This window comes from Streptomyces thermovulgaris, from assembly GCF_002155915.1.
Lineage (GTDB): Bacteria > Actinomycetota > Actinomycetes > Streptomycetales > Streptomycetaceae > Streptomyces > Streptomyces thermovulgaris.
On the sequence record NZ_MUME01000034.1, the window covers coordinates 1 to 57,509 of the forward strand.

General features: G+C 72.0%; 49 protein-coding genes and 5 tRNA genes (1 of these 54 running past the window's edge). 38 read left to right on the plus strand and 16 right to left on the minus strand.

What is annotated here, in order from left to right; all coding sequences use genetic code 11:
* The 4 genes from CCN35_RS03880 to CCN35_RS03895 form a co-directional block, all read right to left on the minus strand.
* On the minus strand, positions 1-214 hold a 214-nt coding region (locus tag CCN35_RS03880), incomplete at its 3' end, for an ATP/GTP-binding protein (RefSeq protein WP_211285488.1).
* A complete protein-coding gene (locus tag CCN35_RS03885) occupies positions 195-593 on the minus strand; it encodes a DUF742 domain-containing protein (RefSeq protein WP_067400760.1) in 399 nt (132 codons plus the stop codon). The genes CCN35_RS03880 and CCN35_RS03885, both read right to left, overlap by 20 nt.
* Before the next feature lie 113 nt (positions 594-706).
* Positions 707-1,120 (minus strand): roadblock/LC7 domain-containing protein, encoded by a 414-nt coding sequence (locus CCN35_RS03890; RefSeq protein WP_067400762.1) that lies wholly within the window; start codon positions 1,118-1,120, stop codon positions 707-709.
* 9 nt (positions 1,121-1,129) lie between these two features.
* The gene (locus CCN35_RS03895; RefSeq protein WP_086791524.1) at positions 1,130-4,810 is read right to left on the minus strand and encodes a sensor histidine kinase; all 3,681 of its coding nucleotides are present in this window, start codon (positions 4,808-4,810) and stop codon (positions 1,130-1,132) included.
* Between the two features lie 591 nt (positions 4,811-5,401).
* Here CCN35_RS03895 and CCN35_RS03900 point away from each other — a divergent pair.
* The 9 genes from CCN35_RS03900 (at position 5,402) to CCN35_RS03940 (ending at position 9,572) form a co-directional block, all read left to right on the plus strand.
* A complete protein-coding gene (locus tag CCN35_RS03900; RefSeq protein WP_067395808.1) occupies positions 5,402-5,590 on the plus strand; it encodes a hypothetical protein in 189 nt (62 codons plus the stop codon).
* Positions 5,591-5,805: 215 nt separating this feature from the next.
* Entirely contained in the window at positions 5,806-6,591 is a 786-nt protein-coding gene (locus CCN35_RS03905; protein ID WP_067395804.1) for a fumarylacetoacetate hydrolase family protein, read from the plus strand.
* Positions 6,584-8,116 (plus strand): glutamate--tRNA ligase, encoded by a 1,533-nt coding sequence (gltX, locus tag CCN35_RS03910; RefSeq protein WP_086791526.1) that lies wholly within the window; start codon positions 6,584-6,586, stop codon positions 8,114-8,116. Before CCN35_RS03905 ends, gltX begins: the two co-directional genes overlap by 8 nt.
* 158 nt (positions 8,117-8,274) lie before the next feature.
* Positions 8,275-9,009, plus strand: coding sequence for an HAD family hydrolase (locus CCN35_RS03915; protein WP_067395838.1), 735 nt, complete (start codon positions 8,275-8,277; stop codon positions 9,007-9,009).
* A gap of 93 nt (positions 9,010-9,102) precedes the next feature.
* Positions 9,103-9,174: transfer RNA gene (locus CCN35_RS03920), tRNA-Gln, on the plus strand.
* A 41-nt stretch (positions 9,175-9,215) separates the two neighbouring features.
* Positions 9,216-9,288: transfer RNA gene (locus tag CCN35_RS03925), tRNA-Glu, on the plus strand.
* Between the two features lie 19 nt (positions 9,289-9,307).
* A tRNA-Glu gene (locus CCN35_RS03930) sits at positions 9,308-9,380 on the plus strand.
* A 21-nt stretch (positions 9,381-9,401) separates the two neighbouring features.
* Positions 9,402-9,473: transfer RNA gene (locus CCN35_RS03935), tRNA-Gln, on the plus strand.
* 26 nt (positions 9,474-9,499) lie between these two features.
* Positions 9,500-9,572, plus strand: a tRNA-Glu gene (locus tag CCN35_RS03940).
* Positions 9,573-9,622: 50 nt separating this feature from the next.
* Here CCN35_RS03940 and CCN35_RS03945 read toward each other — a convergent pair.
* Positions 9,623-10,273 (minus strand): MerR family transcriptional regulator, encoded by a 651-nt coding sequence (locus CCN35_RS03945; RefSeq protein WP_086791528.1) that lies wholly within the window; start codon positions 10,271-10,273, stop codon positions 9,623-9,625.
* A 118-nt stretch (positions 10,274-10,391) separates the two neighbouring features.
* Here CCN35_RS03945 and CCN35_RS03950 point away from each other — a divergent pair, with 118 nt between their 5' ends.
* Positions 10,392-10,877, plus strand: a complete 486-nt coding sequence (locus CCN35_RS03950) for a DUF4188 domain-containing protein (protein WP_201450864.1) — start codon at positions 10,392-10,394, stop codon at positions 10,875-10,877.
* A 347-nt stretch (positions 10,878-11,224) separates the two neighbouring features.
* Here the strand turns inward: CCN35_RS03950 and ndgR are convergent, their stop codons facing one another.
* On the minus strand, positions 11,225-11,941 hold the full coding sequence (gene ndgR / locus CCN35_RS03955; RefSeq protein ID WP_067395792.1) for an IclR family transcriptional regulator NdgR: 717 nt from the start codon (positions 11,939-11,941) through the stop codon (positions 11,225-11,227).
* Positions 11,942-12,132: 191 nt separating this feature from the next.
* On the opposite strand from ndgR, the gene leuC reads away from it, so the two are divergent.
* From leuC to CCN35_RS03975, 4 genes are all read left to right on the plus strand, one after another.
* Positions 12,133-13,563, plus strand: a complete 1,431-nt coding sequence (leuC, locus tag CCN35_RS03960; protein WP_067395788.1) for a 3-isopropylmalate dehydratase large subunit — start codon at positions 12,133-12,135, stop codon at positions 13,561-13,563.
* A gap of 6 nt (positions 13,564-13,569) precedes the next feature.
* Positions 13,570-14,163: a 3-isopropylmalate dehydratase small subunit gene (gene leuD / locus CCN35_RS03965; RefSeq protein WP_067395784.1), complete on the plus strand. Its 594-nt coding sequence runs from the start codon at positions 13,570-13,572 to the stop codon at positions 14,161-14,163.
* Between the two features lie 307 nt (positions 14,164-14,470).
* Complete coding sequence (locus CCN35_RS03970) at positions 14,471-14,701, plus strand: SCO5555 family protein (protein ID WP_067395781.1); 231 nt, start codon at positions 14,471-14,473, stop codon at positions 14,699-14,701.
* A gap of 141 nt (positions 14,702-14,842) precedes the next feature.
* The gene (locus CCN35_RS03975) at positions 14,843-15,448 is read left to right on the plus strand and encodes an HU family DNA-binding protein (protein WP_067395778.1); all 606 of its coding nucleotides are present in this window, start codon (positions 14,843-14,845) and stop codon (positions 15,446-15,448) included.
* 350 nt (positions 15,449-15,798) lie between these two features.
* Here the strand turns inward: CCN35_RS03975 and CCN35_RS03980 are convergent, their stop codons facing one another.
* Entirely contained in the window at positions 15,799-16,002 is a 204-nt protein-coding gene (locus CCN35_RS03980) for a hypothetical protein (protein WP_067395776.1), read from the minus strand.
* A gap of 47 nt (positions 16,003-16,049) precedes the next feature.
* The gene (gene cofC, locus CCN35_RS03985) at positions 16,050-16,688 is read right to left on the minus strand and encodes a 2-phospho-L-lactate guanylyltransferase (RefSeq protein WP_086791530.1); all 639 of its coding nucleotides are present in this window, start codon (positions 16,686-16,688) and stop codon (positions 16,050-16,052) included.
* 229 nt (positions 16,689-16,917) lie between these two features.
* On the opposite strand from cofC, the gene CCN35_RS03990 reads away from it, so the two are divergent.
* From CCN35_RS03990 to CCN35_RS04000, 3 genes are read left to right on the plus strand one after another with little or no spacing between them, the layout of a single operon-like run.
* Positions 16,918-17,730: a lysophospholipid acyltransferase family protein gene (locus CCN35_RS03990; protein WP_067395770.1), complete on the plus strand. Its 813-nt coding sequence runs from the start codon at positions 16,918-16,920 to the stop codon at positions 17,728-17,730.
* Entirely contained in the window at positions 17,727-18,737 is a 1,011-nt protein-coding gene (locus CCN35_RS03995) for an NAD(P)H-dependent glycerol-3-phosphate dehydrogenase (RefSeq protein ID WP_067395767.1), read from the plus strand. The genes CCN35_RS03990 and CCN35_RS03995 overlap by 4 nt, the downstream gene beginning before the upstream one ends.
* Positions 18,738-18,796: 59 nt before the next feature.
* The gene (locus CCN35_RS04000; RefSeq protein WP_086791532.1) at positions 18,797-19,954 is read left to right on the plus strand and encodes a D-alanine--D-alanine ligase family protein; all 1,158 of its coding nucleotides are present in this window, start codon (positions 18,797-18,799) and stop codon (positions 19,952-19,954) included.
* Positions 19,955-20,149: 195 nt separating this feature from the next.
* Here CCN35_RS04000 and CCN35_RS04005 read toward each other — a convergent pair whose 3' ends face one another.
* Both CCN35_RS04005 and CCN35_RS04010 read right to left on the minus strand, forming a co-directional pair.
* On the minus strand, positions 20,150-20,632 hold the full coding sequence (locus tag CCN35_RS04005) for a DUF3515 domain-containing protein (RefSeq protein ID WP_067395760.1): 483 nt from the start codon (positions 20,630-20,632) through the stop codon (positions 20,150-20,152).
* A 20-nt stretch (positions 20,633-20,652) separates the two neighbouring features.
* Positions 20,653-20,886: an Lrp/AsnC family transcriptional regulator gene (locus CCN35_RS04010; protein WP_067395757.1), complete on the minus strand. Its 234-nt coding sequence runs from the start codon at positions 20,884-20,886 to the stop codon at positions 20,653-20,655.
* Between the two features lie 234 nt (positions 20,887-21,120).
* Between CCN35_RS04010 and CCN35_RS04015 the strand changes: the two genes are divergently transcribed.
* Positions 21,121-22,086: a thiamine-phosphate kinase gene (locus tag CCN35_RS04015; protein WP_067395754.1), complete on the plus strand. Its 966-nt coding sequence runs from the start codon at positions 21,121-21,123 to the stop codon at positions 22,084-22,086.
* Complete coding sequence (gene thiD / locus CCN35_RS04020) at positions 22,083-22,916, plus strand: bifunctional hydroxymethylpyrimidine kinase/phosphomethylpyrimidine kinase (protein ID WP_067395751.1); 834 nt, start codon at positions 22,083-22,085, stop codon at positions 22,914-22,916. Before CCN35_RS04015 ends, thiD begins: the two co-directional genes overlap by 4 nt.
* Before the next feature lie 110 nt (positions 22,917-23,026).
* Here thiD and rpmB read toward each other — a convergent pair whose 3' ends face one another.
* Entirely contained in the window at positions 23,027-23,212 is a 186-nt protein-coding gene (rpmB, locus tag CCN35_RS04025) for a 50S ribosomal protein L28 (RefSeq protein WP_003993230.1), read from the minus strand.
* A 262-nt stretch (positions 23,213-23,474) separates the two neighbouring features.
* Between rpmB and CCN35_RS04030 the strand changes: the two genes are divergently transcribed.
* Positions 23,475-25,217, plus strand: coding sequence for a DAK2 domain-containing protein (locus CCN35_RS04030; RefSeq protein ID WP_067395747.1), 1,743 nt, complete (start codon positions 23,475-23,477; stop codon positions 25,215-25,217).
* Positions 25,218-25,325: 108 nt separating this feature from the next.
* Here CCN35_RS04030 and CCN35_RS04035 read toward each other — a convergent pair whose 3' ends face one another.
* A complete protein-coding gene (locus tag CCN35_RS04035; protein ID WP_067395739.1) occupies positions 25,326-28,286 on the minus strand; it encodes a tetratricopeptide repeat protein in 2,961 nt (986 codons plus the stop codon).
* Positions 28,283-30,163, minus strand: a complete 1,881-nt coding sequence (locus tag CCN35_RS04040; protein ID WP_086791534.1) for an HSP90 family protein — start codon at positions 30,161-30,163, stop codon at positions 28,283-28,285. The genes CCN35_RS04035 and CCN35_RS04040 overlap by 4 nt, the downstream gene beginning before the upstream one ends.
* A 168-nt stretch (positions 30,164-30,331) precedes the next feature.
* On the opposite strand from CCN35_RS04040, the gene recG reads away from it, so the two are divergent.
* From recG to mutM, 8 genes are all read left to right on the plus strand, one after another.
* Positions 30,332-32,566 (plus strand): ATP-dependent DNA helicase RecG, encoded by a 2,235-nt coding sequence (gene recG / locus CCN35_RS04045; RefSeq protein WP_067395732.1) that lies wholly within the window; start codon positions 30,332-30,334, stop codon positions 32,564-32,566.
* A gap of 68 nt (positions 32,567-32,634) precedes the next feature.
* Positions 32,635-33,222 carry a 16S rRNA (guanine(966)-N(2))-methyltransferase RsmD gene (gene rsmD / locus CCN35_RS04050; RefSeq protein ID WP_067395729.1) on the plus strand — a complete coding sequence of 196 codons (588 nt, stop codon included), beginning with the start codon at positions 32,635-32,637 and terminating at the stop codon, positions 33,220-33,222.
* A 26-nt stretch (positions 33,223-33,248) separates the two neighbouring features.
* The gene (gene coaD, locus CCN35_RS04055) at positions 33,249-33,728 is read left to right on the plus strand and encodes a pantetheine-phosphate adenylyltransferase (protein WP_236560635.1); all 480 of its coding nucleotides are present in this window, start codon (positions 33,249-33,251) and stop codon (positions 33,726-33,728) included.
* Positions 33,729-33,845: 117 nt separating this feature from the next.
* A complete protein-coding gene (locus CCN35_RS04060; RefSeq protein WP_067395723.1) occupies positions 33,846-34,958 on the plus strand; it encodes a F0F1 ATP synthase subunit B in 1,113 nt (370 codons plus the stop codon).
* 159 nt (positions 34,959-35,117) lie between these two features.
* Entirely contained in the window at positions 35,118-35,768 is a 651-nt protein-coding gene (locus CCN35_RS04065) for a YceD family protein (protein WP_067395720.1), read from the plus strand.
* A 2-nt stretch (positions 35,769-35,770) separates the two neighbouring features.
* Positions 35,771-35,944 carry a 50S ribosomal protein L32 gene (gene rpmF, locus CCN35_RS04070; protein WP_067395708.1) on the plus strand — a complete coding sequence of 58 codons (174 nt, stop codon included), beginning with the start codon at positions 35,771-35,773 and terminating at the stop codon, positions 35,942-35,944.
* A 7-nt stretch (positions 35,945-35,951) separates the two neighbouring features.
* On the plus strand, positions 35,952-36,785 hold the full coding sequence (gene rnc, locus CCN35_RS04075; RefSeq protein WP_067395705.1) for a ribonuclease III: 834 nt from the start codon (positions 35,952-35,954) through the stop codon (positions 36,783-36,785).
* 153 nt (positions 36,786-36,938) lie between these two features.
* Positions 36,939-37,799, plus strand: coding sequence for a bifunctional DNA-formamidopyrimidine glycosylase/DNA-(apurinic or apyrimidinic site) lyase (gene mutM, locus CCN35_RS04080; protein WP_067395701.1), 861 nt, complete (start codon positions 36,939-36,941; stop codon positions 37,797-37,799).
* 499 nt (positions 37,800-38,298) lie between these two features.
* Here mutM and CCN35_RS04085 read toward each other — a convergent pair whose 3' ends face one another.
* Positions 38,299-39,453, minus strand: coding sequence for a CAP domain-containing protein (locus CCN35_RS04085; protein ID WP_067395694.1), 1,155 nt, complete (start codon positions 39,451-39,453; stop codon positions 38,299-38,301).
* 169 nt (positions 39,454-39,622) lie between these two features.
* Here CCN35_RS04085 and CCN35_RS04090 point away from each other — a divergent pair, with 169 nt between their 5' ends.
* The 5 genes from CCN35_RS04090 (at position 39,623) to ftsY (ending at position 47,654) form a co-directional block, all read left to right on the plus strand.
* The gene (locus CCN35_RS04090) at positions 39,623-39,904 is read left to right on the plus strand and encodes an acylphosphatase (protein WP_086791536.1); all 282 of its coding nucleotides are present in this window, start codon (positions 39,623-39,625) and stop codon (positions 39,902-39,904) included.
* Positions 39,905-40,282: 378 nt separating this feature from the next.
* The gene (locus tag CCN35_RS04095; protein ID WP_067395688.1) at positions 40,283-40,486 is read left to right on the plus strand and encodes a hypothetical protein; all 204 of its coding nucleotides are present in this window, start codon (positions 40,283-40,285) and stop codon (positions 40,484-40,486) included.
* Between the two features lie 242 nt (positions 40,487-40,728).
* Positions 40,729-44,331, plus strand: a complete 3,603-nt coding sequence (gene smc, locus CCN35_RS04100; RefSeq protein ID WP_086791538.1) for a chromosome segregation protein SMC — start codon at positions 40,729-40,731, stop codon at positions 44,329-44,331.
* A 316-nt stretch (positions 44,332-44,647) separates the two neighbouring features.
* A complete protein-coding gene (locus CCN35_RS04105; RefSeq protein WP_086791540.1) occupies positions 44,648-46,066 on the plus strand; it encodes a sugar porter family MFS transporter in 1,419 nt (472 codons plus the stop codon).
* Between the two features lie 379 nt (positions 46,067-46,445).
* Entirely contained in the window at positions 46,446-47,654 is a 1,209-nt protein-coding gene (gene ftsY, locus CCN35_RS04110; RefSeq protein ID WP_067395681.1) for a signal recognition particle-docking protein FtsY, read from the plus strand.
* 335 nt (positions 47,655-47,989) lie between these two features.
* On the opposite strand, the gene CCN35_RS04115 is transcribed toward ftsY, so the two are convergent.
* A complete protein-coding gene (locus CCN35_RS04115) occupies positions 47,990-48,661 on the minus strand; it encodes a bifunctional DNA primase/polymerase (protein WP_067395678.1) in 672 nt (223 codons plus the stop codon).
* 445 nt (positions 48,662-49,106) lie between these two features.
* Between CCN35_RS04115 and nsdA the strand changes: the two genes are divergently transcribed.
* The 5 genes from nsdA (at position 49,107) to ffh (ending at position 56,782) form a co-directional block, all read left to right on the plus strand.
* Positions 49,107-50,600: a transcriptional repressor NsdA gene (gene nsdA / locus CCN35_RS04120; protein ID WP_067395675.1), complete on the plus strand. Its 1,494-nt coding sequence runs from the start codon at positions 49,107-49,109 to the stop codon at positions 50,598-50,600.
* Positions 50,601-50,858: 258 nt separating this feature from the next.
* Positions 50,859-52,238 (plus strand): ammonium transporter, encoded by a 1,380-nt coding sequence (locus CCN35_RS04125; protein WP_067395672.1) that lies wholly within the window; start codon positions 50,859-50,861, stop codon positions 52,236-52,238.
* Entirely contained in the window at positions 52,235-52,573 is a 339-nt protein-coding gene (locus CCN35_RS04130) for a P-II family nitrogen regulator (protein ID WP_067395669.1), read from the plus strand. Before CCN35_RS04125 ends, CCN35_RS04130 begins: the two co-directional genes overlap by 4 nt.
* A gap of 25 nt (positions 52,574-52,598) precedes the next feature.
* Positions 52,599-55,013: a [protein-PII] uridylyltransferase gene (locus CCN35_RS04135; RefSeq protein ID WP_086791542.1), complete on the plus strand. Its 2,415-nt coding sequence runs from the start codon at positions 52,599-52,601 to the stop codon at positions 55,011-55,013.
* Positions 55,014-55,234: 221 nt separating this feature from the next.
* Positions 55,235-56,782 carry a signal recognition particle protein gene (gene ffh, locus CCN35_RS04140; protein WP_067395664.1) on the plus strand — a complete coding sequence of 516 codons (1,548 nt, stop codon included), beginning with the start codon at positions 55,235-55,237 and terminating at the stop codon, positions 56,780-56,782.
* 253 nt (positions 56,783-57,035) lie between these two features.
* Here the strand turns inward: ffh and CCN35_RS04145 are convergent, their stop codons facing one another.
* Positions 57,036-57,509 carry the 3' portion of an SAM-dependent methyltransferase gene (locus CCN35_RS04145; protein ID WP_086791544.1) on the minus strand. 408 nt of this gene lie beyond the right edge of the window, so 474 of the gene's 882 nt are visible here — the last part of the coding sequence; its start codon lies beyond the right edge, outside the window; its stop codon occupies positions 57,036-57,038.

A 57,509-nucleotide genomic window follows, 5' to 3' on the forward strand; every position in this document is an offset into this window, starting at 1 on the left:
CGAAGTCCATGGCCACCGTGGTGGTGGTCTTGTCCCCGGTGTGGGTGAGGTCGTCGATGCCCGCCGAAGCGGACGTCATGACGGCCTCCGTGCGCAGCGGGTTGATCTCCGAGACGGCGCCGACGAACGTGGTCTTGCCCACGCCGAAGCCGCCCGCCACCACGATCTTGGCAGAGGTGGTCGCCCGACCCGTGTCAGAGCTTGCGAAGTCCACTGAGCACCCTTTCGAGCAGCGTCACATCCGGTGCGCCACCGTTGTTCTCGTCGCCGCCCGGCTGGTGGATGGCCACCAGGCCGGCTTCGGCGAGGTCCGCAACGAGGATTCGTGCCACACCCAGCGGCATGGCGAGCAGTGCCGACACCTCGGCCACCGATTTCACCTCGCGGCACAGGTGGCAGATCCGCTGGTGCTCCGGGAGCAGTCCCATCAGCACTGCCGGGTCGGCCGTGGTGCTGACCAGGGCCTCGATGGCGAGCTGGTAGCGCGGCCGGGTCCGGCCGCCGGTCATCGCATACGGACGCACCAGCGGCTGTTCGCCCTCGTCCCCGTACGACTCCGCGTACGGATCATGAGAGGCGGTGGGCGGGGTCATGAATCCTCCGGGCTGGACAGCAAGTCGGTCAGTCAAGCCGTCTGACGAGGCCGGTGGGGGGATCGGGGCGGCCGGACGGTGTTGTGGTCAGGTGGGGGTGGTACCGGGGCCGGTCAGCGGAGCAGACTGCCCTGCAGCTCGGCGCGCAGGTCGGGCGTGAGGACATCCCCTGCACGGTCGACGAGCAGCGCCATCTCGTAGCCGACGAGGCCGATGTCGCACTCGGGGTGCGCGAGGACCGCGAGGGACGAACCGTCGGAGATGGACATGATGAAGAGGAATCCCCGCTCCATCTCCACGACCGTCTGCGCCACATTGCCGCCCTCGAAGATCCGGGAGGCCCCGGCGGTCAGCGAGGTCAGACCGGAGGCGACGGCCGCGAGCTGGTCGGCGCGGTCGCGCGGAAAGCCTTCGGACATCGCCAGAAGCAGTCCGTCGGCCGACACCACGACGGTGTGGGACACCCCCGGGGTGTTCTCCGCGAAGTTGGTGATCAACCAGTTCAGGTTCTGTGCCGCCTGGCTCATCTGGCTCAACTAACGCTCCTGCTGGTGAGTGGGGAAGCTGCCCGTCCGGCCGTGACCGGCCTGACGGCCCTGTGCGATGCCCCGACGGAGATTGGTCAGCCGGCCGCGCACGTCGTCGGGCGCACGCGAGACCTGCGGACCGCTCTGGTGCGGTTGCTGCTGAGCCGTGCCCGGGACGAGGTTCGCCCTCGGCACCCGGCGCGGCAGACCGGAGGTGGTGACACCACCCGAAGTCGGCTTCCTGACCCGCTCAGCCTGTCGCATCAGCTCGTCGTTCGGCGAGCTGCGCCAGGCGGGGGCGGCGTTCCGCTGGGGAGCGGAGGACTGGGGCGCGGCGGCTTGCGGCTGCTGCGCGGCCGGGGCCGGCGACGCGGCGCTCTGCTGCTGCCGGCGACCGCGGAACCAGTCGGTCTCCAGGGTGTCGTACAGCGGCGTACCGACGTCACCGCTGCTGCTGGGGGCCGGCGGCAGGGCCCAGTTGTCCTCGGGACGCCGCTGCGGGGTGCCCGCACCGGCCTGCGCCGGACGGGCGGCGTCCTGCTGCGGCTGCTCGGGCCGGCCCGCGGAGGCGGGGTCCGGGCGGCCCGGCAGGGAGCGACGGGCGAGAGCACCGCCGCCCTGGCCCGGCTGGGCGTACTGGCCGGTGGAGCTGTTGTCGTAGCCCTGCTGCTGGGCGTACTGGCCGGTGGAGCTGTTGTCGTAGCCCTGCTGCTGGGCGTACTGGCCCGTGGAGGCGTTGTCGTGGCCCTGCTGCTGGGCGTCGAACCGGCCCGGCCGGGCGGGGGCGTTCTGGCCGGCCGGCCCGAAGACGTCCGAACGGACGAACTGGCCCGTGTTCGGCGCGCCGCCCGCACCCGGACGCGGGGCGTCGAAGTCGGGACGGGGTATCTCCGCGGTCGAGCCCGGACCCTGCCGGTCGTCGATCCGGGGCATCTCCGCCGTCGAGCCCGGACCCTGGCGGTCGTCGAACCGGGACGCCCGGGGGGAGGGCGCCCTGTCCTGCTCGTCGTGGCCGCGCGGTGCGTCCAGGGCGGCCCGGCCGCCCGCGCCCCGGTCTCCCCAGCCCTGCGACGGCCCGTTGCCGCCCGGCAGCTCGGCACGCGCACCGCCGCGCTGCTGCAGCTGCGGCTGGCGGGCCTGACCGGCGCCGCCCGCCTGCTGCGGGGCGGCGGCATCACGGGCGCCGCCACCGAAGACGTCCTGCCGCTGTCCGCCGGCGAAGCCCTGCGGGGCGGCGGGCGCCTGGCCGCCGAAGCCGCCGGCCGCGCCCGCCGGGGCCGGACGGCCCTGCTGCGGCCGGCCCGGACCCTGCGGCCCGCGCTGCGGTCCCGGCCCGCCGGGACCGCCCGGGCGGCCCGTGCCGGGCAGCGCGGCCCGCGGACCCTGGCCGGCACCGAGCCGGCCGGGGCCGGACGCGCCCGCCCCCGAGGAGCCGCCGCTCATCTGACGGCGCGCCGCGGCGGCTCCGGCAGCCGCGGCCGCGGCCGCCGGACCGCCGGAGGGACGGCCGCCCGAGGAGCCGCCGGCGCCGCCCACGGCCGGCCTCTTGTTCTGGGTGACGTCGACGGGCAGCATGACCAGCGCCGTCGTGCCTCCGGAGTCGGAGGGACGCAGCTGGATGCGGATGCCGTGCCGCTGGGACAGACGGCCGACCACGAACAGACCCATGCGGCGGGAGACCGACACGTCCACGGTGGGCGGGTTGGCCAGCCGCTCGTTGATCGCGGCGAGGTCCTCCGGCGACAGACCGATACCGGTGTCGTGGATCTCGATCAGCACCCGCCCGTCGGGCAGCGCGTGACCGGTGACCTTGACCTTGGTCTGCGGCGAGGAGAACGAGGTCGCGTTCTCCAGCAGCTCGGCGAGCAGGTGCACGAGGTCGTTGACCACACGGCCGGCGACCTCGGTGGGCGGCACCGCGGACAGCTCGATGCGCTCGTACTGCTCCACCTCGGACGCGGCGGCACGGAGCACGTCGACCAGCGGGACCGGGCGGGTCCAGCGGCGGCCGGGCTCCTCGCCCGCGAGGACGAGGAGGTTCTCGCCGTTGCGGCGCATGCGCGTGGCGAGGTGGTCGAGCTTGAACAGCGAGGCCAGCTGGTCCGGGTCGGCCTCACGGGACTCCAGTTCGGAGATCAGCGACAGCTGGCGCTGGATCAGACCCTGGGAGCGACGCGAGAGGTTGGTGAACATCGCGTTGACGTTGCCCCGCAGCAGGGCCTGCTCGGCGGCGAGACGGACCGCCTCGCGGTGCACCTCGTCGAAGGCCTCGGCCACCTGGCCGATCTCGTCCCGGGAGTGCAGACCGACCGACTCCACGGACGTGTCGACGTCCTGCGGGTCCGACTCCGACAGCTGCTTGACCAGCTCGGGCAGACGCTCCTGGGCGACCTTGGTGGCCGTCTCCTGGAGCCGGCGCAGCGAGCGGATCATGGAGCGGGCCATGACGAAGGCGCCGACCAGCGACACGCCGAGGACGATCAGGATCAGCGCACCGGAGATGATGGCCTCGCGCTCGGTGGCGTTGCGCAGCTCACGGGCCTTCTGCTCCATCTCCTCGAGCAGCGTGTACTCGATGTTCTTCATCTGCTGGAGCTTGGTGGAGCTGTCGTCGACCCAGTCGAGGTAGGAGCGCTTGTCCGCCTGCTTCAGACCGTCGCGGCTCTCCAGGACGCGCTTGGCGTAGGTGTCCGCGGCCAGGATGGTCGGGTTGCCCTCCCCCATGGGCTTGATGAGTTCCTCGGCCTCGTCGCCGTAGATGTTGCGGAAGCTGTTGAGGTCCGAGGTCTGGCTCTCCAGCGCCGCCTGGGCGTACAGGCGGTCGTTCTCGGAGAGGCGGCCGGCCGAGGTGTTGTTGGCCGGCAGCGCGGCGGCGATCACGGCGCGCTGGATGGAGGCGTACTCCTTGGCGGAGGAGAAGGCGGCCAGGGCGCGGGTGCGCTGAATCATCTCCGGGCTGTTGGTCGCCTGGGCCATGTCCTGGGACAGGGAGAGCAGCCCGGTGATCAGCCGGTGGTACCGGTCCACCGTCCGGGACGCGTTGTCCTTGTCCTGGTACGCGTCCTTGCGGATCTTGTTGAGCTCGTTGAGGTCGCTGACGATGCCGACGATGGTGTCGCGGACGCCCAGCAGGTTGCCGTTCTTGCTGGCGGCGTCGATCTCCTCGGACGCGGAGATGAAGTTGTCCCGGGCCCGGTCCGTCTTGGCCCGGATGCCCTTGACGGCGGTCGCGCTCGCCGTGGAGCGGTTGGCCAGCGGTCCGGCGGTCTGGTCGCGCTCCTCCTGGAGCGCGGCGGCCAGCTCGGTGGCCTGCTTGGTCATCTCCGCCAGCAGCTTGATGTTGTCCAGCTGCTGGATGTCCTCCATGTTCTGGTCGATGCGCAGCGCACCCAGCGTGGTCGCGGCGACCACGGGGAGCGCGAGCAGCGAGACCAGACGGGTGGAGATGCGCCAGTTGCGCATCGCCAAGCGCGAACTCGGGTTGATCAGGCTCTTGGCCGGCTTGGGTGTCGAAGCGGGACTCGGCGGGGTCGACCCGCCGGCCGCGCCGGGGCGGTCACCGCCACCGCTGTCGCCGGCCGGGCCGGGGCCCGGGTTCTGGGCGTGCTGGGGCGAGGAACCACGGTCGGTCCCGCCGTGCGGCTCCGGCTCGGCCGAAGCGCTGCCATCCCTCTTGAAACGTCCCTGCACTAGCGTCGCAACCTCTGGACCAGGCGCCCCTCCGCGTCGACGGAAGGACGGTGTCGGCGTGTGGGGAGCGTCCTGAAACGTTCCCCTCGGTGGTCGTGAATTGACCGGCGCTGGCTCCCCCTTCCCGCCGCCACTCAGCGCTGTTTGCGCCCTGCGCGCCGGTGTGATCCTGCGGCGGTCCGTGGCATTCCAGCACAGTGGCGGATCTGCAACAAGGCGTGAGGGGCAGGCTGTGACTTCTGTGACACTCGGTCATCTTTCGATCACCCTGCGTGGAAAGGTATCTGACTCATAAGGGGCATATCTCTGCGTACCCGCGAGTCGTAAGAGGTGTCCCAGTCGCCATGATCGGGAGCGGAATGGCGGCTTCAGCGACTAATTGTCCGTTTTTGGGGGCGGGGATCGCGTCGAGAAAATGCCCGGTTTGCCGCTCTGTTCGTGAGCAAACTCACATCTGAATCACGGGCTCTTCACGACTTCGGCCGGGAATTGAATGTTTAGCCTGACGTTTTACAGAGTTGGCACTACCGACAACCCGGCGCGGGACTTTTTCGACACCCGGCGCCCGTACAGACGAGGTCTCGTACAGCTGTGAAGACGACGATGATGTTCCGCACCATAGCCAACCCCCGGCGCACCACGCTGTCGCACCTCACGGATGCCGGTGCCCTGCGGACGCCGGAGCGGCCGGAGCACTCCGTCTCCCTCCCCTCCCGGACCGCCAACCCCCGGCGCACCGTCCTCACGGACGTGCCGGTCGCGACCACTGCCGCCGAGTAGTACGCGGGCCGGCCGCGGAATGCTCACGGCAGCCGGCGAAAAGGCCGGCGGACGGACCGCCCGCGGCCGGAACGGTTCAAAAAGCAGGGGCGTCCCGCGTCCGGGACGCCCCTCCTTCGTGTCCGTGCGCCGTGACGCACGAGGCCCGGACCCCCTGGCCGCGTTAGCCTGGAGCGTCAGACTCCAGTCGCTCATGTCAAGGGACCAAGCAACCCGTGCGCATCGCCAGGTTCTCCATCGACGGGAACGTCGCCTTCGGCGCGGTCGAGGGCGACCAGCCGGACGAGCTCGTCCTCGACATCATCAAGGGCATTCCGTTCACGGACTTCGAGCTCTCCGGCACGCGGGTGCCGCTGAGCAAGGTACGGCTGCTGCCGCCGGTGCTCCCCAACAAGGTCGTCGCCTTCGGCCGCAACTACGCCGAGCACGCCCGTGAGCTCGGCAGCGAGGTGCCCGACGCCCCGTTCGCCTTCTTCAAGCCCGCCACCTCGGTGATCGGCCACGGGGACCCCATCCAGTACCCCCCGTTCTCCCAGGAGCTGCACCACGAGGCCGAGCTGGCCGTGGTCATCGGCCGGATGTGCCGCGAGGTCCCGCGCGAGCGCGTCAAGGACGTGATCTTCGGCTACACCTGCGCCAACGACGTCACCGCCCGCGACGTCCAGCGGCGCGAGGCGCAGTGGGCCAGGGCGAAGGGCTTCGACACCTCCTGCCCGCTCGGTCCCTGGGTGGAGACGGACATCGACATCACCGCCGCGGCCGATCTGACCATCCAGCTCACGGTCAACGGCGAGCAGCGGCAACTGGGCCGCACCAGCGAGATGATCCACCCCATCGAGGATCTGATCGTCAACATCTCCGAGGCCATGACGCTGCTTCCCGGCGACGTGATCCTCACGGGCACCCCGGCAGGGGTCGGCCCCCTGAACGTCGGCGACGAGGTCGCCGTCACCATCGAAGGTATCGGCACTCTCACCAACAAGGTTGTCAAGCGTGACTAGCGCACCCTCCCCCCTGTCCCCGGCTTCGCACGAGCAGGAGGCCCCCCGGACCCCCGTACGCGTCCGTTTCTGTCCCTCGCCCACCGGGAACCCCCATGTGGGCCTGGTCCGCACCGCCCTGTTCAACTGGGCGTTCGCCCGGCACCACCAGGGCACCCTGGTCTTCCGCATCGAGGACACCGACGCCGCGCGCGACTCCGAGGAGTCCTACCGGCAGCTGCTGGACGCGATGCGCTGGCTGGGCCTCGACTGGGACGAGGGACCCGAGGTCGGCGGCCCGCACGCGCCGTACCGCCAGTCGCAGCGCATGGACATCTACCGGGACGTCGCCCAGAAGCTGCTGGACGCCGGCTACGCCTACCACTGCTACTGCTCCCAGGAGGAGCTGGAGAGCCGCCGTGAGGCCGCCCGCGCCGCCGGCAGGCCCTCCGGCTACGACGGCCACTGCCGGGACCTGAGCGCCGAGCAGATCGCGGAGTACAAGGCCCAGGGCCGCGCCCCGATCGTCCGCTTCCGCATGCCCGACGAGACGATCACCTTCACCGACCTGGTCCGCGGCGAGCTGACCTTCAGCCCGGAGAACGTCCCGGACTACGGCATCGTCCGGGCCAACGGCGCCCCGCTCTACACGCTGGTCAACCCGGTCGACGACGCCCTGATGGAGATCACCCACGTCCTGCGCGGCGAGGACCTGCTCTCCTCCACCCCGCGCCAGATCGCGCTCTACAAGGCGCTGATGGACCTCGGCATCGCCAAGGGCATCCCCGAGTTCGGCCACCTGCCGTACGTGATGGGCGAGGGCAACAAGAAGCTGTCCAAGCGCGAGCCGCAGTCCTCGCTGAACCTCTACCGCGAGCGCGGCTTCCTGCCCGAGGGCCTGCTCAACTACCTCTCCCTGCTCGGCTGGTCGCTCGCGCCCGACCGGGACATCTTCTCCCTGGAGGAGATGGTCGCGGCCTTCGACGTCAAGGACGTGAACCCCAACCCGGCCCGCTTCGACCTGAAGAAGTGCGAGTCGATCAACGGCGACCACATCCGCCTGCTGGATGTGAAGGAGTTCACCGAGCGCTGCCGCCCGTGGCTGCAGCCCCCGTTCGCCCCCTGGGCCCCGGAGGACTTCGACGAGGCCAAGTGGCAGGCGATCGCCCCGCACGCCCAGACCCGGGTGAAGGTCCTGTCCGAGATCACGGACAACGTCGACTTCCTGTTCCTGCCGGAGCCGGTCGAGGACGAGGCGAGCTGGAACAAGGCGATGAAGGAGGGCTCCGACGCCCTTCTGCGCACGGCCCGCGAGAAGCTGGAGGCCGCCGACTGGACCTCCGCCGAGTCCCTGAAGGAGGCCGTCCAGGCGGCCGGCGAGGTCCACGGCCTCAAGCTCGGCAAGGCCCAGGCCCCGGTCCGCGTCGCCGTCACCGGCCGCACGGTCGGTCTGCCTCTCTTCGAGTCCCTGCAGGTCCTGGGCAAGGAGAAGGCGCTGGCCAGGATCGACGCGGCACTGGCGAAGCTGACGGCGCGGACGGCGTAGGGCAGCACGGACAGCACAAGCCGGCGCAGGACGGCGCAGACGGCGCGCAGAGCAGCGCATCCGCACGCCAGGGGCGGCACCCGGTCCGGGTGCCGCCCCGCGTGCTGTCCGGCCGAGGACGGCCCCTGCCCGGCCGGCCCTGGCGTACCGTCGGTGGCATGCGGATCAAAGCCGTGCTCTGGGACGTGGACGACACCCTCTTCGACTACACCACCGCCGACCGCGTCGGCATGCGGGAGCACCTGGTGGCCGAGGGACTGCTTCAGGCCCACGGAAGCGTGGAGGAGGCCCTGGCACGCTGGCGGCGGATCACCGACGAGCAGTGGGCGCGGTTCGCGGCCGGGGAGGTGTCCTTCGAGCAGCAGCGACGGGACCGGGTGCGGGTCTTCCTCGGCCGGCCGGAGCTGAGCGACGACGAGACCGAGGCGTGGTTCGAGCGGTATCTGAGGCGCTATGAGGCCGCCTGGGCGCTCTTTCCGGACGTGCTGCCCGTCCTGGACTGCCTCACCGGTGTCTACCGGCACGCGGTGCTGTCCAACTCCAACCTGCGGGTCCAGGAGCACAAGCTGCGCGCCCTCGGGGTGCGCGACCGCTTCGAGGTCGTGCTGTGCGCCGCCGAGCTCGGCGTGGCGAAGCCGGAGGCCCGGGCGTTCCACGCCGCCTGCGAGGCGCTGGAGCTCGCTCCGCGTCAGGTGGCGTACGTCGGCGACCACCCGGAGATCGACGGGCGGGGAGCCGCCGAGGCCGGGCTGTTCTCCGTCTGGATCGACCGTGACGGTGCGTGCGCCGCCCCTGCCGGGGACACCGGTCCGCGCCGGATCACCTCGCTCGCCGAACTGCCCGGCCTCCTCGGCACGGATATGAGTTTTGGCGCCCCGCCCGCCTTCAGGTAATGTTCTTCCTGCGCCGCGGGGCACGGGCCACCGGCCCGGAACCGGAGGCGCTATCCTAGAACAAGAACCCCTGGACAGGGGCTTGCGTTCCAGTGGCCTATGGTGTAATTGGCAGCACGACGGATTCTGGTTCCGTTAGTCTTGGTTCGAGTCCAGGTAGGCCAGCTCGCAGAGCTCATCTGCACCCCGCGGATCATTATCCGCAAGCCCCCGTTGTGTAGCGGCCTAGCACGCTGCCCTCTCAAGGCAGTAGCGCCGGTTCGAATCCGGTCGGGGGTACGGATCCTTCGGGATCAAGGCCCCCGTTGTGTAGCGGCCTAGCACGCCGCCCTCTCAAGGCGGTAGCGCCGGTTCGAATCCGGTCGGGGGTACTCAACAAAATGAAATGCCTTTGGTCTATGGTGTAATTGGCAGCACGACGGATTCTGGTTCCGTTAGTCTTGGTTCGAGTCCAGGTAGACCAGCTGATCTGCGGAAACGCATGATCTGCGCCCCCGTTGTGTAGCGGCCTAGCACGCTGCCCTCTCAAGGCAGTAGCGCCGGTTCGAATCCGGTCGGGGGTACACGGATGGAAAGGCCCTCCCTCGGGAGGGCCTTTTCGATGTGTTCGCGGTCATTTCCCGTCGAACCGGCGGCGCGACTCCTCCGCCTCCGCGAGCCGGCGCAGGCTGAGCAGCACCGGCTCGTACAGCACCGTCAGCGCCACCGCGGCCTCCACCTGCTCGTCCGGCGTTCCACAGCGCTCCACCAGGTCCAGGTCGCTGACGGCGATCCGCTCCGCGGCACGGGCATACGGCTCCAAGTGCTCGACGTCGCACGGGTAACCGAGCCGGGACAGGGCGGCGATCGCGGTCACCAGCATCCCGTAGGCCGGTGCGGCCGAAGGCCGGTCGCAGGCGTTGTCGCGGTGCCAGCCGAGCCGCTCCATGAGCGCGTCGGCGGTGCGCCGGGCCGCTTCGGTGGCCTGGTCCGTCTCGTCGGGCTCCGGGCCGTGCGGCAGGGCCCAGGTGGCGGTGCCCAGCCGCTGGTGGAGATCCATCCGCTCGTCCTGCAGGGCGGCGATCACCTCACGGGCGGAGCTCACCGGGATCCGTCCCACCTGGATCAGGGCCCGCACCAGCCGCAGGCGCCGCAGATGCCCCTCGTCGTAATCGGCCTGCGTGGCCGTGACACGGCGGCCGGGGTGCAGCAGCCCTTCGCGCAGATAGAACTTGATCGTCGCGGTGGAGACGCCGCTGCGCGCGCTCAGTTCCGCCAGTCGCATGTCCGTGCCGGTCCTTTCCCTCTTGCGGCTCTCGTTGGAGAGTGTCACTATCCTAAATAGATAGTGAAGCTATCCGACGACTCCGGGCGATCGGGAGCGATCGAGGATGGGGGATGTCATGAGTGCCGAGCCGATCAAGGGGCGCATGGCCGCGGCCGGCGAGCGGGACGTGGTGGTCCTCCTCATCGGAATGCGGATCAACAGCTTTGCCGCGGTGCGCAGTTGGTGGCCGGTGGCCAGGGCCATGAGGCCGATGCTGGCGGAGCTGTCCCGCGATCCGGACAGCGGTCTTCTCGGGTACCGGATCCTGCTGGCCGGGCTCCGTGAGGTGCAGCTGGTGCAGTACTGGGAGTCCAAGGAGAAGCTCTTCGCCTACGCCGCCGCGCCCGACAGGAGCCACCACCCCGCCTGGGCCGCCTTCAACCGGCGGCTGCGGGAGGGAAAGGGCGGGGTCGGCATGTGGCACGAGACCTATGTCGTCCCGGCCGGTTCCTATGAGGCCATCTACGTGAACATGCCCGAGTCCGGCCTGGGCGGGGCCCTGGGAGTCGTACCGGTCGCCCGCCGGGGAGACCGCGCGGCGGCCCGTCTGCGCATCTCCTGAGCGGGCGCCGCGGACCCGCGTACGGGCCGGAAGAAGGCGGAAGAAGGCGAAGGCGGGGGAGGAGCGCACAGGGGCGCACGGCGGAAGGGAACGGGGCCGTCCCCGCCGGAGCCGGGCGGGACCCCTCGGCCCGGCGCAGCGGGCGGGGACGGCGGCGGATGCCGGATGCGGGCCCCGCCGGCCGCCGGAGCCCGCTGCTCGGGCGGCCGCGGCCGGAAGGCCGAAGGGGGGCAGAGCCGGCGCAGGTGCAAGGGGCGCAAGGGCCGTCGGATTTCCGTCCGGAGGGCCTGCCGCGGCGTTGAGGCCGGCCCTCCGTGCGGTGTGTGCTGAGGGTGCGTGCGAGAGGGTCAGCCGGAGCGGCGGAGGGCCTCGGAGAGCCGGGCGGCGGCGTCGAGGACCGCCTGGGCGTGCAGACGGCCCGGATGACGCGTGAGGCGCTCGATGGGGCCGGAGACCGAGACCGCGGCCACGACGCGGTTGGAGGGGCCGCGCACGGGTGCGGAGACGGAGGCGACACCCGGCTCGCGCTCGCCGATCGACTGGGCCCAGCCCCGGCGCCGCACACCCGACAGGGCCGTCGCCGTGAAACGGGCGCCCTGCAGGCCGCGGTGGAGGCGCTCCGGCTCCTCCCAGGCCATCAGGACCTGCGCCGAGGAACCCGCCTTCATCGTGAGCGTGGAACCGACCGGGACCGTGTCCCGCAGACCGGACAGACGCTCCGCCGCGGCGACGCAGATGCGCATGTCGCCCTGGCGGCGGTAGAGCTGGGCGCTCTCGCCGGTCATGTCCCTCAGATGCGTGAGCACCGGGCCGGCGGAGGCGAGCAGGCGGTCCTCGCCCGCTGCCGCGGCCAGTTCCGCCAGACGCGGGCCGAGGATGAACCGGCCCTGCATGTCGCGCGCCACCAGGCGGTGGTGCTCCAGTGCCACGGCCAGCCGGTGGGCCGTGGGCCGTGCCAGTCCGGTGGCCGCGACCAGACCCGCGAGGGTGGCCGGACCGGACTCCAGGGCGCTCAGGACGAGAGCTGCCTTGTCCAGAACGCCGACGCCGCTACTGTTGTCCATGCAACGATACTTGCGTCTCACTCTGTGAAACGCAAGTTCAATTTTCCATGGAACACGTCACTCTGTAACCACCACAGGGCTTGCGGACCGGACGGGTTCGCGACGGTTGCCCGGTCTTGGGGAACCGGGCGCCGCATCCTCAAGATCTCTAGTGTGGTCGGCGCCCCTGGCGTCCGGCCGGAGGGAAAGCGATGGGTAGGACACTCGCGGAGAAGGTCTGGGACGACCATGTCGTCCGGCGCGCCGAGGGCGAGCCCGACCTTCTCTACATCGATCTGCATCTGCTGCACGAGGTGACCAGCCCCCAGGCCTTCGACGGCCTGCGCAAGAGCGGACGCACCGTGCGCCGGCGCGATCTGACCATCGCCACCGAGGACCACAACACCCCGACGATCGACATCGACAAGCCCATCGCGGACCCGGTCTCCCGCGCCCAGCTGGAGACCCTCCGCAAGAACTGCGCCGACTTCGGCGTCCGGCTGCACCCGCTGGGCGACGTCGAGCAGGGCGTCGTCCATGTCGTGGGCCCGCAGCTGGGACTGACCCAGCCGGGCATGACCGTCGTCTGCGGCGACTCGCACACCTCCACGCACGGCGCCTTCGGCGCGCTGGCGTTCGGCATCGGCACCTCCCAGGTGGAGCATGTGCTGGCCACCCAGACCCTGCCGATGGCCCGCCCGAAGACCATGGCGATCACCGTCGACGGCGAACTGCCCGAGGGCGTCACGGCCAAGGACCTGATCCTGGCGATCATCGCGAAGATCGGCACCGGCGGCGGCCAGGGCTACATCCTGGAGTACCGCGGCTCCGCCATCGAGAAGCTCTCGATGGAGGCCCGCATGACCATCTGCAACATGTCGATCGAGGCCGGCGCCCGCGCGGGCATGATCGCCCCGGACGAGACCACCTTCGAGTACCTCAAGGGCCGCCCGCACGCCCCCCAGGGCGCCGACTGGGACGCGGCCGTCGAGTACTGGAAGACCCTCAGGACCGACGACGACGCCGTCTTCGACGCCGAGGTCGTCATCGACGCCTCCGAGCTGGCCCCGTTCGTCACCTGGGGCACCAACCCCGGTCAGGGCGCGCCGCTTTCGGCGTCCGTCCCCGACCCGGCTTCGTACGAAGACCCCTCGGAGCGCCTGGCCGCCGAAAAGGCCCTGGAATACATGGGGTTGGAGGTCGGACAGCCGCTGCGCTCCATCAAGGTGGACACCGTCTTCGTAGGCTCCTGCACCAACGGCCGCATCGAGGACCTGCGCGCCGCCGCCGAGGTCCTCAAGGGCCGCAAAGTCGCCGACGGCGTACGGATGCTGGTCGTCCCCGGCTCCGCGCGGGTCGGTCTGCAGGCCGTCGCCGAGGGCCTGGACGTGATCTTCAAGGAGGCCGGCGCCGAGTGGCGGCACGCGGGCTGCTCGATGTGTCTGGGCATGAACCCCGACCAGCTCGCCCCCGGTGAGCGCTCCGCCTCCACCTCCAACCGCAACTTCGAGGGCCGGCAGGGCAAGGGCGGCCGTACCCACCTGGTCTCCCCGCAGGTCGCCGCCGCCACCGCGGTCCTGGGCCACCTGGCCTCCCCGGCCGACCTGTCCGACGTCGACACCCCCACGCCCGCTGGAGTCTGAAAGATCATGGAAGCCTTCACCACCCACACCGGCCGGGCCGTCCCGCTGCGCCGCAGCAACGTCGACACCGACCAGATCATCCCCGCCCACTGGCTCAAGAAGGTCACGCGCGACGGGTTCGAGGACGGGCTGTTCGAGGCCTGGCGCAAGGACCCCGAGTTCGTGCTCAACCGCCCCGAGCGGCAGGGCGCCACGGTCCTGATCGCCGGCCCCGACTTCGGCACCGGCTCCTCCCGCGAACACGCCGTCTGGGCGCTGCAGAACTACGGCTTCAAGGCCGTGATCTCCTCCCGCTTCGCGGACATCTTCCGCGGCAACTCGCTGAAGAACGGCCTGCTCACGGTGGTCCTGGAGCAGAAGACCGTGGACGCGCTGTGGGAGCTCACCGAGCGGGACCCCGGGGCCGAGGTGACCGTCGACCTGGTCGACCGGGAGGTGCGTGCCGAGGGCATCACCGCCCCCTTCGAGCTGGACGAGAACTCCCGCTGGCGGCTGCTGAACGGGCTGGACGACATCTCCATCACCCTGCAGAACGAGGCCGACATCGCCGCCTACGAGGCCAGGCGCCCCTCCTTCAAACCGCGCACCCTGCCGGTCTGATCCGGCGCCCCGGCCGGTGCCCGACGGCCGGGCCGGGACCCGATCCGGCGCCCGCATACGTCGAGTTTCGGCCACCGCAACCACCCCGCCGTACCCCCGATCGCCACGATCGGGGGTACGGCCGTTCCGGGGTCCGTGCCCCTTGCAACGTCACCGCTTTCACCCCCAACTTCCCACTTCAGGAGGCTTGTTGACGGGATACGGGGGGTCCGGGTCCTTGGTCGGCGAAGGTGCCGGAAGGGTTGTTTGAGGCGGTAGTTGCCCCCCAGCGCAGGCGACAACTCGCCCCAGATGGCACAATCTGTGCATGGACAACGACGGCCAACTCGAGCTCTATACGGCGGTCGCGGCCCAACTCAAGGAAGCGCACACCAGGGTGCGCGCACTGCAAGTCCCGGAGGGCGTGCGCATGGCGCTGACCCGGAAGCTTCTGGCCATTACGGCCATGGCCAAGCGTGATCTTGTCGGCGCGAGAAGGCATCTGGAGAGGTTCACGGAAGACCTCGACAAGAGCCGAATCCCCGGTGAGGAAGGCTGAACAGCCCGAGACGAGACCGTTGAGTCCGTTGCGTCACAAGGGTGATTAGCCCGTTTCATGTTTGATTTGCGGTATATATCCGCCTAACGTGCGAAAAGGCTTGAACACTTTCGTTCTGGCAGGGTCTCCGAAGGGGAAGACGTGAACAAGGCGCAGCTCGTAGAAGCGATTGCCGACAAGATGGGCGGCCGCCAGCAGGCCGCCGATGCCGTCGACGCGGTCCTGGACGCCATCGTCCGCGCGGTCGTCGCCGGGGACCGGGTCTCGGTCACCGGCTTCGGGTCCTTCGAGAAGGTCGACCGCCCCGCCCGCTATGCGCGCAACCCGCAGACGGGTGAGCGGGTGCGGGTCAAGAAGACCTCCGTTCCCCGCTTCCGGGCCGGCCAGGGGTTCAAGGACTTGGTGAGCGGTGCGAAGAAGCTCCCGAAGAACGACATCGCGGTGAGGAAGGCGCCCAAGGGCAGCCTCTCCGGCCCGACCGCCACCATCGCCAAGGCCGCCGGCAAGAAGGCCGCCGCGAAGAAGACCACGGCGGCGAAGAAGGCCGCGGCCAAGAAGACCACGGCGGCGAAGAAGACCGCGGCCAAGAAGACCACCGCCGCGAAGAAGACCACGGCCAAGAAGGCGACGCCCGCGAAGGCCGCCGCCAAGAAGACCACGGCCAAGAAGGCGCCGGCGAAGAAGGCGACGGCCAAGAAGGCCCCCGCCAAGAAGTCGACCACCCGCAAGACCGCCGCCCGCAGCTGAGAAGGTGCCCCGTGGATCGGGCCGGCTCCGGTGAGCGGTGCCCTGTGACCGAGGCGGGCGGGGCCGGTGCGCGCGGACGCACGGCAAGGAGAGGCCCTGGAGAGGGACCGGACGGGAAGCCGGCGCGCCGCGCCGGCGAGTGACGACCGCACGGCCGACGCGCGTGCCGACCCCCGCGACCCGCGGCACGATCCGAACCGCATCCCCAAGGAGGCACCGAGGTACTCACGCGCCCGGCCGGACTCCCGGGGGAGCCCGGCCCGCGGTGTGTCCGGCACCCCGCACCCGGTGGGGCCGTGCCGCACGAGTCGCACGAGCGGCCCCGGCCGGCCCGCGGTCCGGTTCACGGTTCAGAAGGTCTGCAGCGTCACCAGGGTGATCCGCAGACCGTCCCCTTCGCCCTCCGTCTCGATCCGCACCCGCTGTCCGGGGCGCAGCAGCCGCAGGCCGCCCGCGTCGAACGCCGACGCGTCGAAGGGCACCGGGGTGCCGTCGTCCAGAAGCACTTGCCCGCTGCGGCTCTCGGGGTCGTACGTGTATGCGGTCGCCTGCATGACGGCAGCCTACTGCCCCGCCGCCGGCACCCCCGCCGCTTCGTGCCTCAGCCCCGGGCGAGCGGCAGCCGCGCCGCCGCGGCGGCCGTGCGCGGCCCCACCCCGAGAGCCAGCGCCTGACGCAGATCGTCCCCGGTGTCCACGTCCCGGCGCACGGACTCCACCGCCTCCAGGAACAGTTCCACCGCCCCGGACGCCCGGTGCCGGATCCGGGAATCGGGACCGAAAGCCGGAAGCAGCGCACTCCTTGGAGCCGCCGCCAGCAAAGTCGTGCCGACCGCCGCCGAATCCGCGAGAAAGGCGCGCGGAAATTGTGCGGCCGCCCGCAGGACCCGGGCCAATTCCCCGGGCCGCAGCGCCGGAAGGTCGGCATTCAGGGCCGCAACGGGGGCCTCGGGGCGCGCGGACCGCACGACCGCCGCCGCGTGCGCGAGCGCGGCGTTCAGACCGGCGCGCGGCTCGTCGGCCACGATCCGGGCGCCCAGCGCCGCCAGTCTCCGCCCGGCCGTGCCGTCGTCCGTGACGACTGCCACATCCGCGACCGCCGGACAGGACAGCGCGGCCGCCACGGTGTCCTCGGCGAAGGCCAGGGCGAGGCCCGGCCGCAGCTCGTCGCCGACGGCCCCCGACAGCCTGCTCTTGGCCCGGTTCAAGGGTTTCAGGGGGATGACCAAGGTCCACTGCACCGGCGTTCCGTCCCTTTCGTGCGGCCGTCATTGTCCCCCCTGGCCATGGGGTCGACCGGGGGAGGGCGGGGCGCGAGGCCCCCGGCGAGGACGGTGACGGGCGACGGGCGGGCGTACGGTGTTCTCGACAGACGGGCGACCTGGGGCGACACTTGTGCGGCCCCCCGCCCCGGGTGGCAGTTCCAGGGACCATCCAGAGGAACTAGAGGAACTAGAGGAAGGTGTCCGCGTGTCCCGCCGCAGAATCGGCTTCTGGTACCGCTTCGCAGCGGTGATCTGCAAACCGCCGCTGGTGGTTCTGCTCAAGCGGGACTGGCGTGGAATGGAGAACATTCCGGCCGAGGGTGGATTCATCACCGTGGTGAACCACAATTCGTATATCGACCCCCTCGCATATGCGCATTTCCAGTACAACACCGGGCGCGTGCCGCGATTCCTGGCGAAGAGCGGGCTTTTCAAGAAAGGATTCATCGGCGCCGCGATGCGCGGCACCGGGCAGATCCCCGTCTACCGCGAGAGCACGGACGCGCTGAGCGCCTTCCGCGCCGCGATCGAGGCCGTGGAGCGCGGCGAGTGCGTCGCGTTCTATCCCGAGGGGACGCTCACCCGTGACCCGGACGGCTGGCCGATGACCGGCAAGACGGGCGCCGCACGGGTCGCCCTGCAGACCAAGTGCCCGGTGATCCCGATCGCCCAGTGGGGCGCCAACGAACTGCTGCCGCCCTACTCGAAGAAGCCCCGGCTGCTGCCGCGCAAGACCCATCACGTCCTGGCCGGTCCGCCCGTGGACCTCTCGCGCTTCTACGACAAGGAGGTGACCCCGGAGCTCCTGAAGGAGGCGACCGAGACCATCATGGAGGCCATCACCCGCCTGCTGGAGGAGATCCGCGGGGAGAAGGCGCCCCCCGTGCGCTACGACCCGCGCCGGGAGCGGATCGAGCAGCGCCGCCGCACCGAGGCGCAGATCCGGGGCAGGACCATGCCGGCCGCACGGCGGCCGGACGCGCGGAAGGCCGTGCAGGAAGAGGGGCAGGGCGCGTGAGCAAGCCGGTCAAGGCGGCCGTGTTCGGCACCGGATCGTGGGGCACGGCCTTCGGCCTGGTCCTCGCCGACGCCGGCTGCGAGGTCACCCTCTGGGCCCGCCGTGCCGAACTCGTCGACGCGGTCAACTCCACCCGGGTCAACCCGGACTACCTGCCCGGAGTCGAACTCCCGGAGAACCTGCGGGCCACGGCCGACGCCGCCGAGGCCGCCCGCGACGCCGACTTCACGGTGCTCGCCGTCCCCTCGCAGACCCTGCGCGCCAACCTCGCCGAGTGGCTGCCGCTGCTCGCCCCGGGCACGGTCCTCGTCTCCCTGATGAAGGGCATCGAGCTGGGCACCGCCATGCGGATGAGCGAGGTCATCGAGGACGTCACCAAGGTCGGCCCCGACCGGATCGCCGTGGTCACCGGGCCCAACCTCGCCCGCGAGGTCGCCGCCCGGATGCCGGCCGCCGCCGTGGTGGCGTGCACCGACGAGGAGGTCGCCCGGCGGCTCCAGAGTGCCTGTCACACCTCGTACTTCCGCCCGTACACCAACACCGACGTCGTCGGCTGCGAACTCGGGGGAGCCGTCAAGAACGTGATCGGCCTGGCCGTCGGCATCGCGGACGGCATGGGGCTCGGCGACAACGCCAAGGGGTCGCTCATCACCCGAGGGCTCGCCGAGACCACCCGGCTGGGCGTGGCGCTGGGCGCCGATCCGCTGACCTTCTCCGGGCTCGCCGGCCTCGGCGACCTGGTGGCGACCTGCTCCTCGCCGCTGTCGCGCAATCACACCTTCGGCACCAACCTGGGCAAGGGCATGACCCTGGAGGAGACCATCGCGGTCACCAAGCAGACCGCCGAGGGGGTCAAGTCCTGCGAGTCGGTGCTGGATCTGGCCCGCCGGCACGGCGTCGACATGCCCATCACGGAGACCGTCGTCAGCATCGTGCACCAGGGCAAACCGCCGGTGGTGGCCCTCAGGGAGCTGATGTCGCGCAGCGCCAAGCCGGAGCGGCGCTGAACGACGCAGCGTTTCCCGCGCTGACTCGGGCCTTGGCCAACAGGTACGCTCATCGCGATATGAGCACCGAGAACCTCCCCCAGAGCCCCGAGCAGCCGCCGCGCAAGCCCCGCGTGGCCGTCGTCTGCGGCGGCCGCAGCTCCGAACACGGGATCTCCGTGGTCACCGCGGGTGCGGTGCTGCGCGCCATCGACCGGTCCAAGTACGAGGTCCTGCCGATCGGCATCACCCAGGACGGCCGTTGGGCCCTCACCGCGGACGACCCGGCGCGCATGGCGATCACCGACCGCCGCACCCCCAGCGTCGACGAGCTCGCCGAATCGGCCGAGGGCGGTGTGGTGCTCTCCGTCGACCCGGGCAACCGTGAAGTCGTCTACACCGAGCCCGGTTCGGTCCCCAAGGCGCTGGGCGAGGTCGACGTGGTCTTCCCGGTGCTGCACGGCCCCTACGGCGAGGACGGCACCCTTCAGGGCCTCCTGGAGCTGGCCGGCGTGCCCTATGTGGGCTCCGGGGTGCTCTCCTCGGCGATCGGCCAGGACAAGGAGTACATGAAGCGGGTGTTCACCTCCTTCGGGCTCAAGGTCGGCCCGTACATGGTGATCCGGCCCCGCGAGTGGAGCCGGGACGAGACGGCCGTCCGCGGGAGAATCGTCGACTTCGCCGGCGAGCACGGCTGGCCGCTGTTCGTGAAGCCCGCCCGCGCGGGCTCGTCCATCGGCATCACCAAGGTCGACGACCTCTCGGGCCTCGACGAGGCGCTCGAGGAGGCCCGGCGGCACGATCCGAAGGTGCTCGTGGAGGCCGCGGTGCGCGGCCGTGAGATCGAGTGCGGGGTACTGGAGTTCGAGGACGGCCCGCGGGCCTCCGTGCCGGCCGAGATCCCGGCGAGCGAGTCCCACGCGTACTACGACTTCGAGGCCAAGTACATCGACTCCACGCCCGGCATCGTCCCGGCCCCGCTGACCGAGGAGCAGACCGCCGAGGTGCAGCGGCTCGCGGTGGAGGCCTTCGAGGCGGCCTCCTGCGAGGGCCTGGTCCGCGCGGACTTCTTCCTCACCGAGGAGGGAGAGTTCGTGATCAACGAGATCAACACGATGCCCGGCTTCACCCCGATCTCGATGTACCCGCAGATGTGGCAGGCGAGCGGCATCGACTACCCGGAGCTGATCGACCGCCTCATCCAGGCGGCCCTGCGCCGCTCGACGGGCCTGCGCTGACCTCCAAAGGCCGGCAGGGCCGTGCCGGCCGCGGCCCTGCCGCACAGGACGCGGCCGGTCCCGCACGGCATCCGGCCCGGCCGGGGCGCGGACGGCGCACGGCCCGTGACCGGACGGCGGCCCGGGCCCCACGGCGCCCGTTTGGCCGCACGCGTGGCCGGCCGGGCGCACCGCCGGTCCCGCCCCCGGGAGGGCTCAGTCGGCCACGCCCTCGGGAATCGTCTTCTTGATCGCCGGCGCCAGCGAGACCAGCGGCGCCATCCCGTGCGCGGAGCGTTCCACGGGGATCGTCACCTCGACGTACGCCACCCGCAGGGTCGTCGTGAAGCGAAACGATCCGTCGTCCTGCTGCTGCATCAGCCAGCCGACGCCGTTGACCTCCACGCCGTCGGCCTCCGGATCGTCCATCGCGGCGGGCCGCGGAACCCCGCAGCGCAGTATGATCGCCGGACTTCCCCAGCCCGCGGTGAGTGCGGAGGCGGGCCGGGGGTCCTCACGGCTCAGCCCGTCGACCGTCCGCGGCAGCGCCTCGTCCAGGTTCCGGCACAGTCCGGTGACCGTCGCGTCCGGGCTGGGAACCGCCACGGCGGCGCTGCCGTCGCTCGAGGAGCAGCCCACGGCGGCGGCCAGCAGGGCGAGAAGGGGCAGACCGGAAAGCCGATGACGCAAAGAGCTCACCGGCCAAGGGTAGACGGGGGCTACAGATGCACGATCGGACAGGTCAGGGTGCGGGTGATGCCGTCCACCTGCTGGACCTTCGCCACCACCATGCGCCCCAGGTCGTCCACCGTGTCGGCCTGGGCGCGCACGATGACGTCGTAGGGTCCTGTCACGTCCTCGGCCTGGAGCACCCCGGGGATCTTGCCGATCGTCTCGGCGACGGTCGACGCCTTGCCGACTTCCGTCTGGATCAGGATGTACGCCTGTACCACGGAACCTCCAGGGCGGCCACGAGGATCATGTGGGAAAAGAGAAGCCACGGTATCGCGTCGCCACGCGCCGCGGGGAGAGCCGCGAGGGCCGCGACGTACGTGCCGGGTGCAGGTAGGACAGAAGCAGTAGGGAAGCAGGACAGAAGTTGACGGTCATCCTGACCGTAACGAGGACCGCGTTGACGCGCGACCGGGAACGGACAGGGACAGAAGGGCGAAAGGGTCGAAAGGGCAATGAAGGGCACTGTTGGTGAGCTCGGCGAGTTCGGGCTCATCAGGGAGCTCACCTCCCGTCTCACCACCACCCCGGCGGTCCGGGTCGGACCCGGCGACGACGCCGCGGTGGTCGCCGCCCCCGACCGCAGGGTCGTGGCGAGCACCGACGTACTCGTGGAGGGGCGGCACTTCCGCCGGGACTGGTCCACGGCGTACGACGTGGGCCGCAAGGCGGCCGCCCAGAACCTGGCGGACATCGCCGCGATGGGCGCGGTGCCGACCGCGCTGCTGCTCGGTCTGGTCGTGCCCGCGGAGCTCCCGGTCACCTGGCCCACCGAACTGATGGACGGGCTGCGTGACGAGTGCCAGGTCGCCGGTGCCGCCGTGGTCGGCGGAGATGTGGTGCGCGGTGACACGATCACGGTGTCGATCACCGCACTCGGCGATCTGCGCAACCACGAGCCGGTGACACGCGCCGGCGCACAACCCGGCGACCTGGTCGCGGTGACCGGCTGGCTGGGCTGGTCCGCCGCCGGGCACGCGGTGCTCTCCCGCGGCTTCCGCTCGCCCCGGGCCTTCGTCGAGGCCCACCGCCGCCCCGAGCCGCCGTACCACGCGGGCCCCGCGGCGGCCGGACTCGGCGCGACCGCGATGTGCGACGTCAGCGACGGACTGATCGCCGACCTGGGGCACATAGCGGAGGCCAGCAAGGTCCGCATCGACATCCGCTCCGGCGCCATCGACATCCCCTCGCAGATGAACGACATCGGGCAGGCCGTGGGCGTCGACCCGATGCAGTGGGTGCTGACCGGGGGAGAGGACCACGCGATCGTGGCGACCTTCCCGCCGGACGTGAAGCTGCCGGCCCGCTGGAAGGTGATCGGCGAGGTGCTCAATCGCTCGGCCCTGCCCCAGGTCACGGTCGACGGGGCGCCCTGGACCAGGAAGGGCGGCTGGGACCACTTCGGAGGCATCGAGGCATGAGCGAGGCTCCTCCCCGTGTGCTGACGGTCGCGGGCTCCGACTCCGGCGGCGGCGCCGGCATCCAGGCCGACCTGAAGACGATGCTCGCCCTCGGGGTGCACGGCATGAGCGTGATCACCGCGGTGACCGCGCAGAACTCCCTCGGGGTGCAGGGCGCCTGGGAGCTGCCGGTGGAGGCCGTGCGGGCCCAGTACCGCAGCGTCGTGGACGACATCGGCGTCCAGGCGGTCAAGACCGGGATGCTCGCCTCGACGGAACTGGTCGAGACGGTGGCCGAGTTGCTCTCCACCACGAACGCGCCGGTGGTCGTCGACCCGGTGGGCGTCTCCAAGCACGGCGACGCGCTGCTGGCCCCCTCCGCGCTGGACGCCGTACGGACCGCACTGCTGCCGCTGGCGACGGTCGCCACCCCGAACCTCGACGAGGTGGCCCAGCTGACCGGCGTACGGGTTTGCTCGGAGGACCGGATGCGGGAGGCCGCCGAGGCCGTGCTGGAGTACGGGCCGGCGTGGGTGCTGATCAAGGGCGGCCATCTGACCGGGGAGCCCGGGCGGAAGGGCGGGGACCAGGCCGTCGACCTGCTCACCGACGGGAACGAGGAGCACTGGCTGCGCGCCCCCCGCCACGACAACCGGCACACCCACGGCACGGGCTGCACCCTCGCCTCCGCGATCGCCGCGCAGCTCGCGAAGGGCCAGTCGGTCCCCCAGGCCGTGACGGCGGCCAAGGAGTACGTCACCGGGGCCGTCGCGGCCGGTTTCGCGCTCGGCGGCGGCATCGGTCCCGTGGACCACGGCTGGGCCTTCGGAAAAGCGCACACGGCCGGATAGCCGCACAGGGGCTCCGGCCGTTTCGGGGCATGGCAAAAGCCGGTCCACCGAGGTGGACCGGCTCAGTGCAGCGAGCCTGGGGTGGCCGCGCTCTCAGCTGTCGGCGTGCGTCAGCGCGAGACCTTGCCGGCCTTGATGCACGAGGTGCAGGCGTTCACGCGCTTCGGCGTCCCGCCGACCACGGTACGCACACGCTGGATGTTCGGGTTCCAGCGGCGGGACGTACGGCGGTGCGAGTGCGAGATGTTGTTGCCGAAGCCCGGCCCCTTGCCGCAGACGTCGCAGTTGGCAGCCACGGGTCACTCCAAAGACTTCAGATGCACGTACGGTTGAGCCCGGCATGCCGGGACCAGATCTCGGGCTCGGGGAGCACTTCGAAATCCGAGTGGCGCTGCCAGGGAAGAGCCCGACAGGATCGGGCAACTGGAGCAGCATACATCGGCTGCTTCCATGCAGGGAAATTACCATGACGGCTCCGGGGGCCCGCCCGGGCCCGCTTCCGATCCGCGCCGCCCCGGGGTCTACGCTGCGTCCAGTCCAGCAGCTCAGGGAGGCGCAGTGGCGCAGGTGCCGCAGACGTTCGACGCGCCGGCGGTGCGCACCTGGTGCGGCCTGGCACTGCGGGCGCTGGGCCGCGCACGCGAGGAGATCGACGCGATCAACGTCTACCCCGTGGCCGACGGGGACACCGGCACCAACCTGTATCTGACCGTGGAGTCCGCCGCCGCGGCCGTGGAGGCCGTGTTCGCCGCGCACGAACTGAAGAGCGGGGACGGCGGGGACGGCTCCCCGGGGCCCACCCTGGCCGACGCCGCACGGGCGATGGCCCACGGGGCGCTCATCGGGGCCCGCGGCAACTCCGGGACGATCCTCGCCCAGCTGCTGCGCGGCATGGCCCAGGTGTTCGCCGCCGACGGCGAGTGCGCGCACACCGACGGCCACGGCCTGCGCCTGGCGCTGCGGCACGCGGCCGACTCCGCCCGGCAGGCCGTGGCGCACCCCGTGGAGGGCACGGTCCTGTCGGTCGCCTCGGCGGCCGCGGAAGCGGCCACCGGCACCGAGGGCGACTGCGGGGCGGTCGCACGGGCGGCCTACGAGGGGGCGTGCGCGGCCCTGGCCGCGACCCCCGGCCAGCTCGAGGTCCTGGAGCGCGCCGGAGTGGTCGACGCCGGCGGACGCGGCCTGGTGACGGTGCTCGCCGCCCTGGTGGAGACGCTCACGGGACGGCCGCCGGGAGAACCGCCCTTCCCGTCGGGAGCCGCTTCGGCACCGGGAGCGCCGGGAGCCGGTCCGGCGGCCGGTGCCCTGCCGACCGTGCCGCACGCGCGCACGAGGGACACCGGGGACGACGCGCCGGGCGTCTGCGCCCGGTCCGCGAGCGGCCCCGCCTTCGAGGTGACCTACCTCCTGGACGCCGAGGACGAGGCCGTCGCCCGGCTGCGCGAACGGCTCGACGCGCTCGGGGACTCCCTGGTCGTGGTCGGCGGCGACGGGCTGTGGAACGTGCATGTGCACGTCGACGACGCCGGAGCCGCCGTGGAGGCGGGCATCGAGGCCGGACGGCCGCACCGCATCCGCATCACCCACTTCGGCGCGGACGACGCGCACACCACCGGGGCCGTGGCCCCCCGAGAGCGCGCCCAGCGCGCCGTGGTGGCCGTCGTGCCCGGCGAGGGCCTGGCCGGGCTGTACACCGAGGCCGGGGCGATCGCGGTGCTCGCCCGCCCGGGGGAGCCGCCCGCGAGCGGCGAGCTCGTGGAGGCCGTGCGGCGGGCGCACGCGCGCGAGGTGGTCCTGCTGCCCAACGACGACGAACTGCGCCACACCGCGGCCGCCGCGGCCGAACAGGTCCGCGAGGAGGGCGTCCGCGTCGCCCTGATCCCGACCCACTCGGCCGTGCAGGGCATCGCCGCCCTCGCCGTGCACGAGCCCGGGCGCCGCTTCGACGAGGACGTCGTCGCGATGACCTCGGCGGCCGGTGAAACCCGCTACGCCGAGATCATCGTCGCCGAGCGCCAGTCCTGGACCACGGCCGGCATCTGCCAGGCCGGTGACGTCCTCGGCCTCGTCGACGGCGACGTGGCCGTGATCGGCCAGGACGTCACGGCCACCGCCGAGGCCGTCCTGGACCGGATGCTCGCGGCCGGCGGCGAGCTGGTCACCCTGGTCCTCGACGACGAGGTCCCCGACTCCGTCGCCGACCGTCTGCAGGCCCGGGTCCGCGAGGCGTACCTCGCGGTGGACACGGTGGTCTACCGCGGCGGCCGGCAGGGGGCGCTGCTGCTCATCGGGGTGGAGTAGCTCCCCCGCGAAATCCGCGGGCGGCGGCGGGCCGTCGCCCACCGCCCGCCGCCGGGCCCCTCGCGCCCCGGCTCCTCGCGCCCCGGCTCCTCGCGTCCCCGGGGCGCTTCAGCCCTCCGGCTGCCTGCCCAGGACGTCCAGCAGCCGCTCGGCCTCCGCGCACCGCAGCTGCGGCAGGTCCTCCCCGGCGCCCGCGCCCCTGACGCCCCGGCCGCCCGGCTGGGTCCGGTAGGCCGCCAGGACGTCGCGTGCGCGCCGCTCCGCCTCGGCGGACCGCCCCAGGTCGGCCGCCAGCCAGCCGGCGGCGAGCTCCGCACCGGTCCGCTCGTGCAGGGCGTTCGGCCCCAGCAGCGCGAAGGCGGCGATCGCCTGCTCCATCCTGGCGAGGGCCTCCTCGAGCCCGGCCCGGGACACCCCGCCCTCCGCGCCGGTGGCGACACCCGCGAGCAGATCGCCGAACTGACGGTGCGTGTGACCGAGTTCGGCCACGAACCGCTGCCGCGCCACCTCGTCGTCGGCACGGTCCCGCGCCTTCTCGCACTCCGCGACGGCGGACCTCATCAGCTCCCGCGCGGCCTGCGGCCCGGCCTCGGTGCGCAGCGCCAGCCAGGCCCGGGCACGGGTGGCGCGCACCAGGCCGTGCACGCTGTCCAGGGAGCGCCACAGATCGCACGCGCGCGCGTAGGCACGGTCCGCCTCCTCGTGCAGCCCCGCCCGGCTCAGCGACTCGGCGGCCAGGTGGGCGAGGGTCGCGTGGTCCTGCTGCTCGGGCCAGTGCCGGGCGATCTCGGCGGCCCGGAGCCGGTGCTCGGCGGCCGCCCGGTGCTCCCCGAGCTCGCTCAGACAGTCGCCGAGCCACCACCGCGTCTGCACGACCGCCCCGTCGCCGTGCGTCTCCACGGACAGCTCCAGGAGCGCGGACTCCAGCACCTCGGCGGCCTCGGCCCACCGCCCCTGCCGCAGCAGCAGCCCGCCGAGCTGCTGGCGCGCCCAGGCCCCGAGGGCCGGCCCCTCCTTCGCCTCGTCGGCCCAGTGCGCCGCCTCCAGGGCGTGCCGCGCCGCCTCCTCGACCCGGTCCAGGCCGCCGAGCACCTCGGCGAGCTGCAGATGCAGCTGGGCCCGTCCCGCGGCCTCCAGATGCGCCCCGCCGTGCTCCAGGGCCGCCCGCAGCGCCCGCTCGGCCCGCTCCGGGTCGCCCAGGTGGTACGCGAGCCCCGCCAGCCGGGCCTCGTACTCCACCGCGAACCACGGCACCCCGGCCCCGGCGTACTCGGCCGCGGCCCGCTCGAACAGCTCCACGGCCGTGTGCGGGTCCCCGGTGCGCGCGGCGATCTCCGCGAGCATCGCCCGCGCCTCGGCCGCCCGGGTGGTGAGCCGCACGTCGTCACCGGTGCGCCCCTCGACGAGCGCCAGCACCTCCCGGGCGGCCCGTTCGGCGGCGGACAGCACCTCGAGGTCCACGGGACCGTCGGCCAGGTGCACCGGCCGCATCAGGATCCGCGCCCGCGCCATCACCACGGACGCGGTCTGCCGTACGCCGGTGCCCCCCTCGGCGTACAGCGCGAGGACCCGTTCGTACGGCTCGGCGACCGCGGCGCGTGCCCCCTCCACGTCGCCCGCCAGCGCCCGGACGTACGCCGCACGCGCGCGGGCCGCCAGCGCCTCGCCCGGATCGCCCGCCTCCGCGTACAGCTCGGCGGCCCGCTCGAACAGCGCGGCGCCCTCGGGGCCCCTGCTCATCGCCTCGTGGTCGGCGATCTCGGCCCGGTCCCGGGCGTCCAGCTCGACGCCCTGCGCGGCCCGTGCCACCGCCGCCCAGGCCTCCACGGCGTTCGGCTGCAGGGTGTCCGACAGGCGGCGCGCCTCGGCGATCAGCGCGGACAGGTCGGCCGTCTGCGGCGCCGCCGGCTCGGCGGGGACCCGCGGCGCGGGAGCCGGGGCGGGGGCGGCGGACCGCGTCGTGCGCACCCCCAGCGGCAGCCGGTCCACCAGCGGGCGCTGCGCCATGCGCGCGCGTGTCCGCTCCCCGACGTGCGAGGAGCCGTTGCGCTCGTCGAAGCGGGCCGCCAGGGCCGACGCCTCCGTACGCGCGTGCGCGGCGAGCTCGCGGGCCGTCCAGTCGCGTCCCGCCGGCCCGGGCACCGGCTGCTCGCCCATCCCCAGCTCGACCAGCCGGTCCATGAGCAGGGCCACCACCGCGAGGAAGTCCAGCTTGCCGCGCGGATGACCGTCGTCCGTGAAGTACGCGGGCCGCTGCGCCAGCAGCTCCAGCGCCCGCGCCTCGTTGCCGGTCAGCGCGCAGAACTCCACGTGCTCGGCGTAGGTGCTGCGCATGCTCTCCATCTGCCGCACCAGCCGGATGCCCCGCAGATGGTGGGCGCGCGCCTCGTCGAGGCGGCCGAGCCGCAGCAGCGGCAGCAGGGAGGTGCCGAGGACCGCGTGCGGCTCGTGGGCACAGGAGAACTCGCCGTCCAGCACCGGCCGCCACAGCTCGAGGGCCTCCGCGTCCCGGCCGCGCTCGGCCTGCCACCAGCCCTGGTCGTGCAGCTCGCAGGCGTGGCAGTCGGCCATGCGGTCCCGGTCGGCGGCCAGCCACGCCGCATACGCCCGCTCCGCCCGCTCCAGGTCCCCGATGTGCCAGGCGACGCTGAACTCGGCGCTGCGCACGGCCCGTTCGGAGTAACCGGCGAGCCGGTAGCGGCGCTCCATCTCGCCGAGCCACTTCTCGATGGAGGCCAGCGGAATGTGCGGCTGGCCCAGCATGCCCGCCGACATCCACTTGAAGGCCCAGTGCAGCGAGTGGGCCTCGTACTCGTCGAAGTCCTCGGGGCGTTCGTCCCACATGCGCAGCAGCCGCGCGAAGGGGACGAACATCTTGTCCTTCTCGGAGCTGTAGTTGTAGACCGTCAGCTGGTGCCCCAGCGCCTCGATCACGCCCAGCGGGATGTTCAGCCTCTCGGCCTCGGCCAGCAGCTGCTCCGCGCGGGCGTTGCGGGCCGGCCCCTCCGGCTGCTCGCCGTTGGCGGCTATCGCCCGGCGCAGGGAGTCCAGGTCGGTGATCTCGCTCATCGGTGATCCTCCCCCGGCGCGTCGGTGCCGTGGTGGGTGGCCCACTCCAGCAGGCCGATGAACGCGCGGTTCAGCAGCGCCGAGTCGGCGGGCCGCAGCGGGCGCTGCGCCATCAGCAGCGCCTGTCCGTACAGCGACTCGGTCGCCGTCCCGATCAGCTCCGCGTCGCGCAGCGAACCGATCCTGCGGACCAGCGGGTTGAGGTGGTTGAGCACCAGACGCGCACGGGGAGCGCTGCCCCGCAGCGAGCCGAGGATGCCCGCCCACAGGTCGTCGGCCTGCGCCTCGGCCTGGGCGCGGGCCTGCTCGTGCCGGGCCGCCCGGTCGTCCAGGTGCAGCGCGGGCACGGACAGCGGGTGGAAGGCGCGCAGCACCACGTCGCAGCCCAGCGGGTCCAGCCTGGCCCGCGCGGCGGCCAGGAAGCCCGACAGGGCCAGCTCCTCGGCCGGGTCGACGGGGTCCAGATGGGCGGTCACGGTGTCCGCGTCCAGCTCGGCGACCGCCGTCCCCGGACGCACCGACGGCAGCGCCTCGACCAGCTCGCTGTCGTAGGTGTAGCCGCCGTTGACGACGCCGATGCCCTGCGCGGAGGCGATCGGCGCGACCTGCCGGTACTCCTCGACCGTGCGCGTGAAGTGCACGACCGGGTGGCGCTGCGCGAACTCCTCCAGGGACATCTGCCCGTCGGTCGTCTCGAACGGCAGCCACGGCAGCATCGTGCGCAGCATCTCCGCGTCGTGCCGGGCCAGCGACTTCACACCCAGGTGATGCACCGACAGAAAGGCGGCCAGCCGCTCCGGATCGCCGGCCGCGAGATCGGCCAGCCAGGAGCGGATCCGCTCGCCCAGCGCCTCGCGCACACCGGCCAGCGTCTCGTCCTCGTACAGCGCCTCGCGCGAGGCGGTGGGCCGCAGGCTGTCCGTGTCGAGCACGCAGCGCACGAAGAACGCCCAGTCGGGCAGCAGCTGTTCGGCCCGGTCGGTCAGCAGCATGCCCTTCAGGTGCACACGGTGGCCCGCCCGCTGTGCGGGACTGACCGCCGACGGCAGCACATAGGCCACCCCGCGGATCCCGGCCAGCGGCACGTCCAGGTCGATGGAGTCCAGCGGGGTGAAGCCGAACAGCTCGTGGCAGTGCCGGGCCAGGGCGACCCGGCGGGCGGCGGGGGAGGGGTACGACCGGTCCCAGGGCGCGGGCAGGTCGGTGACGGCCTCCTCGCCCACGCGCACGTCGTACGGCAGCAGCGAGCCGAAGTCCCGGGCCAGCGCGAGCACCCGCTCCTCGGTCAGCCACTCGCCGGCCCCCGCCCGCGCCTGGAGGTGCACGGTGGTGCCGGGCTCCGGACGGGCGGAGCGGGGCAGGGTCCGCACGGTGTACGAGCCGTCGTCGCACGCCGTCCACTCCACGGGCGGGGCGTCCGGCACCCGGGCGCTGCGGCTGACCACCCGGATCCGGTCGGCCACCACGAAGCAGGCCAGCAGGCCGATGCCGAACTGGCCGAGGAAGTCCGAGCGGGCCTCCTGCAGCCCCTCGGCCCGCTTGGAGCTGCGGCCGATGGTGGCCAGCAGCTCGTGCACATCGGTCTCGGTCAGACCGATGCCGGTGTCCTCCACCCGGAGGGTGGTGCCGTCCGCGAACAGCCGCACCCGGGCGGGGGCGTCCGGCTCCCCGGCACGCCGGGCGGTGAGGGCGTCCACGGCGTTCTGCAGCAGTTCGCGCAGATAGACCTTGGGACTGGAGTACAGGTGGTGCGAGAGCAGGTCCACCAGACCGCGCAGGTCGACCTGGAACGTGTGGGCCGACTGGGACTGCTGGTGAGACTGCGATGCCTGGGAGGTCTGGGATGCCTGAGATGACTGTGAGGTCTCGAAGTCCATCGTCGCAGCGCCGTCGTGGGGGGACCGCAGGTCGGCGCGGGGTCGGGCGGTCCCGGTGGGGCGGTGACCGCGAAAGGGGGCCGGAGCGCGTCATCCTAGAACCCGGACGGCCGGGCCGACCAGGGGGTTTCGACGACGTGCACGGCATTGTCGGTGCCGTGGTGTGCAATGGAACCCGTGTCCGCACCGAGAGAAGCACTGCAACAACCGCTGAAGTCGGTGCTCGGTCCCGCCACCGCGAAGGTGATGGCCGAGCATCTCGGCCTGCACACCGTCGGCGACCTCCTCCACCACTACCCGCGCAGATACGAGGAGCGCGGCCGGCTCACCCGCCTCGCCGACCTGCCCATGGACGAGCACGTCACGGTGGTCGCCCAGGTGGCCGACGCCCGTCTGCACACCTTCGCCTCCTCCCGGGCGCCCCGCGGCAAGGGCCAGCGCCTGGAGGTGACGATCACGGACGGCAGCGGCCGGCTCCAACTGGTCTTCTTCGGCAACGGCGTGCACAAGCCCCACAAGGAACTGCTGCCGGGCACACGCGCGATGTTCGCGGGCAAGGTCTCCGTCTTCAACCGGCGGCTGCAACTGGCCCACCCGGCCTATGAGTTGCTCAGGGACGACACCGAGGAGACGGTCGAGAGCTGGGCCGGTGCCCTCATCCCCATCTACCCGGCCACCGCCAGGCTGGAGTCCTGGAAGATCGGCAAGGCGGTCCAGACCGTCCTGCCCAGCGCCCAGGAGGCCGTCGACCCGCTGCCCGAGTCCCTCCGCGCGGGCCGCGGCCTGATCCCCCTGCCCGAGGCCCTGCTCAAGATCCACCGCCCGCACACCAAGGCGGACGTCGCCGAGGCCCGCGCCCGTCTGAAGTGGGACGAGGCCTTCGTCCTCCAGGTCGCCCTCGCCCGCCGCCGCCACGCGGATACCCAGCTTCCCGCCGTCCCCCGCCGCCCCGGGCCGGACGGTCTCCTCGCCGCCTTCGACGCCCGCCTCCCCTTCACCCTCACCGAGGGGCAGCAGAAGGTCTCCCGAGAGATCCTCGACGACCTGGCCCGCGAGCACCCGATGCACCGCCTGCTCCAGGGAGAGGTCGGCAGCGGCAAGACGCTGGTCGCCCTGCGCGCCATGCTCGCCGTCGTCGACGCCGGCGGACAGGCCGCGATGCTCGCGCCCACCGAGGTGCTGGCCCAGCAGCACCACCGGTCGATCACCGAGATGATGGGGGAGCTGGCCGAGGGAGGGATGCTGGGCGGACCCGAGCACGCCACCAAGGTGGTGCTGCTCACCGGCTCCATGGGCGCCGCCGCCCGCCGCCAGGCCCTGCTCGACCTGGCCACCGGCGAAGCCGGCATCGTCATCGGCACCCACGCCCTGATCGAGGACAAGGTCCAGTTCCACGACCTGGGGCTGGTCGTCGTGGACGAACAGCACCGCTTCGGCGTCGAGCAGCGCGACGCCCTGCGGGGCAAGGGGAACTCCCGGGGGGAGAAGCGGACCCCGCACCTGCTCGTCATGACCGCGACCCCCATCCCGCGCACGGTCGCGATGACGGTCTTCGGCGACCTGGAGACCTCCGTCCTCGACCAGCTCCCGGCGGGCCGCTCGCCCATCGCCAGCCATGTCGTCCCGGCCGCCGACAAGCCGCACTTCCTGGCCCGGGCCTGGGAGCGGGTGCGCGAGGAGGTGGCGAAGGGCCACCAGGCGTACGTGGTCTGCCCGCGCATCGGGGACGAACCGGTGGACGAGGGGAAGGGCGCCCGGAGGAAGTCCCCCGAGGACGAGGCCGAGAAGCGCCCGCCGCTCGCCGTCCTCGACGTCGCCGAGCAGCTCGCCGGGGGACCGCTGCACGGCCTGCGGGTCGAGGTGCTGCACGGCCGGATGCAGCCCGACGACAAGGACGCCGTCATGCGCCGCTTCGCCGAGGGGAAGACCGACGTCCTGGTCGCCACCACGGTCATCGAGGTCGGGGTGAACGTGCCGAACGCCACCGTGATGGTGATCATGGACGCCGACCGCTTCGGCGTCTCCCAGCTGCACCAGCTGCGCGGACGCGTCGGCCGCGGCTCCGCCCCGGGCCTGTGCCTGCTGGTCACCGAGATGCCCGAGGCGAGCACCGCGCGCCGGCGGCTGGACGCGGTGGCCTCCACCCTCGACGGCTTCGAGCTCTCCCGCATCGACCTCGAGCAGCGCCGCGAGGGCGACGTCCTCGGCCAGGCCCAGTCCGGCTCCCGCTCCAGCCTGCGGGTGCTCGCCGTCATCGAGGACGAGGAGATCATCGCCCAGGCCCGCGAGGAGGCCGCCGCCGTGGTCGCCGCCGACCCGGACCTGGAGCACCTGCCCGGACTGCGCACGGCCCTGGACGCCCTGCTGGACGAGGAGCGGGAGCAGTACCTGGAGAAGGGCTGACAGACTGGGAGCCGGCCAGAAGCCGGCCGCACCAGGACCGGACCGCACCGAGACAAGGACCCAAGGACATGACCCGCGTGATCGCCGGCCGGGCCGGTGGACGCCGTCTCGCCGTACCGCCGGGCCAGGGGACCCGCCCCACCTCCGACCGGGCGCGCGAGGGCCTGTTCTCCACCTGGCAGTCCCTGCTCGGCGGCCCGCTGGACGGCGAGCGGGTCCTGGACCTGTACGCCGGCTCGGGCGCCGTCGGCCTGGAGGCGCTGTCCCGCGGCGCCGGGCACGCCCTGCTCGTGGAGGCCGACGCACGCGCGGTCCGCACGCTCCGTCAGAACGTGCGGGCACTCGGCCTGCCCGGCGCCGAGGTGCGGGCGGCCAGGGCGGAGCAGCTCCTGCAGTCCCCGCCGCCCGGCGGGCCGTACGACATCGTCTTCCTCGACCCTCCGTACGCCGTCCCCGACGACGATCTCCGCGAGATCCTGCTCACACTCCGCACCCGGGGGTGGCTTGCGAAGGACGCCCTCGTCACCGTGGAGCGCAGCACCAGAGGCGGTGAATTCGGATGGCCGCACGGCTTTGACGCGATCCGGGCCCGTCGTTACGGCGAAGGGACACTTTGGTACGGTCGCGCCGCCTCTACGAGCGAATACGCATCATGACCGGACTGGAGAGCGAGGAAACCCAGGTGCGCCGCGCCGTCTGTCCCGGGTCGTTCGACCCCATCACCAACGGACATCTCGACATCATCTCCCGTGCCTCCCGCCTCTACGACGAGGTGTACGTGGCGGTGATGATCAACAAGTCCAAGAAGGGCCTGTTCGACGTCGAGGAGCGGCTCGACCTCATCCGCCAGGTCACCGCCGAGTACAGCAACGTCCGCGTCGAGTCCTTCCACGGCCTGCTCGTCGACTTCTGCAAGCAGCGCGACATCCCCGCCATCGTCAAGGGCCTGCGCGCCGTCAGCGACTTCGACTACGAGCTGCAGATGGCCCAGATGAACAACGGCCTCTCCGGAGTCGAGACCCTCTTCATCCCCACCAACCCCACCTACAGCTTCCTGTCGTCCTCCCTGGTCAAGGAGGTCGCGGCCTGGGGCGGCGACGTCTCGCACCTGGTGCCGCCGCAGGTGCTCGAGGCCCTCGTCCGGCGTCTGCGGAAGGACTGAACCGCCGACGGACCGTCACCCGGTGTCCGGCGGTTGCCCCGTGGCCGTACAGTCGTCCCGTCGGTCTCCCCTACATCTCCCCGTACATCCGCACCCGTAGAGAGTGGCGAGCACACGATGGACGTGCAGAAGAAGCTCGACGAGATCGTGGCCACGGTCTCCAGCGCCCGTTCCATGCCCATGTCGGCGTCGTGCGTGGTCAACCGCGCCGAGCTGCTCGCGATGCTCGAAGAAGTGCGCGAGGCCCTGCCCAGCTCGCTCGCACAGGCGCAGGAGCTGATCGGCGACCGCGACCAGATGGTGGAGGAGGCACGGCGCGAGGCCGAACGGATCATCGAGAACGCGCGCGCCGAGCGCGACGCGATGATCGCCGGCACCGAGATCGCCCGCCGCTCCCAGGCCGAGGCCGACCGGATCCTCGCCGAGGCCCGCAGGGAGGCCGAGGAGATCCGTGCCGAGGCCGACGACTACGTCGACTCCCAGCTCGCCAACTTCGAGGTCGTCCTCACCAAGACGCTCGGCTCGGTGGGCCGCGGACGCGAGAAGCTGCTCGGCACCGGGCCCGGCCTCGACGAGAACGGCTACGAGGACGAGGACGCCCCCGAGCGCAGCCACGACCCGGAGACCCTGCGCCGCAACGCCGACGCGTACGTCGACGCCAAGCTCAGCGCCTTCGAGGCGGTCCTCGCCAAGACCCTGGAGGCCGTGGGCAAGGGCCGCCAGAAGCTGCAGGGCCGCATCGCCACCGACGACCTCGGCGCCCTCGCCGACGACACCACCACCGTCCAGCACTCCAGCGACGCCGACTACCTCGCCGACCTCGCGGCCCTCGCCGGCACCTCGGCGGCCCAGGCCGCGCCCGCCGAGCAGCAGCCCGCCCAGCCGCCGTACGAACCGCAGCCCGCCTACGGCTACCGGCAGCCCGCGCAGAGCGACCCCTACGGCGGCTACCAGCAGGGCTACGGGGGCCAGGACCAGTACGGCTACCAGCAGGCCGACCCGTACGCCCCCGCCTCCGGCTACGCCCCGGCGGGAGGCTCCTCCTACCAGGGCTACGACGCCGGGCAGACGTACGACCCGAACCAGGCGCAGCAGGCCCAGCAGGGGCACCAGGACCCCCAGGGCTACGGCCGGCCCCGGACGCCCGCCCTCGACGAGACCAGCCTCTTCGACACCAGCATGATCAGCGCGGAGCAGCTGCGCGCCTACGAGCAGGGCCGCGGCCTGTAGGCGGGCCCGCGGCCGCGGGCGGCCGTCCGGCCGCCGGATTGGGACGAGAGCGGAAGGTCCAGTATCCTGGCTCTTCGGTCGCGTGTACGTCCGCGATCAGCGCTGCCCTGGAACACCTCCGGGTCGGCGTCCCGCCGAGCTCGGAAACCGAAAGCAGGAATGGCCCACAACGCCCGCCTCGACCACCGCAGCCCTCTCGTGTTCGACACGCACGAGCTCGGGCGGCGGCCCGGCACGCTGCAGCGCCTGACCCGCACGGTCCCCGCCCCCAAGGACTTCGGCCTCAAGGGAGTGATCGGAACGCCGGAGGGCGCTCCGGTGGAGCTTGCACTCAGGCTCGAGGCGGTCATCGAGGGGGTGCTCGTCACGGGCACCGCCCGTGCACAGGTCAAGGGGGAGTGCGTAAGGTGTCTGGAGCCGCTCGAGCTCGATCTCGAAGCGGACTTCCAGGAGCTGTTCTCGTATCCCGCCACCGACGACCGGGGCCGTGGGAGCGCACGGTCCGAGGAGAGCGCCGGTGACGAGGACGACGAGGACATGTTCTTCATCGAGGACGGCCTGTTCGACCTCGAACCCCTGCTGCGTGACGCGGTGGTGCTCGCACTGCCGATGCAGCCGGTGTGCCAGGAGGACTGCCCGGGTCTGTGCTCCCAGTGCGGAGCGCGGCTTGCGGACGACCCGGACCACCACCATGACGCCGTCGACATCCGTTGGGCGGCTTTGCAGGAACTCGCCGACGCCATGAGGGGCGGCGAGAAGGACAAGACGAGCGGCGCCGAAGCGGGCGTCGACGAGAAGCAGGAGAAATAGCCGTGGCTGTTCCGAAGCGGAAGATGTCGCGCAGCAACACGCGCCACCGCCGGTCGCAGTGGAAGGCTGCGGTCCCCACCCTGGTGGCGTGCGAGCGCTGCCACCAGCCGAGGCAGCAGCACATCGCGTGCCCGTCGTGCGGCACCTACAACAAGCGCCAGGTCCTCGAGGTCTGAGCGGCTGGTGAGAGGCACTGTGTCCACTGCCAAGAAGGCGGAAGGCGCCGAGCCAGGCAGCTCCCGCCGACGCGGAAGTGCTTCGTCGGACAACACGGCCTCGCCCCTCACGGTTCTGGAAGGGCGGCTCGGTTACTCGATCGAGCCCGCCCTTCTGGTGCGTGCGCTGACCCACCGCTCCTACGCGTACGAGAACGGCGGCCTGCCGACGAACGAGCGGCTGGAGTTCCTCGGCGACTCCGTCCTCGGCCTCGTCGTCACGGACACGCTGTACCGCACCCACCCCGACCTGCCCGAGGGCCAGCTGGCCAAGCTGCGGGCCGCGGTGGTCAACTCCCGTGCGCTGGCGGAGGTCGGCCGCAGCCTCGACCTGGGGTCCTTCATCCGGCTCGGTCGCGGTGAAGAGGGCACGGGCGGCCGGGACAAGGCGTCCATCCTCGCCGACACCCTGGAAGCGGTGATCGGCGCGGTCTATCTCGACCAGGGCCTCGACGCGGCCTCCGAACTGGTGCACCGCCTGTTCGACCCGCTGATCGAGAAGTCCTCCAACCTCGGAGCCGGCCTGGACTGGAAGACCTCCCTCCAGGAGCTCACCGCGACCGAGGGGCTCGGCGTGCCCGAGTACCTGGTCACGGAGACCGGCCCCGACCACGAGAAGACCTTCACTGCTGCCGCCCGCGTCGGAGGCGTCTCGTACGGCACCGGCACCGGCCGCAGCAAGAAGGAGGCGGAGCAGCAGGCCGCCGAGTCCGCGTGGCGGTCCATCCGCGCCGCGGCGGACGAGCGCGCCAAGGCGGCACAGGCCGCCGAGGGCGCCGACGAGGCGTCGGCCTCCGCCTGAGGCGCGTCCTTCTCCTTCTTCGCTTCCTTCTTCGGACGCTCCTGGCCGTCCCGGCACCGCACGCCCCGCGGGCCCTCCCGCGGCCGGCGTGCGGTGGGGCGGGAGCATGGAGAGGCCGTACCGTGCGCGTACGGCCGGGGACTGGGGAGAGGCATGCCCGAACTGCCCGAGGTCGAAGTCGTACGGCGCGGTCTGGAGCGGTGGGTCGCCCACCGCCGCGTCGCCGATGCCGAGGTGCTGCATCCGCGCGCAATACGCCGTCATCCGGCGGGCGCGGAGGACTTCACGCACCGGCTGAAGGGCCGCCGCGTCGGCCTGCCCGGCCGCCGCGGCAAGTATCTGTGGCTCCCCCTGGAGGACGGCGGCCAGGTGATCCTGGCCCACCTCGGCATGAGCGGGCAGCTGCTCGTCCAGCCGCTCGAGGCCCCCGCCGAGAAGCACCTGCGCATCCGCATCCGCTTCGACGACGGGCTGGGCACCGAGCTCCGCTTCGTCGACCAGCGCACCTTCGGCGGTCTGTCGCTGCACGACACCACCCCCGACGGGCTGCCCGACGTCATCGCGCACATCGCCCGCGACCCCCTCGATCCGCTGTTCGACGACGAGGCCTTCCACCAGGCGCTGCGCCGCAAGCGGACCACCATCAAACGGGCCCTGCTCGACCAGTCGCTGATCAGCGGCGTCGGCAACATCTACGCGGACGAGGCGCTGTGGCGGGCCCGCATCCACTACGAACGGCCCACCGCCGGCTTCACCCGCCCGCGCACCGCCGAACTCCTCGGCCACATCAGGGACGTGATGCGCGAGGCCCTCGCCGCGGGCGGCACCAGCTTCGACAGCCTCTACGTCAACGTCAACGGCGAGTCCGGCTACTTCGACCGCTCCCTGGACGCCTACGGCCGCGAGGGCCTGCCCTGCCGCCGCTGCGCCACCCCGCTGCGCCGCCGCCCCTGGATGAACCGCTCCAGCTACTACTGCCCGAAGTGCCAGCGGCCCCCGCGCCCGGCGGCGTGACCTCCGGGGCGGCACCGCCCCGGAGGTCACGCCGTGCCGTCAGTGGCCGAAAAAGTGAAGGACCGGGTCTCCGACCTGCGGCCGTGCAATCGATCAACGCTGCGACCTGCGACTTGGCTGTCGCTGGTTGTCAGCGTTGGTTGCCGTTGGGCGCCCTCGCACGGCCCGTAGATGACCCGGGACTGTGCCGGAGCTGACTGCGTTCACCAGCGTGGATCAAGGTGATCCGGTTCCCAGGTCACCAATCGCGGGTTGCGATCAGCGTCTCTATGTCAGCGCCCTGGAATCCGTAGGTGCTGGATGCGGGGGAGAGCAGCAAGGCCCTCGGTGAGTACCGGGGCCACCACGACCCCGGCTTCACGCCTTCACGTCGCGGACGTACACGCGCCGGGCCGGATCCGGGCCGCGGCGGATCAGCGTCCTCGCGGACGAGGAACCGACGGTGGGCGGCCCGGACCCGGCCCAGGAGGGCGTGCAGCCGTCCTGGCCTGTGGTCGTCTCAGTAGCCGAAGTTCTGCGTCCACCACGGTCCGCCGGGGCCGAAGTGCACGCCGACGCCCAGGGTCTTGAAGTCGCAGTTCAGTATGTTGGCCCGGTGGCCGGGGCTGTTCATCCAGGCCTCCATCACCGCCGCCGCGTCGGCCTGGCCGCGGGCTATGTTCTCGCCGCCGAGGTTGGTGATGCCGGCCTTCGCCGCCCGGTCCCACGGCGAGGCGCCGCTGGGGTCGGTGTGGTCGAAGAAGCCGCCCTCGGCCATGGCCCTGCTGAAGTCCCCGGCGAGGTCGGCCAGCGCACTGCTCGCCGCCAGGGGGGAGCAGCCCACCTTGGCCCGCTCCTCGTTGACGAGCCTGAGCACCTCGGCCTCCGCGGCGGCCTCCTTGGAGAGTCCCGCCGCCGGGGCCTCTGCCTTGTCCGGTGCCTTGGTGGCGGGGGCGGCGGGCGACGGGGTCTTCGGCCTGGCCGGTGCGGCCGGGGCCGTGGTCTTCTGCTCCTTGGCCGGTGCCTCGGTGGGCGTGGCCGACGGCGAGGCCTTCCCCGGCGCGGTGGTGGGGGCCGACGACGGGGCGGACGGCGTGGGCGAGCCGGGCCGGTTCGCGTCGCGGCTCGTGGAGGAGCCGCCGGCCCGGCTGTCCGGGGCGGTGGCGTCGCCGGACGTGCCGCCCTGCGGGCTCTCGGTGCTCGTCGGCGAGTCCGCGGCCTGCACCCTGTCGGCGCCGCTGGTCCTGTCGCCGCCCAGCTTGTAGTTCTCCAGGCCCGGCACGGCTCCGGTGGCCACCGCCACCGTGCCGAGGGCGACCGCGGCCGAGACGCCGAGCAGCCCTGTGCGGACCGGTGTCGCGGGCTTCTTCTTCCGGCGGTGACCACGTCTGCGCGGTCCCTCCGAGGGGCTGAAGCCCTCGGCCGGGAAGGACACGGTGTCGGCGGCACGGGGCAGGCCGTCGTCCGTCGCGTAGAGGTACTCCTCGGCCTTGGTGCGGGCGTCGGCGTACAGGTCCGGGTTCAGATAGGGCGCGGTGCCCCAGTGGTCGTCGTGGCCCTGCGGGCGGGCGTCCCACGAGTCGCGGCCCTGCGCATAAGAGCCGTACGTCTCCGTGACCTCCGTGGCGCGCCCCGTGGCGGCGCGGTCGGCGTCCGAGCGTCGGTGGCGTCCCATGTCCTGGCCTTCCTCATCTCTGGTGGTCGACACGCGACCTGAGCCGTTGCGGTCAACCCGACTCACTCGATCGAGTGAGTTTCATATGAGATTCATTGGGTCGGGACGGTACCGCATGGCGTGAGGGGAGGAAGTGCCCCCAGGGACATTGGGCGGTTAAGTTGCGGGCATGAGCGAGGATGTGCGACTGGTCGCGTGGGTGCGCGGACATGTCCAGGGAGTGGGTTTCCGCTGGTTCACCAGGGCCAAGGCCCTGGAGATCGGCGGGCTGAGTGGTTTTGCTCTCAATCTGGACGACGGGCGGGTACAAGTGGTCGCCGAAGGCAACCAAGAGGGCTGCCAGAAGCTCCTCGACTGGCTGCGCGGCGGCGACACGCCCGGGCGCGTGGACGGTGTCACCGAGATCTGGGACACACCGCGCGGCGGCTACGACGGTTTCATGATCCGCTGACGGTGTGATGCCCCGCGGGGCCCGCGGACGGGGCGAAAACTGCCGCCGGCATCCGCTCGAAGGGAAAACGAGCAGGTGATTGCCGAGAAACCCCGTTCCGGGGGTTGCGCGGCACGAAATGATCACTGCACCCGGAAGGGCTCACGGGATTCCCGGCGCCGTCCTCGTCCGGCCGCACGCCCCCCGTATGTCCGTCGATACGGGCCGTGATCGTGTTGACCGTCAAACTTTTTGGTGAGACGCTGAAAGCCCGAGCACCTGAGCTGTTTGGCATGGATGAACGGCAGCACAAACTCAACAGTGCCAAGCACCACGGGTGCGAACCCCTCACGACCCACACCGCTTCGGTCGGTCACTCATTGTGGAGGACCATCCATCATGGCAAAGGCGCTTCTCGGTTACGTCGGCGGCTCCGACCCTCGACTCCTCGCCGAGATGCGACGGCTTCAGCAGCGCGTCCAGGACCTGGAATCCGAGCTGGTACGGATTCAGGCGGAGAACGACGCGCTGGCGGCTGCCGCTTCTCACAACAGGGTCATGGAGCGCGCCGACGCACACCAGGCGGAGCCTGCGCTCACCTGAGCACTGCATCGCAGATGACGCAGTGATCGGGCTGCACGTGTCAACCGCTCGGTTGCTCAGAGTTGCAAGGGACGCCTTCGGCGTCCCTTCCTTCTTCGCCCCGCCCTTTGCCCCGTCATTTCCTGCACCGAGCATCCTTTCACCGTCTTGACCTTTGGTCTGCCCTGCGCATTCCCAGGTGAAACCGCACGGCTGCGAGGGTTCGTGGAGTGGGCCGAAGGTGCCGGGTAAAGTCCGAAATCGTGCACCTCAAGACCCTGACCCTCCGCGGGTTCAAGTCGTTCGCCTCGACGACCACGCTCCGGTTCGAGCCGGGGATCACGTGCGTCGTCGGCCCGAACGGCTCGGGCAAGTCCAATGTCGTGGACGCGCTCAGCTGGGTCATGGGCGAACAGGGCGCCAAGTCGCTGCGCGGCGGCAAGATGGAGGACGTCATCTTCGCCGGCACCACCGGGCGCCCCCCGCTCGGCCGCGCCGAGGTCTCGCTGACCATCGACAACTCCGACGGCGCGCTGCCCATCGACTACACCGAGGTCACCATCACGCGGACGATGTTCCGCAACGGCGGCAGCGAGTACCAGATCAACGGCAACACCTGCCGGCTGCTCGACATCCAGGAGCTGCTGTCCGACTCCGGCATCGGCCGCGAGATGCACGTCATCGTCGGCCAGGGCCAGCTCGACTCCGTCCTGCACGCCGACCCCATGGGCCGCCGCGCCTTCATCGAGGAGGCCGCGGGCGTCCTCAAGCACCGCAAGCGCAAGGAGAAGGCGCTCAGAAAACTGGACGCGATGCAGGCCAACCTCGCACGCGTGCAGGACCTCACCGACGAACTGCGCCGCCAGCTCAAGCCACTGGGCCGCCAGGCGGCGGTCGCCCGCCGGGCGGCGGTCATCCAGGCCGACCTCCGCGACGCCCGTCTGCGCCTGCTGGCCGACGACCTCGTACGCCTCCGGGAGGACCTGAAGGCCGAGATCGCCGACGAGACGGCCCTGAGGGAGCGCAAGGAGGCCGCCGAGCAGGAGCTGAGGAAGGCCCTGCAGCGCGAGGCCCTGCTGGAGGACGAGGTGCGCCGGCTCGCCCCGCGCCTGCAGCGCGCCCAGCAGACCTGGTACGAGCTGTCCCAGCTCGCCGAACGCGTGCGCGGCACGATCTCGCTCGCCGACGCGCGTGTGAAGAGCGCCACCTCCGCGCCGCCCGAGGAACGGCGCGGACGCGACCCGGAGGACCTGGAGCGCGAGGCCGCCCGCATCCGTGAGCAGGAGGCCGAGCTCGAGGCGGCCCTCGAGGCGGCCCGGCGGGCGCTGGAGGACACCGTCGCCCACCGTGCCGAGCTGGAACGCCAACTCGCCGTCGAGGAGCGCCGTCTGAAGGACGCGGCGCGTGCCATCGCCGACCGCCGCGAGAGCCTGGCCCGGCTCAACGGCCAGGTGAACGCGGCCCGTTCGCGCGCCGCCTCCGCCCAGGCCGAGATCGACCGGCTGACCGCGGCCAGGGACGAGGCCCGGGAGCGGGCCGCCCGCGCCCAGGAGGAGTACGAGGCCCTCAAGGCCGAGGTCGACGGCCTCGACGCCGACGACGAGGAGCTCGCCGCCCGCCACGAGGAGGCCAGGGCGGCCCTCGCCGAGGCGGAGGCCGCTCTCACGGCCGCCCGTGAGGCGGTCACGGCGGCGGAACGCGAACGGGCGGCGACCCAGGCCCGGCACGACGCCCTGGCCACCGGGCTGCGCCGCAAGGACGGCACCGGCGCCCTGCTCGACGCGAGGGACCGTCTCACCGGCCTTCTGGGCCCCGTCGCCGAACTCCTGACGGTCGCCCCCGGCTACGAGATCCCCCTGGCCACCGCCTTCGGCGCCGCCGCCGACGCCCTCGCGGTCGCCTCCCCCTCCGCGGCCGTGGAGGCCCTGCGCCTTTTGCGCAAACAGGACGCGGGCCGCGCGGCCCTGCTGCTCGCGGACGACCGGGCCGACGCCCCGGCCGGCCCCGCGCCGGACGGGACGGACCGGGCGGACACGGGGTCTCCTGCCGTGCCCTCCGTGAACGGCCACCCCTTCGCCGCCGATCTCGTCAGCGGCCCCGCCGGGCTGATGCCCGCCGTGCGCCGGCTGCTGCGGGGGATCGTCGTCGTCGGGACGCTGGAGGACGCCGAGGACCTGGTCCGGGCACGGCCCGATCTCACGGCCGTGACCGCGGAAGGGGATCTGCTCGGGGCGCACTTCGCGCAGGGCGGGTCCGCCGGGGCGCCCAGTCTGCTGGAGGTGCAGGCCGCCGTGGACGAGGCCGCCGCCGAGCTCGAGGAGCTCGCCGTGCGCTGCGAGGAGCTGGCCGAGGCACAGCGGCGGGCCGAGGAACGGCGCAAGGAGTGCGCCGCCGCCGTCGAGGAGCTGGGAGAGCGGCGACGGGCCGCCGACCGGGAGAAGTCCGCCGTCGCGCAGCAGCTGGGCCGGCTCGCCGGGCAGGCGCGCGCCGCCGCCGGGGAGGCCGAGCGGTCGGCGATCGCCGCCGACCGCGCCCAGGAGGCCCTCGACAAGGCGCTCCAGGAGGTCGAGGAACTCACCGAACGGCTCGCCGCCGCCGAGGAGATGCCGATCGAGGAGGAGCCCGACACCTCCGTGCGGGACCGGCTCGCCGCCGACGGCGCCAACGCCCGCCAGACCGAGATGGAGGCCCGCCTCCAGGTCCGTACGCACGAGGAACGGGTCAAGGCGCTGGCCGGGCGGGCCGACTCCCTGGACCGTGCCGCCCGCGCCGAACGCGAGGCACGCGCGCGTGCCGAGCAGCGGCGCGCCCGGCTGCGTCACGAGGCGGCCGTCGCCGGAGCGGTCGCCTCCGGCGCCCGGCAGCTGCTCGCCCATGTCGAGGTCTCCCTGGCCCGCGCCGAGCAGGAGCGCGCCGCCGCCGAGGCCGCCAAGGCCCGGTGCGAGCAGCAGCTGGCCGCCGCCCGTGCCGAGGGACGCGAGCTCAAGGCCGAGCTCGACAAGCTGACGGACTCCGTCCACCGCGGCGAGGTGCTCGGCGCCGAGAAGCGGCTGCGCATCGAGCAGCTGGAGGCCAAGGCGCTGGAGGAGTTCGGCATCGAGCCGGAGGGGCTGGTGGAGGAGTACGGACCGCACCGGCTCGTGCCGCCCTCGCCGCCCGCCGAGGGCGAGCAGCTGCCGGAGGACCCGGAGCACCCGCGCAACCGGCCGAGGCCCTTCGTCCGCGCCGAGCAGGAGAAGCGGCTGAAGGCCGCCGAGCGCGCCTACCAGCGGCTCGGCAAGGTCAACCCGCTGGCCCTGGAGGAGTACGCCGCCCTGGAGGAACGCCACAAGTTCCTCAGCGAGCAGCTCGAGGACCTCAAGAAGACCCGGGCCGATCTGCTCAAGGTCGTCAAGGAGGTCGACGAGCGCGTCGAGCAGGTCTTCACCGAGGCCTACCGGGACACCGCCCGCGAGTTCGAGGGCGTCTTCAGCCGGCTCTTCCCGGGGGGCGAGGGACGGCTCGTCCTGACCGATCCCGACAACATGCTGACCACGGGCGTCGACGTCGAGGCCCGTCCGCCGGGCAAGAAGGTCAAGCGGCTGTCCCTGCTCTCCGGCGGCGAGCGGTCGCTGACGGCCGTCGCACTGCTCGTGTCGATCTTCAAGGCCCGTCCGAGCCCGTTCTACGTCATGGACGAGGTCGAGGCGGCCCTGGACGACACCAACCTCCAGAGGCTGATCCGGATCATGCAGGAGCTGCAGGAGACCTCGCAGCTCATCGTGATCACGCACCAGAAACGCACCATGGAGGTGGCGGACGCGCTCTACGGCGTCTCCATGCAGGGCGACGGCGTGTCGAAGGTCGTCAGCCAGCGGCTGCGTTAGGGGTCGTCAGCCGGCGGCTGCGTCGGGTCCTGTCCTCCGGATCCTGCCGCCTTCACTTCCCGTGCCGGGGGCCCTCAGCCCCCCGTGCCCTGGGCCCGCGTGCCTCCATGACTTCAAGGCAGCCGACCCTTGTATACCGGCTGACTACAACACGTGAACGAATGGCTCCCCAGAAGAGCGAAGAACTTCGTTATCACTGCGATATTGACTTCGACTCTTGAACGCATAGTCTCTGCAACGTTGTTTTTACCTTCAGTTCTCGTCCGGAGAGCTGAGCCCTGCCGGCAGCGCTGCCGGCGTGCCCGAGGAGTCATACGTGATCATCACAGAGCAAGCCCCCAGGCCAGGAGCCGATACGGCCCATCCCGAACACCTCGGGCACGTCGTCTTCATCGCGGCGTCGGCCGCCATGGGCGGTTTCCTCTTCGGGTACGACAGCGCCGTGATCAACGGTGCCGTCGAGGCCATCCGTGACCGCTACGCCGTCGGATCCGCGGAGCTGGCCCAGGTCATCGCCATCGCCCTGATCGGCTGCGCCGTCGGCGCCGCGACCACGGGCCGCATAGCCGACCGCATCGGCCGCATCCGGTGCATGCAGATCGCCGCGCTCCTGTTCGCCGTCAGCTCCATCGGCTCGGCCCTGCCCTTCGCCCTGTGGGACCTCGCCCTCTGGCGTGTCATCGGCGGCTTCGCCATCGGCATGGCCTCGGTCATCGGCCCCGCCTACATCGCCGAGGTCGCCCCGCCCGCCTACCGCGGCCGCCTCGGCTCCTTCCAGCAGGCCGCGATCGTCGTCGGCATCGCCGCCTCCCAGCTGGTCAACTGGGGTCTGCTGCACGCCGCCGACGGCGACCAGCGCGGCACACTGATGGGCCTGGAGGCCTGGCAGGTCATGCTGGGTGTGATGGTCGTCCCGGCCGTGCTGTACGGACTGCTCTCCTTCGCCATCCCCGAGTCCCCGCGCTTCCTGCTCTCCGTCGGCCGCCGCGACCGCGCCCGCGCGATCCTCGCCGAGGTCGAGGGCAAGGACGTCGACCTCGACGCCCGGGTGGCCGAGATCGAGCAGGCCATGAAGAGCGAGCACAAGTCCTCCTTCAAGGACCTGCTCGGCGGCAGCTTCCTGTTCAAGCGGATCGTCTGGATCGGTATCGGCCTGTCCGTCTTCCAGCAGTTCGTCGGCATCAACGTCGCGTTCTACTACTCCACGACGCTGTGGCAGTCGGTCGGCATCAACCCGACGGACTCGTTCCTCTACTCGTTCACGACGTCGATCATCAACATCGTCGGCACCGTGATCGCGATGATCTTCGTGGACCGCATCGGCCGCAGGCCGCTCGCGCTCATCGGTTCGGCCGGCATGGCCGTCAGCCTGGCCCTGGAGGCCTGGGCGTTCTCGCACCCGCTGGTCGACGACAGGCTGCCGGCCACCCAGGGTCTGGTCGCCCTGGTCGCCGCCCACTCCTTCGTCCTCTTCTTCGCCCTGTCCTGGGGCGTGGTCGTCTGGGTCCTGCTCGGCGAGATGTTCCCGAACCGGATCCGCGCCGCCGCCCTGGGCGTGGCCGCCTCCGCCCAGTGGATCGCCAACTGGGCCATCACCGTGACCTTCCCGTCGCTGGCCGACTGGAACCTCTCCGGCACCTACGTGATCTACACGTTCTTCGCTGCGCTCTCCATCCCGTTCGTCCTGAAGTTCGTCAAGGAGACGAAGGGCAAGACGCTGGAGGAGATGGGCTAGTCCCCACAGACTCGAGGAGAAGGGCTTCCAGTCCCCGCCGCCCCTCTCCTCGACCCGTTCGCCGCCCCGTCCGGACCGCCGTCCGGGCGGGGCGGCGGTTTGTGCGGGGCCCCGCATCCGGGCCGGCAGGACCCGGCGGTGAGGGAAACGGAGAGAAGGAGAAGGGAGAAGAGGGAGAGGAGGGAGAGGAGGGGAGGGGCGCTTCCGTGCGGATCTCCGTCGCCCGAGGAAGGACGCACGGGACCTGCGCGCAAAAGGGCTGCGGGCGCGGCTCGTCCCACTCTCTTTTGATCCGACTTATATATGTCCGCGCCGTTTGTTCCTTCGGGGAAGGCGCAAACCCCTCAGGCCGGAAACCATGGCTGATACTGGCAGGGTTATGGAAACCATCATCCTTGCTGTAGTCATCGCCGTGGTGGTGCTCGGCGCGCTCGGCGGGCTCATCGTCGCCGGCAGGCGAAAGAAGCCGCTGCCCCCGCCGCCGCCCTCGCCTCCCGACATCACCGCCCCTCCGGCCGAGCCACATGTGGGCGAGGAGGCCGAGACGCCGCGCGAAGAGCCGCGGCGGACGATCGAGGAGGTGGACCTGCCCGACGGGTCGCCCCCCGTCGCCGTCGAGGAGCCGCCCGTCGAGGAGCTTCCGGCTCCCGCGATCGAGGTTCCGGAGCCCACCGCCGGCCGTCTGGTACGGCTGCGCGCCCGTCTCGCCCGGTCGCAGAACGCCCTGGGCAGGGGCCTGCTCACGCTGCTGTCCCGTGAGCATCTCGACGAGGAGACCTGGGAGGAGATCGAGGACACCCTGCTGACCGCCGACGTCGGCGTGCAGCCCACCCAGGAGCTGGTCGAGCGGCTGCGCGAGCGCGTCCGCGTGCTCGGCACCCGCACCCCCGCCGAGCTGCGCGGGCTGCTGCGCGAGGAGCTGCTCACGCTGATCGGCCCCGACATGGACCGCACCGTGAAGACCGAGCCGGCCGAGAGCAAGCCCGGCATCGTGATGGTCGTCGGCGTCAACGGCACCGGCAAGACCACGACGACCGGCAAGCTCGCCCGTGTCCTGGTCGCCGACGGCCGCAGTGTCGTCCTCGGCGCCGCGGACACCTTCCGTGCGGCCGCCGCCGACCAGCTGCAGACCTGGGGCGAGCGGGTCGGCGCCCACACCGTGCGCGGCCCGGAGGGCGGCGACCCCGCCTCCGTCGCCTTCGACGCGGTGAAGGAGGGCAAGGAGATGGGCGCCGACGTGGTGCTCATCGACACCGCCGGCCGTCTGCACACCAAGACCGGCCTCATGGACGAGCTCGGCAAGGTCAAGCGCGTCGTGGAGAAGCACGCCCCGCTCGACGAGGTCCTGCTCGTCCTCGACGCGACCACCGGCCAGAACGGTCTGATCCAGGCCCGTGTCTTCGCCGAGGTCGTCGACATCACCGGCATCGTCCTCACCAAGCTGGACGGCACCGCCAAGGGCGGCATCGTGGTCGCCGTCCAGCGCGAGCTGGGCGTACCGGTCAAGCTGGTCGGTCTCGGCGAGGGCCCGGACGACCTGGCCCCCTTCGAGCCGGAGGCCTTCGTCGACGCCCTCATCGGCGACTGACCGCCCGCCGGCCCTTCAACGGCGAACGCCCGCCCCGGTGGACCCGGGACGGGCGTTCGCCGTCGACGGGCCCGTCTCCCGGGGCGCGCTTCCCGGGTGCCCGAAGCGGCGGCGGGGCCGGGCCCTCTCCCTCGCTCACCGGGCTCACGGCCGCCGCGCTGCACCACCCCTCGGGCGGCGGTCGCGAGGCGGCTGCTGCCGCACGGCCGTGACCGTACGGATCGTGAAGAGGGCCGTGAAGAGGGCGAGGAGGAACGCGCGGACCACGCGAAGAGAGCCGTACGGACCGCGCGAAGAGAGCCGGGAGCCCCCGGACGGCAGCCGTCCGCCCCGCGTCACGCCCGGGAGCGGTGGGCCACGTAGGCCAGGGTGCCCAGGAGGAGGCGGGCCTCGGGAAGGGCGGCGCAGTCCGGGGAGGGCGGACGGAGCCAGCGGACCGGACCCCGGCCGCCCCGGTCGGAGGGCGGGGCCGTGAGGTAGGTGCCCGGACCGAGGCCGCGCAGATCGAGCGAGGCGGGGTCGTCCCAGCCCAGGCGGTAGAGGAGGGACGGCAGCTCGGCGGCGGCCCCGGGGGCGACGAAGAAGTGCGCGCGGCCCTCCGGGCTGACGGTCACCGGGCCGACGGGGAGGCCCAGGCGCTCCAGCCGGGCCAGGGCACGGCGTCCGGCCGACTCGGCCACCTCGATGGCGTCGAAGGCACGCCCGACCGCCAGCATCACCGAGGCTCCGGGCATCTCCGTCCACGCCCGGGTCACCTCGTCGAGCGTGGCGCCGGCCGGGATCCCGGGCGCGCACTCCAGGGGATGGGCGCCCGGTGCCGGACAGTTCGTGCGTCCGCAGGAGCACGCGCCGCCGACGGCCCGCGCGCCCCGCACCACGTCCCAGCCCCACAGGCCGGTGTACTCGGCCACCGCCGTGCACTCCGACGAGCGGGACGAGCGGTACGACCGGCCGCGTCGCCGCGCGCCGGAACGGATCTCGCGCATGCCGCCGATCGTGAAACCCATGCCCCCTCCAACGATTTCGCCGCCCCGATGGTTACGAGGCGGCCGCGGATCGTGACTCTCCGTCTTCGCTTCCTCCCCCGGTGCGGCCGGGTCCCGCGGCGTCCGGAGGCGTTCCGCGTGGTGCGCCCCGCGGCGCGCGCCCTCGCGTGCACCGCTCCACCCGCGGCCGTCCTGCGTCAAGTGAAGCGCGTCGCGCTCGGCGGGAGTTCATTCGAAGGGGTGGCGAATGGTGGCGTTTCATGGACCCCCATGGCTGTACGAGTGATCGTGGGATTACTGTAAGTGCGCGAGTCCTGGGGCACATGCACATACGGGTATGCCGGAGGCAAGCCCGGCAGTTCGGGCGAAGAGTTGAGAACCGGCGGACGGACAGCCGTATTGACGGGCATTCTGATAGGGCTTGGCGCACTCAGCGACGAGTGGTCTCAGGGATGGGGGCTTTCCAGTGAGCGGCAGCAACGGCGGCGGCGGGACGGGCGTGGCGAGCGTGGACAAGCGCCCGAACGAGCTGCTCGCCTCATGGTTCGTGCGCAGTGGCTGGTCCAAGGGAGAACTCGCCCGGCAGGTCAACCGCCGTGCCCGTCAGCTGGGCGCCCACCACGTCTCCACCGACACCTCGCGTGTCAGGCGCTGGCTGGACGGCGAGAACCCGCGCGAGCCGATCCCGAGGATCCTCTCGGAACTGTTCTCCGAGCGCTTCGGCTGCGTCGTCTCCGTGGAGGACCTCGGCCTGCGCACCGCCCGCCAGGCACCCTCCGCGACCGGCGTCGACCTGCCCTGGACGGGCCCGCAGACCGTGGCCCTGCTCAGCGAGTTCTCGCGCAGCGACTTAATGCTGGCGCGGCGCGGCTTCCTCGGGACCTCGCTGGCGCTGTCCGCGGGGCCCTCCCTCATCGAGCCGCTGCAGCGCTGGCTCGTGCCCTCGCCTCCCGCCCCCCAGCGGGAGCCCGAACCGCAGACGCAGAGCTCTTCCCGCCGCTTCGGCCGGCTCTCCCGGCCCGAGCTGGAGCTGCTGGAGACCACCACCAAGATGTTCCGGAAGTGGGACGCCCAGTGCGGCGGCGGTCTGCGCCGCAAGGCCGTCGTCGGCCAGCTGCACGAGGTGACGGACCTCCTCCAGGAACCCCAGCCCGAGGCCACCACCCGCAGGCTCTTCAAGGTCGCCGCTGAGCTGTCCCAGCTGGCCGGCTGGATGAGCTACGACGTGGGCCTGCACCCCACCGCGCAGAAGTACTTCGTCCTGGCTCTGCACGCCGCCAAGGAGGCCGGTGACAAGCCCCTCGGCTCGTACGTCCTGTCCAGCATGAGCCGCCAGATGATCCACCTCGGCCGCCCCGAGGACGCCCTGGAGCTCATCCACCTCGCCCAGTACGGCAGCCGGGACTGCGCGAGCCCGCGCACCCAGGCCATGCTGTACGCGCTGGAGGCCCGGGCCTACGCCAACATGGGCCAGCCCGGCAGATGCAAGCGCGCGGTGCGCATGGCCGAGGACACCTTCGCCGACGCCGAGGACTGGGACGAGCCCGACCCCGACTGGATCCGCTTCTTCTCCGAGGCCGAGCTGCACGCCGAGAACTCCCACTCCTACCGCGACCTGGCCTATGTCGCCGGCCGCAGCCCCACCTACGCCTCCCTGGCCGAGCCGCTGATGCGGAAGGCCGTGGACCTGTTCGCCAAGGACCGGGAGCACCAGCGGTCGTACGCGCTCAACCTCATCGGCATGGCCACGGTGCACCTGCTCCAGCGCGAGCCCGAGCAGAGCACCCAGTACGTCACCCGCGCCATGAAAGTGGCCAAGAAAGTGCGCTCCGAGCGCGTGAACACCCGTATCCGGAAGACCGTCGACAACGCCGTACGCGACTACGGGGACTGCGGGGAGATCATGGACCTCACCGAGCAGCTCGCCGCCGAGCTGCCCGAGACCCTCGAGGCCGTCTGAGCCCGCACCGTTCCGCGTCGTCCCGCCTCTGAGCCCCGGCCGCGGCCGGCCTTCCCGAACTGCCCGACTCGGCTCCCCCATGCCAGGTCATCGGAAGGCCGCCGCGGCCGGTTTCACAACTGATTCACCGACGCGTAACACACCGGGCGCCTTCGTCACGCCGGTGAAACACCGAGGAGCGGCCGCCGAAACCGTGCTGCGCGAGTCTCGTGGCGCAAAACCGCTCGGCCCGCCCCCTCACACCGACGAGGAGACGCGATGGCATCAGCCGCCGTCATGCTGGCGGCGGACGCGCCCAGGCTGTCGTCCGCCAACACCGGCTTCATGCTCATCTGTTCCGCCCTGGTGATGCTGATGACCCCGGGTCTGGCCTTCTTCTACGGAGGCATGGTCCGTGTCAAGAGCACACTCAACATGCTGATGATGAGCTTCATCAGCCTCGGCATCGTCACCGTTCTCTGGGTGCTCTACGGCTTCTCGATGGCCTTCGGCACCGACCACGGCTCGCTCATCGGCTGGACCTCCGACTTCGTCGGTTTCAGCGGGATCGGCAAGACGGACCTCTGGCCCGACACCACCATCCCGGTCTTCGTCTTCGCCGTCTTCCAGCTGATGTTCGCGGTCCTCACCCCCGCCCTGATCAGCGGCGCCCTGGCCGACCGGGTGAAGTTCACCGCCTGGACGCTGTTCTTGGTGCTGTGGGCCACGGTCGTCTACTTCCCGGTCGCCCACTGGGTCTGGGGTGCCGGCGGCTGGGCCTACGAGCTCGGCGTGATCGACTTCGCCGGCGGCACCGCGGTCCACATCAACGCCGGAGCCGCGGCCCTCGCCGTCGTCCTTGTGATCGGCAAGCGCGTCGGCTTCAACAAGGACCCGATGCGTCCGCACAGCCTGCCGCTGGTCATGCTCGGCGCGGCCCTGCTGTGGTTCGGCTGGTTCGGCTTCAACGCCGGATCCTGGCTCGGCAACGACGACGGCGTCGGCGCGCTGATGTTCGTCAACACCCAGATCGCCACCGCCGCCGCCGTGCTCGCCTGGCTCGCCTACGAGAAGATCCGCCACGGTGCGTGCACCACGCTGGGCGCCGCCTCCGGCGCGGTCGCCGGTCTGGTCGCGATCACCCCGGCCGGCGGTGCGGTCACCCCGCTCGGCGCGATCGCGGTCGGCGCCGTCGCCGGTGTGCTGTGCGCCATGGCGGTCGGCCTGAAGTACCGGCTCGGCTACGACGACTCCCTCGACGTGGTCGGCGTCCACATGGTCGGCGGCATCATCGGCTCCGTGCTGGTCGGCTTCTTCGCCAGCGGCACGGGACAGTCCGACGTCAAGGGCCTGTTCTACGGCGGCGGCCTGGACCAGCTGTGGAAGCAGTGCGTCGGCGTGATCGGGGTCCTCGCCTACTCCCTGGTCGTCTCCGCGGCCCTCGCCTTCCTCCTGGACCGGACCATCGGCATGCGGGTCTCCGAGGACGAGGAGATCTCCGGCATCGACCGGTCCCAGCACGCCGAGACCGCCTACGACTTCACCGGCGCGGGCGGCGGGGTCGTCACCGCCGTCACCAGCCCGGTCCGACCCGCCGCACAGGGCGGGCCCGCCCTGCCGAGCGGAGCCGCCACGGAGAGCAAGAAGGTGGACGCATGAAACTCATCACCGCCGTCGTCAAGCCCCACCGTTTCGACGAGATCAAGGAAGCCCTGCAGGCATTCGGCGTCCACGGCCTCACCGTCACCGAGGCGAGCGGCTACGGCCGGCAGCGCGGCCACACCGAGGTCTACCGGGGCGCGGAGTACACCGTCGACCTGGTGCCCAAGATCCGTATCGAGGTACTGGCCGAGGACGACGACGCCGAACAGCTGATCGAGGTCATCGTCAAGGCGGCCCGCACGGGCAAGATCGGCGACGGCAAGGTCTGGTCCGTGCCGGTCGAGACAGCGGTCCGTGTCCGGACCGGAGAGCGTGGCCCGGACGCGCTCTGAACAGCACGAGGACGGGAGTCGCCGGGTGAAGAGGACAGACGTGCGAAGCCAGGCGGAGAAACCGGACCCCGGTGGCTACGCGGCGGCCCTCGCCGCACTGACCGACGAGTGGCTGGCCGGGCTGTTCGACAGAGCGGCCAAGGGGCGGGGCGTCGCCCTCGTCGCCGTCGGCGGCTACGGGCGCGGCGAGCTGTCCCCCCGCAGCGACCTGGACCTGCTCCTGCTGCACGACAACGGGGACGCCGAGGAGATCGCCACCCTCGCCGACCGCCTCTGGTACCCCGTGTGGGACCTCGGCCTCACCCTCGACCACTCGGTCCGCACCCCCGCCGAGGCCCGCAGGGCGGCAGGGGAGGACCTCAGGGTCCAGCTCGGCCTGCTGGACGCCCGGCACCTCGCCGGCGACCGCGGCCTGACGGCCGCACTGCGCACCACGGTCCTCGCCGACTGGCGCAACCAGGCGCCGAAACGGCTCCCCGAACTCCAGGACCTGTGCGCCGAACGCGCACGGCGGTACGGCGAACTGCAGTACCTTCTCGAACCCGACCTGAAGGAGGCCCGCGGCGGTCTGCGGGACGCCACCGTGCTGCGCGCCGTCGCCGCCTCCTGGCTGGCCGACCCCCCGCGCGCGGGCCTCGCCGACGCCCGCCGCCGGCTGCTCGACGTACGCGACGCCCTGCACCTCACCACGGGCCGCGCCACCGACCGGCTCGCCCTGGAGGACCAGGACCAGGTCGCCGCCGCGCTGGGCCTGCTCGACGCCGACGCCCTCCTGCGCCAGGTGTACGAGGCGGCCCGCGTCCTGTCCTACGCCGGCGACCTCACCTGGCGGGACGTACGGCGTGTGCTCAAGGCCCGGGCCGCACGGCCCAGGCTGCGCGCCCTGCTGGGCGGCGGAAAGCCCCCCGCGGAGCGGTCCCCGCTCGCCGAAGGGGTGGTGGAGCAGGACGGCGAGGTGGGCCTCGCCCTCACGGCACGCCCCGAACGCGACCCCGTGCTTCTCCTGCGTGCCGCGGCCGCTGCCGCACAGGCCGGGCTCCCGCTCTCCCCGCACGCCGTACGGCACCTCGCCGCCACCGCGCGCCCCCTGCCCACGCCATGGCCCGCCGAGGCCCGCGAACAGTTCGTCACCCTGCTCGGCTCCGGCCGTCCCGCCGTCCAGATCTGGACGGCCCTGGAGGCGGAGGGCCTGATCACCCGGCTGCTGCCCGACTGGGAACGGGTGCGCTGCCGCCCGCAGCGCAACGCCGTCCACCGCTGGACGGTCGACCGCCATCTGATCGAGACGGCCGTGCACGCCTCCGCGCTCACCCGCCGTGTCGACCGCCCCGACCTGCTCCTGGTCGCCGCCCTGCTGCACGACATCGGCAAGGGATGGCCCGGCGACCACTGCGTGACCGGCGGGACCATCGCCAGGGACGTGGCCCTGCGCATCGGCTTCGACCAGGCCGACGCGGCCGTGCTCGCCGACCTGGTGCGCCACCACCTGCTGCTCGTCAAGACCGCCACCCGGCGCGACCTGGACGACCCGGCCACCGTCCGCGCGGTCGCCGAGGCGGTCGGCACCCGCGGCACGCTGGAGCTGCTGCACGCCCTGACCGAGGCGGACGCCCTGGCCACCGGCCCGGCCGCATGGTCCTCCTGGCGCGGCTTTCTGGTCTCCGAACTGGTGAGGCGGGTCTCGGCCGTCCTCACCGGGGACGCCCCCGAGGAGCCCGGGCCCGCCGCACCCACCGCCGAGCAGGAGCGGCTGGCCGTCGAGGCCTTCCGCACGGGCGGTCCGGCGCTGGCCCTGCACGCACGGCCCGAGCCGCCCGCCGGGGAGCACCCGGGGACGGACGCGGAGGGATCCTCGCAGGAGCCCGAGCCCCTCGGCGTCGAGCTGCTGATCGCCGTCCCCGACCAGCCGGGCGTCCTGCCCGCCGTCGCCGGAGTGCTGGCCGTCCACCGGCTCACCGTCCGCACGGCCGGGCTGCGCGCCCTGGAACTGCCGGACGAGGTCGGCGACGGCTCCGTACTGCTGCTGGACTGGCGGGTCGCCGCCGAGTACGGCTCCCCGCCCCCGGCGGACCGGCTGCGCGCCGACCTCGCCCGGGCCCTGGACGGCTCCCTGGACATCGCCACCCGCCTCGCCGAGCGGGACGCGGCCCACCGCTGGCGCCGCGGGGCCGGGGCGCCACCGCCCCGGGTCACGGTCGCCCCGGCCGCCTCCCGGCACGCCACCGTGATCGAGGTCCGGGCGCAGGACGCACCGGGGCTGCTGTTCCGGATCGGCCGGGCGCTGGAGAAGGCGGGAGCGCGGGTGCGGAGCATGCACGTCAGCACGCTGGGAGCGAACGCGGTCGACGCCTTCTACGTCACGACGGACACGGGGGAGCCGCTGCCGGAGCCGGACGCGACGTCGATGGCACGGATGCTGGAGGAGGCGCTGCGGGCGTGACACCCGCCGCTCCGCGTCCCCCGGCCAGGGCGTGCCTTTCGCCGGCGCGGGGGTGATCCGGCCGCGCCGGGCCGGCCGGACGGCGTGTCCCGCCGCTTCCCGCAGCTGCGGGAGGGTGTCCTCGCCCACTGGGCCCAACGGGCGGGGACGGTTCACTTGCGGAGCCGGATACCCTGGAGGGCAGCCGAGAACGCCCCCGAATCCCGAGGACCGACGCCATCGTGTTCGACACTCTCTCCGACCGCTTGTCAGCCACTTTCAAGTCCCTGCGGGGCAAGGGCAGGCTGTCCGAGGCGGACATCGACGCCACGGCCCGGGAGATCCGCATCGCGCTCCTCGAGGCCGATGTGGCGCTTCCCGTCGTCCGGGCCTTCATCAAGAGGGTCAAGGAAAGGGCGCTCGGCGCCGAGGTCTCCCGCGCGCTGAACCCGGCACAGCAGTTCATCAAGATCGTCAACGATGAACTCGTCGAGATCCTGGGCGGCGAGACCCGTCGTCTCCGCTTCGCCAAGCAGCCCCCCACCGTGATCATGCTCGCCGGCCTCCAGGGTGCCGGTAAGACCACCCTCGCGGGCAAGCTCGGCAAGTGGCTCAAGGATCAGGGGCACTCCCCGGTGCTGGTCGCCGCCGACCTCCAGCGCCCGAACGCCGTCAACCAGCTCAGCATCGTCGCCGAGCGGGCCGGCGTCGCCGTCTACGCACCCGAGCCGGGCAACGGTGTGGGCGACCCGGTCAAGGTCGCCAAGGACTCCATCGACTTCGCGAAGAACAAGCTCCACGACATCGTGATCGTGGACACCGCCGGCCGTCTCGGCGTCGACGCCGAGATGATGCAGCAGGCCGCGGACATCAGGGACGCGATCCAGCCCGACGAGATCCTGTTCGTCGTCGACGCCATGATCGGTCAGGACGCCGTCAACACCGCGGAGGCGTTCCGCGACGGCGTCGGCTTCGACGGCGTGGTGCTCTCCAAGCTCGACGGCGACGCCCGCGGTGGTGCGGCCCTGTCGATCCGCCAGGTCACCGGCAAGCCGATCATGTTCGCGTCGAACGGCGAGAAGCTCGAGGACTTCGACGCGTTCCACCCGGACCGGATGGCCTCCCGCATCCTCGACATGGGTGACCTGCTCACCCTGATCGAGCAGGCGGAGAAGACGTTCAGCAGGGAAGAGGCCGAGAGGATGGCCTCCAAGCTGGCGTCCAAGAAGGGGCAGGACTTCACCCTGGACGACTTCCTGGCCCAGATGGAGCAGGTCAGGAAGATGGGGTCGATCTCCAAGCTCCTCGGCATGCTGCCCGGCATGGCCCAGATCAAGGACCAGATCAACAACATCGACGAGCGCGACGTCGACCGCACCGCCGCGATCATCAAGTCGATGACACCGGCCGAACGCCAGGACCCGACGATCATCAACGGCTCCCGCCGCGCCCGTATCGCCAAGGGCGCCGGTGTCGAGGTGAGCGCCGTCAAGAACCTGGTCGAGCGCTTCTTCGAGGCCCGCAAGATGATGTCCCGCATGGCCCAGGGCGGCGGCTTCCCCGGCATGCCGGGGATCCCGGGCATGGGCGGCGGCCCCGGCCGGGCGAGGAAGCAGCAGAAGAAGGCCAAGGGCAGGCAGCGCTCCGGCAACCCGATGAAGCGCAAGCAGCAGGAGCAGGAGGCGGCGGCCCGCCGCGCCGCGGCCCAGGGCGGCGGCGCCTTCGGGCTGCCGCAGCAGGGCGGTCAGGGCTTCGAGCTCCCGGAGGAGTTCAAGAAGTTCATGAGCTGAACCCCGCACGGCAGCGGTGCGGCATCGAGGGCGTCCTTCCGCGAGGGGACGCCCTCGGCGCATGTGCGGGGGCCGCCGGGGAGGCGCCGGGGGAGAGCGCCGGAGGCCGGTGCCTGCCGGAGCGCGGGGACGCGGCCGTCCGGGAAGGAATGTCCTGGCCGGGAAAGGACGCGAAGACACCCGACCGCCTTGCGGGCGCCCGAGATCCAGGGCATCCGCGCTCCGGGGCCCCGGGATTCAGGGCGCCCGTGCCTCAGGGCGTCCGGGCGATCAGGTAGCGGAAGACGTTCGGCATCCACACCGTGCCGTCGGGCCGCTGGTGGGGGTGCAGGGCCTCCGCCAGCTCCTTGTCGACCTGGTCGCGGTCGGTCGCGGCGATCGCCGCGTCGAACAGCCCCGTGGAGAGCAGACCGCGCACCGCGCTGTCGAGGTCGGCGTAGCCGAAGGGGCAGGAGATCCGGCCGGAGCCGTCCGGCCGCAGTCCGACACGACGGGCCGCCTCCTCGAGGTCGTCGCGCCGGGCGGGGCGCCGGCCGCCCGGGCCGCGCGACGGGTCGGGCGGCCTGCCGGCCGCCCGCAGGACGGCCGAGGTGGCGCAGCGCTCCGGCGGCCCCCAGCCGGTCAGCACCACGGGTGCTCCCCGCGCGGCCAGCGGTGTCGCCGCGGTGAGCAGACCGACCAGTTCCTCCAGGTCCCCGGTGAGGCAGCCGATCGGCTCGAAGGCGGT

Coding starts and splice junctions, on each gene's coding strand:
- thiD (WP_067395751.1), top strand. CDS start 22,083: ATGAGCGAGGCTCCTCCCCGTGTGCTGACGGTCGCGGGCTCCGACTCC.
- CCN35_RS04125 (WP_067395672.1), top strand. CDS start 50,859: ATGGCATCAGCCGCCGTCATGCTGGCGGCGGACGCGCCCAGGCTGTCG.
- CCN35_RS03980 (WP_067395776.1), bottom strand. CDS start 16,002: ATGCAGGCGACCGCATACACGTACGACCCCGAGAGCCGCAGCGGGCAA.
- mutM (WP_067395701.1), top strand. CDS start 36,939: ATGCCCGAACTGCCCGAGGTCGAAGTCGTACGGCGCGGTCTGGAGCGG.
- CCN35_RS03970 (WP_067395781.1), top strand. CDS start 14,471: ATGGACAACGACGGCCAACTCGAGCTCTATACGGCGGTCGCGGCCCAA.
- CCN35_RS03915 (WP_067395838.1), top strand. CDS start 8,275: ATGCGGATCAAAGCCGTGCTCTGGGACGTGGACGACACCCTCTTCGAC.
- CCN35_RS03950 (WP_201450864.1), top strand. CDS start 10,392: ATGAGTGCCGAGCCGATCAAGGGGCGCATGGCCGCGGCCGGCGAGCGG.
- CCN35_RS04130 (WP_067395669.1), top strand. CDS start 52,235: ATGAAACTCATCACCGCCGTCGTCAAGCCCCACCGTTTCGACGAGATC.
- CCN35_RS04095 (WP_067395688.1), top strand. CDS start 40,283: ATGGCAAAGGCGCTTCTCGGTTACGTCGGCGGCTCCGACCCTCGACTC.
- CCN35_RS04015 (WP_067395754.1), top strand. CDS start 21,121: ATGAAGGGCACTGTTGGTGAGCTCGGCGAGTTCGGGCTCATCAGGGAG.
- CCN35_RS04040 (WP_086791534.1), bottom strand. CDS start 30,163: ATGGACTTCGAGACCTCACAGTCATCTCAGGCATCCCAGACCTCCCAG.
- CCN35_RS04065 (WP_067395720.1), top strand. CDS start 35,118: ATGGCCCACAACGCCCGCCTCGACCACCGCAGCCCTCTCGTGTTCGAC.
- CCN35_RS04090 (WP_086791536.1), top strand. CDS start 39,623: ATGAGCGAGGATGTGCGACTGGTCGCGTGGGTGCGCGGACATGTCCAG.
- CCN35_RS04085 (WP_067395694.1), bottom strand. CDS start 39,453: ATGGGACGCCACCGACGCTCGGACGCCGACCGCGCCGCCACGGGGCGC.
- CCN35_RS04035 (WP_067395739.1), bottom strand. CDS start 28,286: ATGAGCGAGATCACCGACCTGGACTCCCTGCGCCGGGCGATAGCCGCC.
- ndgR (WP_067395792.1), bottom strand. CDS start 11,941: ATGGACAACAGTAGCGGCGTCGGCGTTCTGGACAAGGCAGCTCTCGTC.
- CCN35_RS04060 (WP_067395723.1), top strand. CDS start 33,846: ATGGACGTGCAGAAGAAGCTCGACGAGATCGTGGCCACGGTCTCCAGC.
- CCN35_RS04000 (WP_086791532.1), top strand. CDS start 18,797: ATGAGCACCGAGAACCTCCCCCAGAGCCCCGAGCAGCCGCCGCGCAAG.
- leuC (WP_067395788.1), top strand. CDS start 12,133: ATGGGTAGGACACTCGCGGAGAAGGTCTGGGACGACCATGTCGTCCGG.
- leuD (WP_067395784.1), top strand. CDS start 13,570: ATGGAAGCCTTCACCACCCACACCGGCCGGGCCGTCCCGCTGCGCCGC.
- CCN35_RS03890 (WP_067400762.1), bottom strand. CDS start 1,120: ATGAGCCAGGCGGCACAGAACCTGAACTGGTTGATCACCAACTTCGCG.
- CCN35_RS04115 (WP_067395678.1), bottom strand. CDS start 48,661: ATGGGTTTCACGATCGGCGGCATGCGCGAGATCCGTTCCGGCGCGCGG.
- CCN35_RS03885 (WP_067400760.1), bottom strand. CDS start 593: ATGACCCCGCCCACCGCCTCTCATGATCCGTACGCGGAGTCGTACGGG.
- recG (WP_067395732.1), top strand. CDS start 30,332: ATGGAACCCGTGTCCGCACCGAGAGAAGCACTGCAACAACCGCTGAAG.
- CCN35_RS03945 (WP_086791528.1), bottom strand. CDS start 10,273: ATGCGACTGGCGGAACTGAGCGCGCGCAGCGGCGTCTCCACCGCGACG.
- rsmD (WP_067395729.1), top strand. CDS start 32,635: ATGACCCGCGTGATCGCCGGCCGGGCCGGTGGACGCCGTCTCGCCGTA.
- ftsY (WP_067395681.1), top strand. CDS start 46,446: ATGGAAACCATCATCCTTGCTGTAGTCATCGCCGTGGTGGTGCTCGGC.